Source organism: Bradyrhizobium sp. CCBAU 11430 (assembly GCF_028128855.1).
GTDB classification, from domain to species: Bacteria; Pseudomonadota; Alphaproteobacteria; order Rhizobiales; family Xanthobacteraceae; genus Bradyrhizobium; species Bradyrhizobium ottawaense.
In genome coordinates this window covers 286,906-344,069 of sequence record NZ_LBJV01000074.1, presented here as the reverse complement: position 1 = coordinate 344,069, position 57,164 = coordinate 286,906, and the positions used below count along the sequence as shown (strand labels likewise).

At 65.1% G+C, this 57,164-nt stretch carries 54 protein-coding genes (2 of these 54 only partly in view); 25 read left to right on the top strand and 29 right to left on the bottom strand.

Annotated elements, in window-relative coordinates:
• The 3 genes from XI04_RS38325 to XI04_RS38315 all read right to left on the bottom strand — a co-directional run.
• Positions 1-490: the beginning of a sensor histidine kinase gene (locus XI04_RS38325; RefSeq protein ID WP_038947098.1), read on the bottom strand. It extends 887 nt beyond the left edge of the window; 490 of the gene's 1,377 nt are visible here — the first part of the coding sequence; its start codon is at positions 488-490; its stop codon lies off the left edge, out of view.
• Between the two features lie 94 nt (positions 491-584).
• Entirely contained in the window at positions 585-1,250 is a 666-nt protein-coding gene (locus XI04_RS38320; protein ID WP_018315821.1) for a response regulator transcription factor, read from the bottom strand.
• A 221-nt stretch (positions 1,251-1,471) separates the two neighbouring features.
• Positions 1,472-1,627 (bottom strand): hypothetical protein, encoded by a 156-nt coding sequence (locus XI04_RS38315; RefSeq protein WP_018315820.1) that lies wholly within the window; start codon positions 1,625-1,627, stop codon positions 1,472-1,474.
• 236 nt (positions 1,628-1,863) lie between these two features.
• Between XI04_RS38315 and ku the strand changes: the two genes are divergently transcribed.
• The 10 genes from ku to XI04_RS38265 all read left to right on the top strand — a co-directional run bounded on the left by ku (position 1,864) and on the right by XI04_RS38265 (position 16,553).
• The gene (ku, locus tag XI04_RS38310; RefSeq protein WP_212476288.1) at positions 1,864-2,859 is read left to right on the top strand and encodes a non-homologous end joining protein Ku; all 996 of its coding nucleotides are present in this window, start codon (positions 1,864-1,866) and stop codon (positions 2,857-2,859) included.
• Between the two features lie 57 nt (positions 2,860-2,916).
• Positions 2,917-3,153 carry a hypothetical protein gene (locus XI04_RS38305; RefSeq protein ID WP_212476285.1) on the top strand — a complete coding sequence of 79 codons (237 nt, stop codon included), beginning with the start codon at positions 2,917-2,919 and terminating at the stop codon, positions 3,151-3,153.
• A gap of 289 nt (positions 3,154-3,442) precedes the next feature.
• Entirely contained in the window at positions 3,443-3,607 is a 165-nt protein-coding gene (locus tag XI04_RS38300) for a Flp family type IVb pilin (RefSeq protein WP_018315817.1), read from the top strand.
• Positions 3,608-3,822: 215 nt separating this feature from the next.
• Positions 3,823-5,364, top strand: coding sequence for a thymidine phosphorylase family protein (locus XI04_RS38295; RefSeq protein WP_028143001.1), 1,542 nt, complete (start codon positions 3,823-3,825; stop codon positions 5,362-5,364).
• Entirely contained in the window at positions 5,361-6,281 is a 921-nt protein-coding gene (locus XI04_RS38290; protein ID WP_271609399.1) for a ribose-phosphate pyrophosphokinase, read from the top strand. The genes XI04_RS38295 and XI04_RS38290 overlap by 4 nt, the downstream gene beginning before the upstream one ends.
• The gene (locus tag XI04_RS38285; RefSeq protein ID WP_212429472.1) at positions 6,278-7,873 is read left to right on the top strand and encodes an MBL fold metallo-hydrolase; all 1,596 of its coding nucleotides are present in this window, start codon (positions 6,278-6,280) and stop codon (positions 7,871-7,873) included. Before XI04_RS38290 ends, XI04_RS38285 begins: the two co-directional genes overlap by 4 nt.
• 898 nt (positions 7,874-8,771) lie before the next feature.
• Positions 8,772-9,299: a hypothetical protein gene (locus tag XI04_RS38280; protein WP_333916603.1), complete on the top strand. Its 528-nt coding sequence runs from the start codon at positions 8,772-8,774 to the stop codon at positions 9,297-9,299.
• Between the two features lie 164 nt (positions 9,300-9,463).
• Positions 9,464-11,152: a thiamine pyrophosphate-requiring protein gene (locus tag XI04_RS38275; RefSeq protein ID WP_271611530.1), complete on the top strand. Its 1,689-nt coding sequence runs from the start codon at positions 9,464-9,466 to the stop codon at positions 11,150-11,152.
• A 94-nt stretch (positions 11,153-11,246) separates the two neighbouring features.
• Positions 11,247-14,825: a GAF domain-containing sensor histidine kinase gene (locus XI04_RS38270; RefSeq protein ID WP_271609398.1), complete on the top strand. Its 3,579-nt coding sequence runs from the start codon at positions 11,247-11,249 to the stop codon at positions 14,823-14,825.
• A gap of 27 nt (positions 14,826-14,852) precedes the next feature.
• Entirely contained in the window at positions 14,853-16,553 is a 1,701-nt protein-coding gene (locus tag XI04_RS38265) for an alpha/beta hydrolase (RefSeq protein WP_271609397.1), read from the top strand.
• A gap of 4 nt (positions 16,554-16,557) precedes the next feature.
• Here the strand turns inward: XI04_RS38265 and XI04_RS38260 are convergent, their stop codons facing one another.
• Together XI04_RS38260 and XI04_RS38255 are read right to left on the bottom strand one after the other, a co-directional pair.
• Complete coding sequence (locus tag XI04_RS38260; protein WP_271609396.1) at positions 16,558-18,141, bottom strand: MDR family MFS transporter; 1,584 nt, start codon at positions 18,139-18,141, stop codon at positions 16,558-16,560.
• 163 nt (positions 18,142-18,304) lie between these two features.
• Positions 18,305-18,820 carry a YcgN family cysteine cluster protein gene (locus XI04_RS38255; protein WP_018315810.1) on the bottom strand — a complete coding sequence of 172 codons (516 nt, stop codon included), beginning with the start codon at positions 18,818-18,820 and terminating at the stop codon, positions 18,305-18,307.
• Between the two features lie 294 nt (positions 18,821-19,114).
• Here XI04_RS38255 and XI04_RS38250 point away from each other — a divergent pair, with 294 nt between their 5' ends.
• The 3 genes from XI04_RS38250 to XI04_RS38240 are packed head-to-tail and all read left to right on the top strand — an operon-like array spanning position 19,115 to position 22,572.
• Positions 19,115-21,403: a transglycosylase domain-containing protein gene (locus XI04_RS38250; RefSeq protein ID WP_038971506.1), complete on the top strand. Its 2,289-nt coding sequence runs from the start codon at positions 19,115-19,117 to the stop codon at positions 21,401-21,403.
• Positions 21,404-21,412: 9 nt separating this feature from the next.
• Entirely contained in the window at positions 21,413-21,991 is a 579-nt protein-coding gene (locus XI04_RS38245) for a DUF1214 domain-containing protein (protein ID WP_038971507.1), read from the top strand.
• The gene (locus tag XI04_RS38240; protein ID WP_028142993.1) at positions 21,988-22,572 is read left to right on the top strand and encodes a DUF1254 domain-containing protein; all 585 of its coding nucleotides are present in this window, start codon (positions 21,988-21,990) and stop codon (positions 22,570-22,572) included. Before XI04_RS38245 ends, XI04_RS38240 begins: the two co-directional genes overlap by 4 nt.
• Positions 22,573-22,633: 61 nt before the next feature.
• Here the strand turns inward: XI04_RS38240 and XI04_RS38235 are convergent, their stop codons facing one another.
• From XI04_RS38235 to purU, 4 genes are all read right to left on the bottom strand, one after another.
• The gene (locus XI04_RS38235) at positions 22,634-24,004 is read right to left on the bottom strand and encodes an MFS transporter (RefSeq protein WP_157158803.1); all 1,371 of its coding nucleotides are present in this window, start codon (positions 24,002-24,004) and stop codon (positions 22,634-22,636) included.
• A 101-nt stretch (positions 24,005-24,105) separates the two neighbouring features.
• Positions 24,106-25,014, bottom strand: coding sequence for a bifunctional 5,10-methylenetetrahydrofolate dehydrogenase/5,10-methenyltetrahydrofolate cyclohydrolase (locus XI04_RS38230; RefSeq protein ID WP_271609395.1), 909 nt, complete (start codon positions 25,012-25,014; stop codon positions 24,106-24,108).
• A gap of 7 nt (positions 25,015-25,021) precedes the next feature.
• Complete coding sequence (locus tag XI04_RS38225; RefSeq protein ID WP_173015874.1) at positions 25,022-26,302, bottom strand: aminomethyltransferase family protein; 1,281 nt, start codon at positions 26,300-26,302, stop codon at positions 25,022-25,024.
• 16 nt (positions 26,303-26,318) lie between these two features.
• A complete protein-coding gene (gene purU, locus XI04_RS38220; RefSeq protein WP_038974267.1) occupies positions 26,319-27,191 on the bottom strand; it encodes a formyltetrahydrofolate deformylase in 873 nt (290 codons plus the stop codon).
• 234 nt (positions 27,192-27,425) lie between these two features.
• On the opposite strand from purU, the gene XI04_RS38215 reads away from it, so the two are divergent.
• A complete protein-coding gene (locus tag XI04_RS38215) occupies positions 27,426-28,433 on the top strand; it encodes a LysR family transcriptional regulator (protein ID WP_038947855.1) in 1,008 nt (335 codons plus the stop codon).
• 195 nt (positions 28,434-28,628) lie between these two features.
• Here the strand turns inward: XI04_RS38215 and XI04_RS38210 are convergent, their stop codons facing one another.
• Positions 28,629-28,844, bottom strand: a complete 216-nt coding sequence (locus XI04_RS38210; protein WP_028142988.1) for a hypothetical protein — start codon at positions 28,842-28,844, stop codon at positions 28,629-28,631.
• Between the two features lie 209 nt (positions 28,845-29,053).
• Positions 29,054-29,521, bottom strand: a complete 468-nt coding sequence (locus XI04_RS38205) for a phasin family protein (RefSeq protein WP_271609394.1) — start codon at positions 29,519-29,521, stop codon at positions 29,054-29,056.
• An 807-nt stretch (positions 29,522-30,328) separates the two neighbouring features.
• Between XI04_RS38205 and XI04_RS38200 the strand changes: the two genes are divergently transcribed.
• Entirely contained in the window at positions 30,329-31,042 is a 714-nt protein-coding gene (locus XI04_RS38200; protein ID WP_038947853.1) for a Crp/Fnr family transcriptional regulator, read from the top strand.
• Positions 31,043-31,188: 146 nt separating this feature from the next.
• Here XI04_RS38200 and XI04_RS38195 read toward each other — a convergent pair whose 3' ends face one another.
• From XI04_RS38195 to XI04_RS38175, 5 genes are all read right to left on the bottom strand, one after another.
• Positions 31,189-31,614, bottom strand: coding sequence for a hypothetical protein (locus XI04_RS38195; protein WP_028142985.1), 426 nt, complete (start codon positions 31,612-31,614; stop codon positions 31,189-31,191).
• 217 nt (positions 31,615-31,831) lie between these two features.
• A complete protein-coding gene (locus XI04_RS38190; RefSeq protein WP_212476337.1) occupies positions 31,832-33,010 on the bottom strand; it encodes an MFS transporter in 1,179 nt (392 codons plus the stop codon).
• 55 nt (positions 33,011-33,065) lie between these two features.
• Positions 33,066-34,253: an MFS transporter gene (locus XI04_RS38185; RefSeq protein ID WP_212476264.1), complete on the bottom strand. Its 1,188-nt coding sequence runs from the start codon at positions 34,251-34,253 to the stop codon at positions 33,066-33,068.
• Complete coding sequence (locus tag XI04_RS38180; RefSeq protein ID WP_212476263.1) at positions 34,250-35,611, bottom strand: NAD(P)-binding domain-containing protein; 1,362 nt, start codon at positions 35,609-35,611, stop codon at positions 34,250-34,252. The genes XI04_RS38185 and XI04_RS38180 overlap by 4 nt, the downstream gene beginning before the upstream one ends.
• Before the next feature lie 50 nt (positions 35,612-35,661).
• Positions 35,662-35,979: an ArsR/SmtB family transcription factor gene (locus XI04_RS38175; RefSeq protein ID WP_095426462.1), complete on the bottom strand. Its 318-nt coding sequence runs from the start codon at positions 35,977-35,979 to the stop codon at positions 35,662-35,664.
• 126 nt (positions 35,980-36,105) lie between these two features.
• On the opposite strand from XI04_RS38175, the gene XI04_RS38170 reads away from it, so the two are divergent.
• The 5 genes from XI04_RS38170 (at position 36,106) to XI04_RS38150 (ending at position 38,994) form a co-directional block, all read left to right on the top strand.
• Positions 36,106-36,468 (top strand): ArsR/SmtB family transcription factor, encoded by a 363-nt coding sequence (locus XI04_RS38170; RefSeq protein WP_038947848.1) that lies wholly within the window; start codon positions 36,106-36,108, stop codon positions 36,466-36,468.
• Positions 36,461-36,988, top strand: coding sequence for an arsenate reductase ArsC (locus XI04_RS38165; protein ID WP_212476261.1), 528 nt, complete (start codon positions 36,461-36,463; stop codon positions 36,986-36,988). The genes XI04_RS38170 and XI04_RS38165 overlap by 8 nt, the downstream gene beginning before the upstream one ends.
• 2 nt (positions 36,989-36,990) lie before the next feature.
• Positions 36,991-38,046: an ACR3 family arsenite efflux transporter gene (gene arsB / locus XI04_RS38160; RefSeq protein ID WP_028142978.1), complete on the top strand. Its 1,056-nt coding sequence runs from the start codon at positions 36,991-36,993 to the stop codon at positions 38,044-38,046.
• 16 nt (positions 38,047-38,062) lie between these two features.
• Positions 38,063-38,464, top strand: a complete 402-nt coding sequence (arsC, locus tag XI04_RS38155) for an arsenate reductase (glutaredoxin) (RefSeq protein WP_028142977.1) — start codon at positions 38,063-38,065, stop codon at positions 38,462-38,464.
• 122 nt (positions 38,465-38,586) lie between these two features.
• Positions 38,587-38,994: a GFA family protein gene (locus tag XI04_RS38150; protein ID WP_038971516.1), complete on the top strand. Its 408-nt coding sequence runs from the start codon at positions 38,587-38,589 to the stop codon at positions 38,992-38,994.
• 31 nt (positions 38,995-39,025) lie between these two features.
• Here the strand turns inward: XI04_RS38150 and XI04_RS38145 are convergent, their stop codons facing one another.
• On the bottom strand, positions 39,026-39,913 hold the full coding sequence (locus XI04_RS38145; RefSeq protein ID WP_212476260.1) for a DUF1259 domain-containing protein: 888 nt from the start codon (positions 39,911-39,913) through the stop codon (positions 39,026-39,028).
• 37 nt (positions 39,914-39,950) lie between these two features.
• Positions 39,951-40,184 (bottom strand): hypothetical protein, encoded by a 234-nt coding sequence (locus XI04_RS38140; RefSeq protein ID WP_028142974.1) that lies wholly within the window; start codon positions 40,182-40,184, stop codon positions 39,951-39,953.
• On the opposite strand from XI04_RS38140, the gene XI04_RS38135 reads away from it, so the two are divergent.
• Positions 40,168-40,341 carry a hypothetical protein gene (locus XI04_RS38135; protein WP_157158374.1) on the top strand — a complete coding sequence of 58 codons (174 nt, stop codon included), beginning with the start codon at positions 40,168-40,170 and terminating at the stop codon, positions 40,339-40,341. The genes XI04_RS38140 and XI04_RS38135 overlap by 17 nt on opposite strands.
• A 262-nt stretch (positions 40,342-40,603) precedes the next feature.
• On the top strand, positions 40,604-41,680 hold the full coding sequence (locus XI04_RS38130; protein ID WP_212476259.1) for a Cj0069 family protein: 1,077 nt from the start codon (positions 40,604-40,606) through the stop codon (positions 41,678-41,680).
• A gap of 23 nt (positions 41,681-41,703) precedes the next feature.
• Here XI04_RS38130 and XI04_RS38125 read toward each other — a convergent pair whose 3' ends face one another.
• The 7 genes from XI04_RS38125 to XI04_RS38095 all read right to left on the bottom strand — a co-directional run bounded on the left by XI04_RS38125 (position 41,704) and on the right by XI04_RS38095 (position 50,331).
• Positions 41,704-44,892: an efflux RND transporter permease subunit gene (locus XI04_RS38125; RefSeq protein ID WP_271623916.1), complete on the bottom strand. Its 3,189-nt coding sequence runs from the start codon at positions 44,890-44,892 to the stop codon at positions 41,704-41,706.
• On the bottom strand, positions 44,889-46,307 hold the full coding sequence (locus tag XI04_RS38120; protein WP_271609392.1) for an efflux RND transporter periplasmic adaptor subunit: 1,419 nt from the start codon (positions 46,305-46,307) through the stop codon (positions 44,889-44,891). Before XI04_RS38120 ends, XI04_RS38125 begins: the two co-directional genes overlap by 4 nt.
• Before the next feature lie 79 nt (positions 46,308-46,386).
• Complete coding sequence (locus XI04_RS38115; protein WP_038947844.1) at positions 46,387-46,779, bottom strand: FixH family protein; 393 nt, start codon at positions 46,777-46,779, stop codon at positions 46,387-46,389.
• Between the two features lie 101 nt (positions 46,780-46,880).
• Positions 46,881-47,246 (bottom strand): hypothetical protein, encoded by a 366-nt coding sequence (locus XI04_RS38110; RefSeq protein WP_271609391.1) that lies wholly within the window; start codon positions 47,244-47,246, stop codon positions 46,881-46,883.
• Positions 47,247-47,377: 131 nt separating this feature from the next.
• Positions 47,378-48,352: a tripartite tricarboxylate transporter substrate binding protein gene (locus XI04_RS38105; RefSeq protein WP_271609390.1), complete on the bottom strand. Its 975-nt coding sequence runs from the start codon at positions 48,350-48,352 to the stop codon at positions 47,378-47,380.
• Positions 48,353-48,419: 67 nt separating this feature from the next.
• Positions 48,420-49,322 carry a VOC family protein gene (locus tag XI04_RS38100; RefSeq protein ID WP_028142967.1) on the bottom strand — a complete coding sequence of 301 codons (903 nt, stop codon included), beginning with the start codon at positions 49,320-49,322 and terminating at the stop codon, positions 48,420-48,422.
• 16 nt (positions 49,323-49,338) lie between these two features.
• Positions 49,339-50,331, bottom strand: coding sequence for a zinc-dependent alcohol dehydrogenase family protein (locus XI04_RS38095; RefSeq protein WP_271609389.1), 993 nt, complete (start codon positions 50,329-50,331; stop codon positions 49,339-49,341).
• Between the two features lie 112 nt (positions 50,332-50,443).
• On the opposite strand from XI04_RS38095, the gene XI04_RS38090 reads away from it, so the two are divergent.
• The 3 genes from XI04_RS38090 (at position 50,444) to XI04_RS38080 (ending at position 52,690) form a co-directional block, all read left to right on the top strand.
• A complete protein-coding gene (locus XI04_RS38090; RefSeq protein WP_028142965.1) occupies positions 50,444-51,145 on the top strand; it encodes a GntR family transcriptional regulator in 702 nt (233 codons plus the stop codon).
• Positions 51,146-51,237: 92 nt separating this feature from the next.
• Entirely contained in the window at positions 51,238-52,101 is an 864-nt protein-coding gene (locus XI04_RS38085; protein WP_038971522.1) for a fumarylacetoacetate hydrolase family protein, read from the top strand.
• A 7-nt stretch (positions 52,102-52,108) separates the two neighbouring features.
• On the top strand, positions 52,109-52,690 hold the full coding sequence (locus XI04_RS38080) for an amino acid synthesis family protein (RefSeq protein WP_271609388.1): 582 nt from the start codon (positions 52,109-52,111) through the stop codon (positions 52,688-52,690).
• An 18-nt stretch (positions 52,691-52,708) separates the two neighbouring features.
• Here the strand turns inward: XI04_RS38080 and XI04_RS38075 are convergent, their stop codons facing one another.
• The 4 genes from XI04_RS38075 to XI04_RS38060 all read right to left on the bottom strand — a co-directional run.
• Complete coding sequence (locus XI04_RS38075) at positions 52,709-54,601, bottom strand: TRAP transporter large permease (protein ID WP_271609387.1); 1,893 nt, start codon at positions 54,599-54,601, stop codon at positions 52,709-52,711.
• Positions 54,598-55,623 carry a TRAP transporter substrate-binding protein gene (locus tag XI04_RS38070; protein WP_028142961.1) on the bottom strand — a complete coding sequence of 342 codons (1,026 nt, stop codon included), beginning with the start codon at positions 55,621-55,623 and terminating at the stop codon, positions 54,598-54,600. Before XI04_RS38070 ends, XI04_RS38075 begins: the two co-directional genes overlap by 4 nt.
• 160 nt (positions 55,624-55,783) lie before the next feature.
• Positions 55,784-56,794 carry a transketolase family protein gene (locus XI04_RS38065; RefSeq protein WP_271609385.1) on the bottom strand — a complete coding sequence of 337 codons (1,011 nt, stop codon included), beginning with the start codon at positions 56,792-56,794 and terminating at the stop codon, positions 55,784-55,786.
• On the bottom strand, positions 56,791-57,164 hold the end of the coding sequence (locus tag XI04_RS38060) for a transketolase (protein ID WP_271609384.1). 472 nt of this gene lie beyond the right edge of the window; 374 of the gene's 846 nt are visible here — the last part of the coding sequence; the start codon falls outside the window, past its right edge — the gene reads right to left on this strand; the stop codon is at positions 56,791-56,793. The genes XI04_RS38065 and XI04_RS38060 overlap by 4 nt, the downstream gene beginning before the upstream one ends.

The window sequence follows — 57,164 nt, the reverse complement described above, 5'->3', positions numbered from 1 at the left end:
CGTCGAAAATCTCGGTATCGTCGCCGGCGACGCTGACCAGAAATTTGCCGTCGGCGCCGAGATCGACGGGACGCTCGACCATGCGCAGATTCTGCCCCTCGGGCCCGTCGACATAGGCCAGCCGGATTCCGGCGGCGGTGAGCTCGGTGCCCTGCTCTTCCAGCTTCGGCAGCTTCTTGTCCCAGAGCGAGCGCGAGGAGCGCACCTCCGGCTTTTCGGTGTCGGTCCGCGTGATCTGCCAGTACCAGCCGGACAACGGCAGCTCGAACAGCGGCTCGCCGAGCGACTGGAACTGGCGGTCCGGCGGCTCGTCGGGGGTCGCGACCTCGGCGATGAGGGTGCGGAGATAGAGATTGAGCCGGCGGTCGAAGGCGCGCTCGGTGGCGTTCTTGTAGACCGACGACAACACCACGCCGGTGATGGCCAGAATCACCACGAGCCAGGCGGTCGCCGACAGGAACAGGCGGGTCGCAAGCGAACTAGCGGCCATCGGAATGATCCGGGAAGGCGCAGGGTGGCGGGCGTCAGAACTCATGTCCCGGACCAAGGCCCCTGTCAGGCTGCCCGTCAAGCCCCGGAACGCCTCAGGCGGCCGGCGGGGTTAGGAGATAGCCGAGGCCGCGGACAGTCTGGATGATGTCGACGTCGAGCTTCTTGCGGATGCGGCCGACGAACACCTCGATCGTATTCGAGTCGCGGTCGAAGTCCTGGTCGTAGAGGTGCTCGACCAGCTCGGTGCGCGAGACCACCCGGCCGGAATGGTGCATCAGGTAGGCCAGAAGCCGATATTCGTGTGAGGTCATCTTGACGGGATTGCCTGACACGCTGACGCGGCCGGTCCTGGTGTCGAGCGTGACGGGGCCGCAGCTGAGCTCGCTCTGGGCATGGCCGGTCGAGCGGCGCAGCAGCGCGCGGATACGGGCCAGCACTTCCTCCAAATGGAACGGCTTTGCGACATAGTCGTCGGCGCCGGCATCGAAGCCCTGCACCTTGTCGCTCCAGCGGTCGCGTGCGGTGAGGATCAGGACCGGCATGGTGCGGCCGTTGCGGCGCCAGGCCTCCAGCACCGAGATGCCGTCCTTCTTCGGCAGGCCGATGTCGAGCACGACGGCATCATACGGCTCGTTATCGCCGAGATAGTGCCCCTCCTCTCCGTCGAAGGCGCGATCGACGACATAGCCGGCGTCGGTCAACGCCTTGGTGAGCTGGCGATTGAGATCGGGGTCGTCCTCAACAACGAGCAGGCGCACGCTTCTCTCCAGACATAGGCCGCATCAACACCGCCCCAGATGAGCAATTCCGGCGTGAACTGAATATGAACGCGGGGAACCGGGCGCGTTACTTTTTGGTCATATACGATGTGTCCGCAGCCCATGCGACTGCGCCCGCCATGCGACCGGACGAGCCGGCAACATGGCGGGCGCAGTGTGCCGCGTCCCGCGGCAGGTCCGCCCTTCCCGTGATTCGGCCGTCAGGTCCGGAAGAACACGAACCAGATGACGGCGAGGATCAGGATCGCAAGCCCGGTCGAGATGGCGAGCAATGCGGCAACTGACGGCCCAGGTTCGCCCTGACGCGCCTCGGTTGGTGTTTCGACGATCTGACGCTGCTCTCGCGTGGTTGCCATGATGCCCTCAATCTCTGCGTGTCGCCTCCGATGACCGCGACCTCCTCGCAGCCGTGCATGTGGAGCCAACGCCCGATCCGATGTGATGTTCCGGCTTTTCCCACCCCAATGGACCGCGACCCCACGCCCGGCGGCCGGTTAACGCAGTTGCAAGATTCAACGCCCGGCCTTGCTATGATTCGCTGTTTCCCGATGGTATCCTCATAGGTCTGTCCTTGTTGCGTTTGGAGTAGCCCATGGCCCCCCGCGCCAATTGGAAGGGTTTTCTGCGTTTGTCGCTCGTGACCTGTCCGGTCGCGCTCTATCCGGCCACTTCGGATACCGAGAAGGTCTCCTTCAACCAGATCAACCGCAAGACCGGCCACCGGATCAAGTACCTCAAGGTCGACGCCGAGACCGGCGACGAGGTGACGTCCGAGGACATCGTCAAGGGCTACAAGGTCGACACCGACACCTATATCGAGGTCACCAAGGACGAGCTCGACGACATCGCGCTCGACTCGACCCACACGATCGATATCGACGAGTTCGTGCCGAAGTCCGACATCGACAACCGCTATCTGATCCGCCCCTATTATCTCGTGCCCGACGGCAAGGTCGGCCATGACGCCTATGCGGTGATCCGCGAGACCATCCGCAGCATGGACAAGGTCGCGATCGGCCGCGTCGTGCTGACCAACCGCGAGCACATCATCGCGCTGGAGCCGCTCGAAAGCGGGCTGATGGGCACGCTGCTGCGCTACCCCTACGAGGTCCGCAGCGAGGCCGAATATTTCGACGACATCCAGGACGTGAAGCTGACCAGGGACATGCTCGACCTCGCCAAGCACATCGTCGAGAAGAAGTCCGGCGCGTTCGACCCCGAGCTGTTCGAGGACCATTACGAGACCGCGCTGATCGATCTCATCAACAAGAAGCGCAGCGGCGCCCCGATCACCGCCAAGGCCGCGCCGAAGAGCGGCGGCAACGTCATCAACTTGATGGACGCGCTGAAGAAGAGCATCGCGAGCGAGAAGGACGCCGCGCCTGCGGCGAAGGTCGCCAAGGAGACCGCGAAAGCCAGGAAGCCGAAGAAGCGCGTCGCGGGCCAGCGCGAGATGCTGCTGCCGATCGCCGGCAAGGGCGGCAAGGATGCAGCTGCGAAGACGGCGACCAGGGAAACGACCAGGGAAACTTCGAAGAAGCCCGACAAGCCGGTGCGCGCGCCTGCTCGGGCGAAGAAGGCCGGCTAGCCGCATCCCCCCGCGATTGCGCCGTGATGCCACACCTCGCCGATCTGGCGGCCTGACATGCCCTGGTCGACGGCGTTCGACGATGCCGTTCGCGTCAGCGACAAGCGCCAGCTGCTGACGCTTCAGGAGGCGGCCGACTACATCATGCGGCTGCCCGAGGACGCCCAGCACGAGCCGCGCTGGCAGACCGCCATCGAGACCTTGATCAAGGCGGCCGAGACCGGCGGCGGCTGGGTGATGTTCGCCCGCATCGCCATGTTGCGGGCGCTGAATGCGGACGACCGGCGCGGATGAGCGCCCTGATGACCTTGCCGGCCCGTTGGCGAACAGGCTCAACAATCGGTTAAGCGGCGCCGCGATGACGCACTGACGGGCGCTGTGCCCGCGCAGCCCTGGGGTGGCTTGGCGATATCGATCCAGTTGGACGGATCGATGGAACCTTAATTTAATGAATGCCGTCGTATGAGCAGTGGCGCGCTCGCCCGGGCTTAATACTTTTGGCGCGCATGAAGACTTATTCGATCTATTTGCAAGTCCGATAACGACGCGGCCATACGTTGGATCGGATGAACGGGAGTTGGCAATGCGTTTGCTTAGGTCCTTCCTTGCCGATGAGAATGGTGCAACCGCGATCGAGTACGGCCTCATTGCCGCAGGCATCGCGCTGGCGATCATAACGGCCGTGAACACCATGGGCGGCGCCCTCCTCAACAACAAGTTTGTCGCGATCAGCACGGGGATAAAGTAGCCCGCTCCCCGATTTGGCCGGCCAACATCGGCGATATCGCCACGGCATTCGACTTCCCCTGTCATTTCCAGACCGACGCGCCTGCAGCAGCGCGCCTGCGTGACGGCCCGCCGCAGCCCACCCATGTCCCGCGCGCGGGCCATGATCTGGGTCAACAGCATCAGGACGGCGACGTCTAAGCATGGAGGTTGCGTTCCCTTCCTGCCGGCCTGTCCATGCATCCAGACCTTCCGCACTCCCAACTGAAAATCCGCCGCGTCCGGCTCGATACCGGCCGCGAGAACGTTGTCGTCGTCTCCAGGCAGTCGAAGGCGCTGCGCGCGGAGATCTTCCGCGGCTTCAGCCGCGTCGAGCTGCGTCAGGGCAGCAAGGTCCTGCTGGCGACGTTGCTGATCACGGACGACGATACGCTGGTGGCCCCGGACGAGATCGGACTCTCGGAACCCGCGTTGCGGCGTTTCGGGCAAGGCGCCGGCACGCTGGTCACGGTCAGGCCCGCGGCACCGCCGGAGAGCCTGGAAGCGGTGCGCGCGAAGATCCGCGGGCGGACCCTGAGCCCGGCCGAAATCGGCGCGATCATCAACGACCTCGCGCATTATCGCTACTCGGACATGGAGATCGCCGCCTTCCTGATCGGATCGGCGAGCTTCATCACCAGCGACGAGTTGCTTGCCCTCACCGGGGCGATGGCGCAGGCCGGCACGCAATTGGTGTGGCCAACGCCTGTCGTCGTCGACAAGCATTGCATCGGTGGCATTCCCGGCAATCGCACCTCGATGGTCGTGGTGCCGATCGTCGCCGCCCATGGCCTGCCGATCCCGAAGACTTCTTCGCGCGCCATCACTTCGCCTGCCGGCACCGCCGACACGATGGAGGTGCTGGCGCGGGTGAATGTCGGCGTCGAGGAAATGAAGGCGATCGTCTCGGCCTGCAACGGCTGCCTGATCTGGGGCGGACACGTGAACCTGTCGCCGGCCGACGACGTCCTGATCTCGGTCGAGCGCCCGCTGAGCCTCGATACCCGCGAGCAGATGGTCGCCTCCATCATGTCCAAGAAGATCGCGGCAGGCTCGACGCATCTGTTGATCGACATTCCGGTCGGGCCGACCGCGAAGGTCACCAATGGCGTCGAGGCGATGCGGCTGCGCAAGCTGTTCGAATTCGTCGGCGACCGTTTCGGCCGCACGGTCGAGGTGATCACGACCGACGGAAGCCAGCCGATCGGCAACGGCATCGGGCCGGTGCTCGAGGCCAATGACGTCATGGCCGTGCTCGGCAACGACAAGGATGCGCCGCGCGACCTGCGCGAGAAATCGCTCCGGCTCGCCGCCCATCTGCTGGAATACGATCCGAAGCTGCGCGGCGGCGCCGGCTATGCGAGGGCGCGCGAACTGCTCGACAGCGGCGCGGCGCTGAAGCAGATGCAGAAGATCATCGACGCCCAGGGTCCGTCGACATGCAGCAGCGAGCTCGGATCGCTCAGCTTCGACGTCAAGGCGGCGCATGACGGCACCGTGTCCGCGATCGACTGCCTGCGTCTTAACCGCCTCGCCCGCACCGCCGGCGCGCCGCTCGACAAGGGCGCCGGTATCCGCCTGTTCAAGAAGATCGGCGATCGCGTCGAGCAGGGCGAGCCGCTCTATCGTGTCTACACGTTCGACCGCCCCGAGCATGATCTCGCCGCCGATGCCGCCACCGAGGAGACCGGGTTCGTCGTCAACGGTCATGACGCCCTGCAAGGCAAGTCGGCGCCGTGAGCACGATCGCGCTTCAGACCCTGCCCGGCGGCAGCGATACGGCAAAGCGCCTCGCGGCGCGGCTCGGGCTTGCCTGCAGCGAGATCGCCGTGCATCGTTTTCCGGACGGCGAGCTGCGCGTCGCCGTCGCGCCGGCGGCCGACATCACAATCCTCTATGCCCCGCTCGACCAACCCAACGACAAGCTGATCGCCCTGCTGTTCGCTGCGGAGGCGCTGCGACGCAACGGCGCGAAGCGGCTGGTGCTGGTCGCGCCCTATCTCTGCTACATGCGGCAGGATGCTGCATTTCATCCGGGCGAGGCCATCAGCCAGCGGGCCATGGGCAATCTCCTTGCAATGACCGTGGACCGTATCGTCACCGTGGATGCGCATTTGCACCGCACCCCCGATATCAGATCGGTCTTTCCGGGTATCGAAGCGGAGAACCTGTCCGCCATGCCAGCGATCGCGAACGCGCTGGCGACGAGCGGCATCGATCCCGCGACAATCGTGATCGGACCCGACAGGGAGTCCGAGCCCTGGGTGAACGACATCGCGAGCCGGCTGCGACTTCAGCACACGGTGGCGCAAAAGTCGCGGCACGGCGATCGTTCCGTGGCAATCAGTTTTGCCGATCCCGGCCTGCTCGCGGGACGGCCGGCGCTGCTGGTGGATGACATCGTCTCCTCCGGGACGACGCTGATGGCCGCGGCGAAGGCCCTGACGGCGATGGGCGCCACCGCCGTCGATGCGGTCATCACGCACGCGCTGTTTCCACCCGCGATGACCGTCGCGTTCGCCAGCGCCGGCATCCGGTCAATCCGCTCGACCGACAGCGTTCCGCATCCGACCAACGCGATTTCCCTCGACGAGAGTCTCGCGGCCGCCTTGCGGTCCGAGCTGACGACGACACTTCCTCCGGAGACGAGGCTATGAGCATCACCGTTCGATTTTGCGGCGCCGCCCGCACCGTGACCGGTTCGAGCTATCTGTTCCAGACCGCGACCGGCCGCTTCCTGGTCGATTGCGGCCTGTTCCAGGGCCAGAAGACGCTGAAGGAGCTCAACTACGGCGCCTTTCCGTTCCGCCCCGCCGATATCGATGCCGTGCTGCTCACGCACGCCCATATCGACCATAGCGGTCTCTTGCCGAAGCTCGTGCGCGCGGGATTCGACGGACCGATCCTGGCGACGCGCGGCACGATCGACCTCTGCTCCTACATGTTGCCAGACGCCGGCAGCATCCAGGAATCGGAGGTCACGCAGCTCAACCGTCGCAATGCCTCGCGCGGACGAAAGCAGGTCGCGCCGATCTACACGCAGGCCGATGCCATTGCATCGCTGCAATCGTTTCGCGCGGTCGACTATGAACGCTGGACCGACGTGATCCCGGGCGTCCGCGCGCGCTACTGGAACGCCGGCCATCTGCTCGGCTCGGCCTCGATCGAGCTCCAAATCGCCGAACGGGGCGCGCCACGTCCACTGCGCGTGCTGCTGTCCGGCGATGTCGGGCCGGAGGCCAAGCTGCTGCAGCCCGATCCCGAAGCGCCGGCCGATTTCGACTACGTCATCTCGGAATCGACCTACGGCGACCGGCTGCGCGAGGCCACCACACCTGAGCTCCGCCGCAAGCACCTCGCGGCCGAGGTGCGCGATGCCGCGACGGCCGGCGGCGCACTGTTGATGCCTGCCTTCGCGGTCGAGCGCACCCAGGAGCTGATCGTCGATCTCGTCGACCTGATGGAGCACGGCGAGATTCCGACCGCACCGATCTTCCTCGATTCTCCGCTCGCGATCCGCGCCACCGAAGTGTTTCGCCGCCATGCCGAGAGCCTCGACCCATCCGTCGATGCCGCGCGCCTGCTCAACTCCCCGCATCTCAAATTCACCGAGACCGCAGACGAGAGCAAGGCGATCATGCGCCTGTCCGGATTCCATATCATCATCGCCGCGAGCGGCATGTGCGACGCCGGCCGCATCCGCCATCATCTGAAGCGCTGGCTGTGGAACGAGCGCGCGACGGTGCTGCTCGCCGGCTTCCAGGCCAACGGCACGCTCGGCCGCTTCCTCCAGAACGGAGCCAAGGCCGTGCGGATCCAGGGCGAGGAGATCAAGGTCGCGGCTCGCATCCGCATGATCGACGAATATTCGGGCCATGCCGACGGCGCCGGCATCGCCAGCTGGATCGCGGCGCGCCGACCCATTTCCCGCGGGCTGTTCCTGGTCCATGGCGAGGAAGGCGCGATCGCGGGGCTCGCCGAACGCGTCGCCGAGCGCATCGTTCCGGCGGCCAGGGTCTACCAGCCGGTGCTCGACGATATCTACGAGCTCGCCGCTGCCGAACCGCGCGTGCTGGACGTCGATCACCGCCGGCGGCTCGCGCCGGAGGCCGTGACCCGTCTCGACTGGCACAACGAGATGTCGGAGCTCATGCTCGACATCAACGACAGGGTTGGGGCAGCCGCCGACGACCGCGCCCGCGGCGTCATCATCCGAAGGCTGCGCCGCGCGCTGGAGGAGAAGGCGTGACGGGACATGACGGCGCTGAAACGCGCCTCTCTCTTGTCCCGGACGCGCTGCAGCGTTCTTACGCTGCTGCGCAGAGCCGGGACCCAGACGGCTGCACATTCCGCCGGTGCATGGGCCCCGGCTCTGCAGCGCACCACGCCGCGAAGATGCGGCGCGCTGCGCTACGTCCGGGGCACGAGAACGCCGTTTGGCGATAGACATGGCTGCTCATCCTCGCGGCGCGTTTCGCCCGAGCTTTGCTATCCTCTTCCGCCCTTATCTCAAGGGCGCAGGGAAGGCCGGGCGCCGGCTGGCACCCGAGGTCCCGCGTGTGCGAAAGAAACGCGCACGGGGTGGACGACAGGTGATGCCGGTCGCCCGGCCTTCCCTGCGCGATGGTTTTCACGGTGTCCTTCGTGCTCTCCTCGGGGAGCGATGCACTATTGCCCCCGTCGCCTTGCAGATGGCTGATGCACGCGCCCGGTCGGGCCGCCACATCACCGCAAGCCTTGACGCACAGACCCCGGGCGTCAGGACCACACGACTTCTCCGTCCGCGCACATCCCCCTCCCCATCCCCGACGGCTGGCGTGCGCTCGCCATCGGGGCCGAACAAGGACGCTGTCAGCGCCGTGTCGTATCGCGCCTGCCGCTGCTCACGGGATCTCCGCCCTGCAACCAACATGACGCGCCGACGCCGTCGCGGCCACCGCATCCCGGCCCGCGTCTCGTGACGATCGCGAAACGCCTCTTGTGGCGGGCGGGATGTGTCGGCTTGTACGGCAAAACAGAATTTCTGTAAACGCGAATATTTTGAGGCGTAGCCATAGACCCACCGCTAGTGTGTTTTGCCCGTCGGGCCACACAAGCGATCGTAGCCCCCGATGGAGCGGAGCCGAATTCGAGAGCCGCTCCCACAGATGCTTTTTCCCCGGATCCGGCTACGGAACTTTGACCGCCATGTGAGTCCTGATAGTCTTCAGCACGGCATGGCTCGACGAACCATGCTGTCAATCGATGGACCGGAGCTGTTGAAGATGCGGATCAGAAGCGTGACGCTCTTGGCACTCAGCCTCTTGCTTGCCGGCGTCTGGTCCCAGGACAGCGCGAGGGGACAGACCGCGCCGCCGGTTTGGCTTGCTCCGCCCAAGGCATCGCCGCCACGGGCGAATGCCAAAAATTCCCCGGCAGCGTCGGACAGGATATCACCGACACCCCCGACTGGCGGACTTCCACAAGCGCCGAATTCTGCCGCCGACTATGACGGCTTCAGCGTTGGCCGCGACGACAATGATATTCCGGATCGGATGACGCGACCCATGACGTCGCGCGCCGCAAAGAGCTCCACGCCCAATCCGGATACGCAAGGCAACACGGCTCAGCAATTGATCGATCAGGAAGATGAGGCGTTGAAGCGCAAGCTGATGATCTGCCGAAACTGCAAGTAGGACGGAGCTTCCCGTCGGCCGGATGGAGCGAAAGCGAAATCCGGGGCCAGCGGGTGGAGCTATCCCGGATTGCGCTTCGCTCCCTCCGGGCTACGGCCGCGCGCTGCATAGCTGACCTACCGCCTCCTTCGCGTCCCCACACTTTACCCTCCCCCGATTTCCTGATCCTCTCTCCCCCAACGCCGGATCAACCGGCCTGCCCCCGGGAGAGACACGCCATGAAGCTCGGCACCGCCATTGCGGAAATCATGCGGCGCGAGGGGATCGAGATCCTCTGCGGCTATCCCGTCAACCATCTGATCGAGCACGCCGCCAAGGCCGAGATCCGCCCTGTGATGGTGCGGCAGGAGCGCGTCGGCATCCACATGGCGGATGCGATCTCGCGGGTGACGTCGGGACGCAGCATCGGCGCGTTCTGCATGCAGCATGGGCCCGGCGCGGAGAACGCGATGGGCGGCGTCGCGCAATGCTTCGGCGAGTCCGTTCCCGTCCTGGTGTTGCCGATGGGCTATCAGCGCCGGCTGGCGCATATCGAGCCGAACTTCAATTCCAGCGAGGCGATGAAGCCCTTCGCGAAATCGTCCGAGCCGATCATTCTGGCGACCGAGGTCGCCAACATCTTCCGCCGCGCCTTCACCAAGCTGAAGAACGGCCGCGGCGGCCCCGTGATCGTCGAAATCCCCTCCGACATGTGGAACGAGGAGGTGCCGGAGCCGCTCGACTACACGCCGGTGCTGCGCACCCGCTACGGCGCCGACCCCGTGCATGTGAAGGAGGCGGCCGGCCTGCTCGTCAACGCCAAGCGCGCGGTGATCTATGCCGGCCAGGGCGTGCATTACGCGCAGGCCTGGCCGCAGTTGCAGCGGCTCGCGGAGCGGCTGGCAATCCCCGTCACCACCAGCTTAGGGGGCAAATCCTCGTTCCCGGAAACGCATCCGCTCTCGCTCGGCTCCGGCGGCCTCGCGGTGCCGCGCGCGGTGCCAAAATTCCTCGCCGAGGCCGACGTCATCCTCGGCATCGGCTGCTCCTTCACCGAGACCAACTTCGGCATCGCGATGCCGCAGGGCAAGACCATCATCCATTCCACGCTCGACCCCAATCATCTCAACAAGGATGTGGAGGCGAAAATCGGCCTCGTCGGCGACGCCGGCCTCGTGCTCGACGCGCTGCTGGAGGAGGTCGGCAAGTCCGTCACCGCGGACCGTGATGCCTCCGCGGTCGCGGCCGAGATCGCGGCCTCGCACAAGGAGTGGCTGGCGAAATGGATGCCGAAGCTCACCAGCAATGACGCCCCCTTGAGCCCCTATCGCGTGCTATGGGACCTGCAACACACCGTCGACATCGACAACACCATCATCACGCACGATGCCGGCAGTCCGCGCGACCAGCTCTCCCCGTTCTGGAAATCGACGAAACCCCTCACCTATCTCGGCTGGGGCAAGACGACGCAACTCGGCTACGGCCTTGGCCTTGCCATGGGCGCCAAGCTCGCAAAGCCCGACAAGCTCTGCATCAATGTCTGGGGCGATGCGGCGATCGGCTTCACCGGCATGGATTTCGAGACCGCAGTGCGCGAGCGCATCCCGATCATGTCGATCCTGCTCAATAATTTCTCGATGGCGATCGAGCTGAAGGTGATGCCGGTCTCGACCGAAAAATATCGCTCGACCGACATCTCCGGCGACTATGCCGCGATGGCGCGGGCCTTCGGGGGCTATGGCGAGCGGGTGACGAGGCCAGAGGACATCATCCCCGCGATCAAACGCGGCATCCAGAAGACGAAGGAAGGCATTCCGGTGCTGCTGGAGTTCATCACCAGCAAGGAGACGGAGGTGTCGCGGCCGGGGACGTGAGATGGGCCTCCGCCGCAACCGCTGGCTCAGGGCGCGGAAGATGTGATAATCCGGGCAGGTGCCGCGCATGTCGCGGCATCGAGCCGGATCAGGAATGACGTCCCCTTCCAACGAAATCGAACAACTCGAGCGCCGATTGCTGTCGGCCGCAGCCGAAACCGCGCAGCTGCGCAGTGAGCTCGCGACTGCGCGGGATCGCCAAAGCGCCAGCGCCGAGATCCTGCGCACCATCGCGGCCTCGCCCTCCGATGCCCGGCCGGTGTTCGAGGCGATCGCGTCGAGTTCCAAGCGCTTGCTCGACGGCTTCTCCGCCACCGTGCTTCAATTCATCGGCGACGAGCTGCATCTCGTGGCGTTCACGCCGACCAGTCCGGAAGCGGACGAAGGGCTCAAGGCGTCGTTCCCGCGCAAGATCGCGGAGTTTCCGACCTTTGCGCTGGTGCGTGGCGGCGAGACGATCCAGTTTCCCGACAGCGAAGCCGCCGACGTGCCGCAGCTGAACCGCGATCTGGCACGGCTGCGCGGCTTCCGCAGCGTGCTGTTCATGCCGCTGATGAACCGGGGTACGCCGGTCGGCATGATCAGCGTCACCCGCGCCGAGCCGGGCGCGTTCACGCCCGACCTCGTGCAGCTGCTCCAGACCCTTGCCGACCAGGCCGTGATCGCGATCGAGAATGCACGGCTGTTCAACACGACGCGCGAGGCACTGGAGCGCCAGACCGCCACGGCGGACATTTTGAAGGTGATGGCGGCCTCGCCCTCGGACGTGCAGCCGGTGTTCGAGGCCATTGCGGCCAACGCCAACCGGCTGATCGGTGGCTTCTCCACGGCCGTGCTGCGCTATGTCGACGGTGCTGCGCACCTTGCCGCCTTCACGCCGACAGATCCGGCCGGCGATCGTGTGCTGCAGGCCTCGTTCCCGGTGCCGTTCGCGCAGTTCCCGCCCTACCAGCTCGTGGCCAAGGGTGCGGCGGCGCAACTGCCCGACACCGAGCTCGAGCCGGCCGCCCGCGACATCGCCCGCGCCCGCGGCTATCGCAGCATGCTGTTCGCGCCGCTGATGAGCGAGGGCGAAGCGATCGGCATCATCATCACAACGCGCCGTGCGACCGGCGCCTTCACTGAGCATCATGTGCGGCTGCTGCAGACCTTCGCCGATCAGGCGGTGATCGCGATCAAGAATGTCAGCCTGTTCAATGCGACGCGGGAGGCGTTGGAGCGTCAGACCGCGACCGCCGACATCCTCAAGGTGATCGCGGCTTCGCCTGCCGACGTCACGCCGGTGTTCCAGGCCATCTCCGACAGCGCCAAGGCGCTGATCGGCGGACATTCCTCCGCCGTCACCCGCGTCATCGACGGCCTGCTGCACCTGGCGGCCTTCACCACCGACAACGAGGCCGGCAACGCGGATCTGCTCAGCTCATTCCCGGCGCCGCTGGCGGCATCCGGCATTCACAGCCGGGTGGCGACGAGCGGAAAGTTCGCATTCCGCAGCGACATGCAGAACGAAGGCGACCTCACGGACGCCATGAAGGAGCTCGCGCGCACCAGAGGCTATCGCAGCATCCTCGTGATCCCGATGCTGCGCGACGGCGTTGCGATCGGCACCATTGGCGTGACGCGGCCCGAGGCCGGTCCTTTCCCGGACAAGGCGATCGCCCTGCTCCAGACCTTTGCCGACCAGGCGGTGATCGCCATCGAGAACACGCGCCTGTTCAACGAGGTGCAGGCGCGGACGCACGAACTTGCAGAGTCACTGGAGCAGCAGACCGCGACATCGGAGGTGCTCAGCGTCATCAGCCGATCGGCCGGGGATCTCGCGCCGGTATTCGAGGCGATGCTCAGCAAGGCAATGCAGCTCTGCGGCGCCAGTTTCGGCGTGCTCAACACCTACGACGGCATGCAGTTCCGCACGGCCGCCACTTACGGCCTGCCGCCTGCCTACGATGAATTCCGGCGCAAGGCGCCCCTCAACTATGGTCCGGCCACTGCGCCGGCGCGTCTTTTGAAGGGCGAACCGTTCGTCGAAATCGTCGACCTGCTGGAGTCGGACGTCTATCGCAGCGGTGAGCCGAATCGTCGGGCGCTGGTCGATCTCGGCGGCGCCCGCTGCCTGCTCGCGGTGCCGTTGCTCCAGGACGAACGCGTGGTCGGCAACGTCATGATCTTCAGGCAGGAGAACCGACCCTTCTCGGAGAAGCAGATCACCTTGCTGAAGCAGTTCGCGGCGCAAGCCGTGATCGCCATCGAGAACGCGCGGCTGCTCGGTGAATTGCGTCAGCGCACCGAGAATTTGACCGAGTCGCTGCAACAACAGACGGCGACTGCCGACGTGCTCAAGGTTATCAGCCGCTCGGCGTTCGACTTGCAGGCCGTGCTCGATACGCTGGTCGAATCGGCCGCGCGACTATGCGAGGCCGATATGGCGGCGATTACCCGCAAATCCGGCAGCACCTATTTCCGGGCGGGCTCCTACGGCTTTCCAGCCAAATTCGTCGAATATGTAAGAGATCTTCCGGTCCGGCCGGATAGGCGTACCATCACGGGCAGGACTCTGCTCGGCGACAAGGTTGTTCATGTCACCGATGTGCTCGAGGACCCCGATTACTCCTTTGAAGGCCAGGAATTGAGCGGAAATCCGCGTAGCTTCCTGGGTGTACCCCTGCTGCGCGAAGGCAGCACTGTTGGCGCTATTGTTCTCGCACGTCGCGCGATCCGGCCGTTCAGCGAAAAGCAAATCGAACTCGTTACCAGTTTCGCCGACCAGGCCGTCATCGCGATCGAGAATGTGCGCCTCTTCGACGAAGTGCAGGACCGCACGCGGGAGCTTGCGAAGTCGCTCGACGATTTGCGCGCGGCGCAGGATCGGCTGGTCCAGACCGAGAAGCTCGCCTCCCTCGGCCAGCTCACCGCCGGCATCGCGCATGAGATCAAGAACCCGCTCAACTTCGTCAACAATTTTGCCTCGCTGTCCGCCGAGCTGACCGACGAACTGAACGAGGTGCTCGCGCCCGTGACGCTCGCCGGTGATGTCCGCAGCGAAGTCGACGAGCTCACAGGGCTTCTCAAGGACAATCTCGGGAAAATCGTCCAGCATGGACGGCGCGCCGATTCCATCGTCAAGAACATGCTGCTGCATTCGCGCGAGGGCGGCGGCGAGCATCGGTTGAGCGACGTCAACGCCGTGGTCGAGGAGAGCCTCAACCTCGCCTATCACGGCGCACGGGCCGAGAAGCCGCAGTTCGACGTGACGCTGAAGCGCGAGCTCGATCCGGCGGCAGGCTCGGCCGATGTGTTCCCGCAGGAGATCACCCGGGTGCTGCTGAACCTGATCGGAAACGGATTCCATGCGGTCGCCAGGCGCAAGGCGGAGACCGCGGCGACGGGTTACGAGCCGGTCGTGACCGCCGCGACCCGCGACCGCGGCGATCACGTCGAGATCCGCATCCGAGACAACGGCACGGGCATCCCGGACGAGGTGAAGGAGAAGATGTTCAATCCATTCTTCACCACCAAGCCGGCCGGTGAAGGCACCGGCCTCGGGCTGTCGATGAGCCACGACATCGTGGTGAAGCAGCATGGCGGCACGATCGACGTCGCGACCACGCCCGGCGAGTTCACCGAATTCACGATTGTGCTGCCGCGCAAGAGCAGCGTTTCAGACAAGCCCTGAGGACAACTTCGCCCGGGAGGCGTTTTGATGAATCTGGCGCGGTTCATTCGGCGACAACTCCTCTCGCTATCCGGCGTCGGCCTCATGCTCGGTGCGCTGTTCTTCGCGGCTGCACTGACGCCGACGCTGATCCCCAGGAGCTATCTCACGCAAGGTGTCCTCGCCGGCGGCTGCTTTGCGATCGGCTATTTCGCCGGCGTGCTGTGGCGGCGGCTGTGGCACTATCTCGAGCTGCCCGAGCCTTCGGCGCGCGCCAGATCGATTGCGAATGCGCTGGCGGCAGCCGCCTGCCTGCTCGTCGTCATCGTCTTCCTGTGGCGCGCAGCCGAATGGCAGAACTCGATCCGCGCCGTGATGAAGATGGCGCCGGTCGAGACCGCGCATCCGCTCAAGGTCTGCGTCATCGCCCTGGTCAGTTTCGTCGTGCTGCTGGTGCTGGGACGGCTGTTCGCACTCCTCGCCCGCTTCCTCGCCACGCATATGAGGCGCGTCATTCCGCGGAAACTCGCCAACGTCATCGGCGTACTCGCCGCAGGCCTGCTGCTCTGGTCGATCGCCAGCAAGGTCCTGATCAACACGGCGTTTCGCGCACTCGATTCGTCCTTCCGCGAGCTCGACGCCTTGCACGAGCCCGAGCGGCCGCAACCGACCGCCGCCGATCGGACGGGAAGCCCGGCGTCGCTGGTGAAGTGGAACGAACTCGGACGCACAGGACGCCGGTTCATTGCCTCGGGTCCGAACGCAACCGAGATCAGCGCCGTCAGCGGAAGGCCGGCGCAGGACCCGGTCCGGGTCTATGTCGGCCTCGCCGGCGGCGCCACCGCGCAGGCGCGCGCCAGGCTTGCGCTCGAGGAGCTCAAGCGCCAGCGCGGTTTTGATCGCAAGATCCTGATCGTCGTCACGCCGACCGGCACCGGCTGGATCGACCCTGCTGCGATGGACACGGTCGAATATCTCCACCATGGCGACGTCGCCAGCGTTGCGATGCAGTACTCCTATCTCAACAGCCCGATGTCGCTGTTGTTTCAGCCCGAATACGGCGCGGAGGCGGCGCGCGCGCTGTTCGCGGAGATCTACGGCTATTGGACGACGCTGCCGAGGGACAAGCGGCCGAAGCTGTATCTGCACGGGCTCAGCCTCGGCGCCATGAATTCGGAGAAATCCGCGGAACTGTTCGAGATGATCGGCGATCCCATCGCCGGCGCGCTATGGAGCGGGGCGCCGTTCGAGAGCCGCCTGTGGCGCTCGATCACGGCGAACCGCAATCCGGGATCGCCGGCGTGGCTGCCGCAATTCCGCGACAACCGCTTCGTGCGCTTCATGAACCAGAACGGACCGACGGTTCCGGCAGACGCGCCGTGGGGTCCGATGCGCGTCGTCTACCTGCAATATGCCAGCGACGCGATCACCTTCTTCGCCTATCGCGATGCCTACCAGGCCCCGGCCTGGATGAGCGCGCCGCGCGGGCCGGACGTGTCACCGGAGCTGCGATGGTATCCGATCGTGACGATGCTCCAGCTCGCCCTCGACATGGCGGTTGCGACCAACACGCCGATGGGCTTTGGCCATGTCTATGCGCCCGAGCATTATGTCGATGCCTGGATCGCGGTGACCGATGTCCATGACTGGTCCGCCGAGGCGCTGGCACAGCTCAAAGCGCAGCTTGCGGCGAAAGCCCGGACGACGGGCGCAGGCAATGCCGACGACGATTCCGACCGCGGCGGCTAGGCGCCTACTCCGCCATCTCCACCGGCTGCGCCGTGGCGGGACCGGCCAGCGGCCGCTCCTCCATCGCGATCAGGCACAGCGCGGCAATGGTCATCAGCGCGGTGGCGGCGCCGAACACGTAGCGGAACGCGTGGCGCATGTCCTCAGCGGGAATGGCGACGGCGCCCGCGGCGTGGTGCTCGCCGGCGAGCGGAACGTCGATGCCGAGCGCGATCAGCAGGATCGCGGCGAACGCGGCGACCGTGAACGATGACATCAGCGAGCGGAAGAAGTTCATCGCGCCGGTGATGGTGCCGACCTGCGGGCGCGCGACCGAGTTCTGCAGCGAGACCACGCACACCGGGAAGGTGGTGCCGAGCCCGAGCGCGAACGCCGCCATCAGCGTGAGCAAGCCCCACAGCGGCAGAGTGGTGAGCGTGAGGCCGAGGCCGCACAGCGCGGCCCAGGACGTGCCGATGATCGCGACGCGCTTGTAGTGTTTTGCGCGCGCCATGGTGCGGCCGGCGACGGCCGCACCGACGGTCGAGACCGCCGCGAGCGGGATCAGCGCAAGGCCGGCCTCGCTTGCGCTCAAATGGTAGACCGACTCGTAATACAGCGGCAGCTGCACGGTGAGGCCGGTGATCGCCCCGAGCCCGCAGCCGCCGGCAGTCAGCGCGAACGGCGCGACCGATCCGGTCAGCAGCTTCAACGGCAGGAACGGCTCGTCGGCCCGCCGGGCGTGCCACACGAAGCTGACGGCGAGCGCGACGGCACCGCCCACCATCGCCAGCACGGTCGGCGACAGCCAGGGATAGCGCGTACCGCCCCAGGTCAGCACCAGCATGAAGACGACGGCGGACGCCATCAGCAAAACGCCGCCGAGCCAATCGACCTTGCGCTTGCGGTGGAACACCGGGATCTTCTTCATCTTCGGCAGCAGCATCACGATGGCCGCGGCCGCGAGCGGCAGGTTGATCCAGAAGATCATCGACCAGTGCAGATGCTCGGCGAACACACCGCCGATGACCGGGCCCAAAATCCCGCCGACCATCCAGACGCTGGAGAAATAGGCCTGGTACTGGCCGCGCTCGCGCGGGGAGACGACGTCCGAGATCACGGTCTGCACGACAGGCATGATGCCGCCGCCGCCGAGCCCCTGAAGGCCGCGCGCCAGGATCAGCATCGGCATGTTCGGCGCGACTGCGCACAGCACCGAGCCCGCCACGAACAGGCTGAGCGAGATGATGATCATGACGCGGCGGCCGTAGATATCGCTGAGCGTGCCGAACACCGGCGCGACCGCGGTCGAGGCGAGCAGATAGGCGGTGATGACCCAGGAGAGATTGGAGACGTCCTGGAACTGGCGGCCGATGGTCGGCAACGCGGTCGCCACGATGGTCTGGTCGAGGGCGGCCAGGAACATCGTCAGCATCAGGCTGATGACGATGGTGCGGACCTCGTCCTGCGACAGCGGCACCGGCGGCGCGATGGAGGGCGCATCATCGACGCTGATGACTTCGCTGGGAAGCCGGGACAGCTCCTCGGCGATATCGTCAGGCAAAGTCTGGATGTCGGCAGAACTGCTCTGCCGGTCGAACTTGTTCATCTCGCTCGGACGTCGTGGGGCGGCGCAACACCGCGAAGGATTCGTTCTATGCAGCCCAATGTAGACAGCAAAGTTCTTCCCAGGCAGACGCCGCGGCGCATGGGTGCATCCCGCCCCCGGGCCATCCCGAAGACGTGATCTCCGCGCAAGACCTGACGGCGGTTCAGTCCTTCGGACGTCGCTTCAGGCGGGCTCGTTTCGGCAGCAGCGCCGGCCATTGCACGATGTGGTCCTCGAGCTCCTCGTCCGGGATCTCGTCCTCGCTGCCTTCCACCCGTCCGCGCACGGAGACGCCGGCGTCATGCACGGTGTTGGGATCACCGGAGACCAGCGGATGCCACCAATAGAGATCGCGCCCTTCGGCGACCAGCTTGTAGCCGCAGCTCGGCGGCAGCCAGTTCAGGGTGCGGACATTGGCTGGCGTCAGGCGGACGCAGTCCGGAACCTTGTCGGAGCGATTCGGATAGTCCTTGCAGGCGCAGCTCATCCCATCGAGCAGCTTGCAGCCGATATGGGTGAAATAGATCTGCCCGGTGTCCTCGTCCTCGAGCTTGTTCAGGCAGCAGCGCCCGCAGCCGTCGCACAGGCTTTCCCATTCGCCCGCCGACATCTCTTCCAACGTCTTGGTTTTCCAGAAGAATCCTTCCTGGCCTGAAGGTCGTTTGGGAACTGCGGTCATGCGCCTCAACAAAAGTTCAAAAGAGCTACGGCTCGAGCCATCTAGGGCGTGCGGCCGGGGTGGTGCAAGCAACCCACCTTTGAGGCCCGTAATGATCCGGGGTCAATTAGGCCTGTTGTTCAAAATCGCGAGCGTGACCATTGGTTTATGGGCCCCGCTCGGCTAGAAGGAACAGCAAGCCCCTCGGATGCTGGCCGGGCGCCTTGGGTTTGCCGCAACATTCCCTCAAGACGTCTCGATGCCGCCCCCGGCCGGGTGCTTGAACGCTTTCGAACCAAGCCTCAAGGGTTCTAGGTGCGCCAGATCATACCACCGCATTGGAAGCAGAAGGTCCGGAATTTCTTCCTGGACCTCGATGCGCGCATCGACTCCTCGCTGTTCTCCTCGGCCAAGGGCATCCGCGAGCTCTACGAGCGCTACTCGACCTTCATGGACCGCTTCTATGTCGGACGCTGGAAGCGCTGGGTGTTCATCGAGCCGCTGTCGGAGGCCGCCACCCTCGGCCTCGGCGGCCTGGTCGTGATGCTCACCCTCGCCATCCCCGCCTTCCGCGAGACCGCGGACGAGGACTGGCTGAAGAAGTCCGATCTCGCCGTGAGCTTCCTCGACCGCTACGGCAACCCGATCGGCAGCCGCGGCATCAAGCACAACGACTCGATCCCGCTGGAAGATTTCCCGGACGTGCTGATCAAGGCGACGCTGGCGACCGAGGACCGTCGCTTCTATGAGCATTTCGGCATCGACATCGCCGGCACCGCGCGCGCGCTCGTGACCAACGCGCAGGCCGGCGGCGTCCGCCAGGGCGGCTCCTCGATCACCCAGCAGCTCGCCAAGAACCTGTTCCTCAGCAACGAGCGCACCATCGAGCGCAAGGTCAACGAGGCCTTCCTCGCGGTCTGGCTGGAATGGCGCCTGACCAAGAACGAGATCCTCAAGCTCTATCTGGACCGCGCCTATATGGGCGGTGGCACCTTCGGCGTCGACGGCGCGGCACATTTCTACTTCAACAAGTCCGCGCGCGACGTGACGCTGGCGGAAGCTGCGATGCTCGCCGGCCTGTTCAAGGCCCCGACCAAATACGCCCCGCACATCAACCTGCCCGCCGCCCGCGCCCGCGCCAACGTCGTGCTCGACAACCTCGTCGATGCCGGCTTCATGACCGAGGGCCAGGTGTTCGGCGCCCGTCGCAATCCGGCCTTCGCGGTCGATCGCCGCGACGAGGCTTCGCCGAACTACTATCTCGACTACGCCTTCGACGAGATGCGCAAGCTGGTCGACACTTTCCCGAAGTCCTACACCGAGCGCGTCTTCGTGGTGCGCCTCGCCATCGACACCAACGTGCAGAAGGCCGCCGAAGACGCGGTCGAGAACCAGCTGCGCCAGTTCGGCCGCGATTATCACGCAACGCAAGCGGCGACCGTGGTGTCCGATCTCGACGGCGGCATCCGCGCCATGGTCGGCGGCCGCGACTATGGCGCCAGCCAGTTCAACCGCGCCACCGACGCCTACCGCCAGCCGGGCTCCTCGTTCAAGCCCTACGTCTACACCACCGCGCTGCTGAACGGTTTTACGCCGAACTCGATTGTGGTCGACGGCCCGGTCTGCATCGGCAATTGGTGCCCGCAGAACTATGGCCATTCCTATTCCGGCTCGGTGACGCTGACGCAGGCGATCACGCGCTCTATCAACGTCGTGCCGGTGAAGCTGTCGATCGCGATCGGCCAGAAGGAGCAGCCGAAGGCGCCGAACCCGGCCAAGATCGGCCGCGCCAAGATCGTCGAGGTCGCGCGCCGCTTCGGCCTCAAGGCGCCGCTGCCCGACACGCCGTCGCTGCCGATCGGCTCGGACGAAGTCACCGTGCTCGAGCACGCGGTCGCCTACGCGACCTTCCCCAACCGCGGCAAGGCGGTGACGCCGCATTCGGTGCTCGAAGTGCGCACCGGCGCCGGCGACCTCGTCTGGCGCTGGGACCGCGACGGGCCGAAGCCGCGGCAGGCGATCCCCGCCTCCGTGGCCGCCGACATGGCGGGCATGATGAGCCACGTCGTCAGCGAAGGCACCGCGCGCCGTGCCGCGCTCGACGGCATTCCGACCGCGGGCAAGACCGGCACGACCAACGCGTATCGCGACGCCTGGTTCGTCGGCTACACCGGCAATTTCACCTGCGCGGTCTGGTACGGCAACGACGACTACTCGCCGACCAACCGCATGACCGGCGGCTCGCTGCCGGCGCAGACCTGGCACGACATCATGCTCGCGGCGCATCAGGGCGTCGAGGTCCGGGAGATCCCCGGCATCGGCATGGGCCAGAAGCTGCCGCCGCAGCATGTGAGCAACGCGCAGGCCAACGCGGCGCCGAAGGTGCTGGAGACCAAGCCGGGTCCGCCGCCGGTGCTGACCAAGCGCGGCGCCGACATCCTGGTGCGCGTCGAGAAGCTGCTGGATGACGCCGCCAAGACGGCGAAGAAATCGGCGGATGCCGACGCCAAGGCGGCGAGGCCGCCCTCGGCGACGAGCGCGCTCGCCTTCCCGCAGAACTATGCGGAAGAGAATGCCAACGCCTCCGCCCCGCGCAAGAACTGATCGAAACAAGTGCGGCTGATCCTGATCACATTGACGGCCCTTCTGCTCGCGACGGTGGTCGGCTTGGGCGCGACCTGGATGACGACGACGCGCGGCACCGAGATCGGCGCGCTGACCATCGGCGCCTGGACCGCGCGGCCGCGCACCGGCACCGCCGACGTCGATCCCTATTCGCGCGCCACCATCGTGCGCAACGGCGAGTTGCCGATCGGCACCGGCGACGGCGTCGCCTTCACCGCCACCACCGACGACAAGAAGAAGGCGCTCGACGGCCGCTGCGACGTGATCGTCTCCGGCGTGACGCCGCCGGCGCGGTTCTGGACGCTGACGCTGTACGACCGCAAGGGCCATCTCGTCGCCAATTCGCTGCAGCGCTACGGCTTCACCAGCCAGGAGATCGTGCGGCAGTCGGACGGTTCGTTCGAGATCCGCATCGCCTCGCGCTCGCGCGCCGGCAACTGGCTGCCGACCGGCGGCATCGAGCGCTACGCCTTGATGCTGCGGCTCTACGACACCCCGGTCGGCGTTGCCACGCGCACCCAGCGCGATGCGCCGATGCCCACCATCACGACGGCGGGCTGCTCATGATCCGCCTCTTGTTCACCGTCGTTGCCGGCGTGGTGCTGGGCCTCGTGGTCCACCTCGTCAGCGTGCTGGCGCTGCCGCGGATCGCGACGCAGGATGCCTATTCGCGACTGACGCCGATGACGAAGCTCAATGGCGTCAGCCAGCTTCCCCTCGCCGATCCGCAGACGTCACCGATGCCGTTCATGGACCCGGCCTTTGCGCTGGCGATCTGCCGGTATGACCTCACAAGCGGGCCGATCAAGCTGACGGTGCCGGTGAGCCAGGCCTACACCTCGGTGTCGTTCTACACCCGCAACGAGATCGCCTATTACGCCATCAACGACCGCTCGGCGGGCCGCAAGGTGATCGAGCTCGACCTGATGACGGAAGCGCAGCACAACGAGCTGCCCGAGGACGAAGAGGTCACCGCCGCCGACCGCCTGATCATCGATTCCCCCAGCACCACCGGCCTGATCGTGATGAAGGCGCTCGCCCCCGAGCCCGGCCTGATGCCGCAGGCGCAGGCGACGCTTGCGGCCGCGAGCTGCGGCCCGCAGACCGAGCCGCCGGCCAAGGCCGAGGCCCCGCGCGGCCGGCGCTGAGCGGGGCTGTTCAGGCGTTCGCAAAACAAAAGCGCGAATGCACAGTAGCGGATGCATCTCCTCAGATGCCGGAACTCGCCGTTTCGGCTTTCATCGCGGCCTGATGCATATCGATGACCGCCACCGCGATGAACGTAATCGCGACGCAGAAGGCGATGACGGCGAAGAACATGGTCGCACCGTAGTTGAGTGCGAATGTGCCGACATACGCGCTGACAATGGCCCCGGCCCGACCGAAGCCGGCTGCCGCACCGACACCGGTCGAGCGGACGTTCGTCGGATAGATGTGGGCCGCCAGCGCATAGAGAGAGCCCTGCGCGCCGAGCAGACAAAAGCCTTCGATGCACAAGAGAGCCATGAGCAGCGGCTGGGTTTCGGTCGATAGCGGTATCGATGCCAGGATCACTGCGCCGATGGTTGCTGCGCCGGCAACAGTCAGGATCGCAACGCGCGTTCCATACCTGCCGATCGCCCAACCGGTGACGATGCAGCCACCGACGCCCCCGAAGTTGAACAGTGCCAGACCGAAGCTCGCCGTCTGCACGTCAAAACCCTTGCCGGTCAAAAGAGTGGGAGCCCACGCGTAGAGGACGTAGACCGGCAACAAACAGAAGAAGAACGCGATCCAGAGCGCCGTCGTCGTACGACGAAATCCGGCAGCGAACAATGCGGTGAGCGAAGCACGTTCGACACCGACGTCGCGCCGGTCGATGAAGGCTTTGGAAGTGGCAGCGGCCTGGTCCAGGATCCGAACGGATTTCGCCACCTTTTCCATGTCAGCGCCACGCGCCAATAGATATTGCGGCGATTCCGGCAGTGCGAACATCAGGACCGCTGCGACAATCACCGGCAACACGCCGCTGACCACGAAGAGCATGCGCCAACCATATTCGGGCTGCAACTGAGCGGCGATCAGGCCACCAATCATGCCTCCGATGGGGATGCAGACAATGCCCAGCATCACGGAAAGACTGCGATTTCGCCTAGGCGTGAATTCTGCGATCAACGCGGTCGCCGCCGGAAGGGCACCGCCAAGTCCAAGGCCCGCCAGGAAACGATACAAGCCGACCTCGCCGACACCATGAGCGACCGCAATCGCAAAGGTCGCCGCACCAAACAGGAAGACGGATGCGATGAGGGCAACCTTGCGTCCGAGCCAGTCGCCGACGACGCCCCCGATCGGCGTGCCGATCGTCATGCCCACGAAGCCCAACGCGAGGGCCGGAGCGAAATCGCTGCGCGTGACGCTCCACTCCTTGATCATCGATGGTATGGCGAAGCCGAGAATTTGATTGTCCAGACCGTCGAGGACGATGGCGAGAGCGCAGAGCAGGAGCACCTGCTTTCGCGAGGCGTTCCACGTCCCCTCCTCTGCGAGCGAACCGATGTCGATAACCCGCTGCTGCGGTGCGTCCAGGACCTGTGTCGTCACGTTCGTTCTCCCCCTTTTGTAAACGCTTTCGAATATCTCTGCTTGGGCGACCGCAACTCGGCCGCCCAATTCTCGCCAGGCACGTTGGTCCGGGGCTCCAGTCAGGCAGCCGACGTCACGTCCGCCTGTTTCGCCTTCGACCGGGCGGCTTCCATTCGGGCCGCGCCCAACGTGTTGGCGAGCAGACACGCGATGGTCATCGGCCCGACGCCGCCCGGGACAGGCGTGATCGCGCCGGCGACCTCAATCGCCTCGTCGAAAGCGACATCGCCGACAAGCCTCTGGGCTCCTGAACCGGACTTGATACGAGTGATGCCGACGTCGATGACCGTTGCGCCCGGCTTGATGAAATGACCGCGGATCAGGCCTGGAACGCCGGTTGCGACAACGAGGATGTCGGCTTCCCTGCAGCGCCGTTCCAGATCGGTGGTCCGAACATGCGCGATGGAGACCGTGCACATCTCTTGCAACAGCAGCCGCGCCATCGGCCGGCCCACGACGTTCGATGCTCCCACGACCAGTGCTCCGAGGCCGGCGATGTTGTCGTGCACCGATTTGATCAAACGCAGGATGCCTAGAGGCGTGCACGGAACCAAGGCGCCTTCCATTCCGGCGGCCGTCCGCCCCACGTTCAACGGATTGAATCCATCGACATCCTTGTCGGGCCGGATAGCCGTCACGACGCGCGCGGCATCGATCTGAGGGGGCAACGGAAACTGAACCAATATCCCGCTCACCGCGGGATCGCGGTTCAACTGCTCGATCAAGTCGAGCAACAACCGCTCCGGCGTGTCCGCAGCGAGCACGAACCGGCGTGATCGCATGCCAACAGCTTCGGTCTGCCGCACCTTGTTCGAGACATAGACGTGGCTGGCGGGGTCGTCGCCGATCAGCACGACGGCCAACTCCGGGACCGCCGCGCCGCCGGCAACCAGGGCGGCGACGCCTTTGGCCACTTCATTCCGAACCTCGGCAGCGAGCGCCCTTCCATCGATGATGCGCGCGGACATGGGCAAGTCAGACCTTGGAGAGATCAGCGCGACGGTTGTCCTTCTTGTAGGGCGCCGGCGCCACCTTCGCGCGGATCTGCTTTTGCCGACGTCCGGGCTCGCCCCAGACCACGACGACCTCATTGCCAATCTCGGAATGATCGACGTCGATGGTGCAGAGCGACAACATTTCGCGGAAGAAGTAGCTATATCCCCGCGACGTCGTCACGCCGACGTCCTTTCCGCCACTCAGCACGCGGTCGGCGTACATGAAGCCGCGCTGGTCGCGAGGCATCTCCATGTACTGGTACGGGTCATGCTCCTTCTGAAAGAGGGAGGCGTGAACGTCGGCCACGTCGTCTCCGTTCCAGACGAGCGTGCGGATCACGCGCTTTGGATGGGCAACTTCGTCCTCGAGCGCCGCGCGTCCGATGAACTCATGATCGAACTTGATGTTCTTGGCCCAGCCCAGCTCGACCGGGCTCCGGTACCAGTCACGGACGTCGTCCGACTGGAAGCTGCCTGCGATGTTGAAGGTCGACGCGAACCCCGGCATCGCTGCGCGGAACTCATCCTCATACTCCTTCATGTCCTCGTCGAAGATCGCGGGCATGTAGTCGGTGACGATCGTCGGGAAGCAGGCCTCGAGATGGTTGATGAAGATCGCGCGGCCGCCTATCCGGCGCAGGCCGAACTCCTGGCCGGCGGCGACGATGGCGTCGTAGACGGCCGCCGCCTGCCCCATAGGCCCCTGAAGCTCGAAGCCGATCTCGCCAGACATGCCCTGTCGCAGCGCGAGCATCTTGCAACCGGCAATCTCGATCTCGCCCGAATGCATGAACTTGACGTCTCGCAGCGACTGCTTCGCGACTTTTTCAAGAAGCGCGAGCGACGTCGGCCCCTGGACCTGAAAATTGAACCAGTCATCGGCTGCGGACGTCACCCTGTAGTCGCCGTGCCGGCGGATGTAGTCGACCCAGAATGTGCCGCGCCCGAACAACATGAACTCGTCTTCGGACAACCGCGTCAGGATGCCCTCGGCGATGACTTTTCCCTGCTTTGTCGTATGGACGACGTGCTTGGACTGACGGATGTCGAACTTCTGGAAGCTGTTGACGGAAGTATCCGAGAAAAGCTTCAGGGCATCGGGTCCCTTGAAGCGCCGCTCCCAGAGGAACGACCAGTCGCCGATCGCGCAGGTCTCCTTCCACGACATGCTCTCGTCGATCCAGTCCGTGTATTCGGGAAGGCCCCAACGCGAGGTGAAATAGCCTTCGGGTGTCTTGCGCATGCCCTTGGGGGTCGACATCGTCGTGCTCCGTTTCTCAATTAGAGAAGACGATCGTTCGATCGCCGTTGATGATGACGCGGTCCTCGAGGAAGAGATGGACCGCGCGCGAAAGGACACGCCGTTCGATGTCGCGCCCCTTCCGGACCAGATCGTCCGGCGTATCGCGGTGGCTGACCCGTTCGACGTCCTGTTCGATGATCGGCCCCTCGTCCAGATCGCTCGTCGCGAAATGCGCGGTCGCTCCGATCAGCTTCACGCCGCGCGCGTGCGCCTGGTGATAGGGTTTTGCGCCCTTGAACCCCGGCAGGAAGCTATGGTGGATGTTGATGCAACGGCCATGGAGATGGCGCGAGAGATCATCCGAGAGGATCTGCATGTAACGCGCGAGAACGACGAGATCGGCATTCGTCATCGCGACAAGCGCCTTGATCTGCGCTTCCTGCTTCATCTTGGTTTCCTTCGTAACCGGAAGGTGATGGAAAGGGATGTCGCCGACGAGACTGACGGCAAGGGCCGAACGCGGATGGTTGGAAACGATTCCGACGACATCCATCTGAAGTTCGCCGAGCCTGTGGCGATAGAGGAGATCGCCCAGGCAGTGATCGAATTTGGAGACGAACAGGAGCACGCGCTTGCGTTCGGCCTGGGATCGGAGCTTCCACTCCATGCCGAACCTCCGGGCAATGACCTCAAGGCCTGCTCGCGCCTTCTGCGCGCCCCCTTCCGACAGTGTGACACCGACCCTCATGAAGAAGCGTTCGCTCATGATCTCGTCGACCTGCGCCGCCTCGATGATGTTGCCGCCGTTCTCGAACAGACAGCGCGAAACGTCGGCGACAATCCCAGGCACATCGCGGCATGACAGGGTCAGGATGTATTGAGAGCTTCCAGCAAGTTCAGGCTGCATCTACGGACGATTCCTCGCGCCACGCGCGGTCGTGGTCCGACGCACCGACGCGGTGAGCGGATGTGGGAAAGGTGAGAGTCTGACTGAGGAAGGGGACCGGACCAGCCTGTACGGCCGGCGACCTACGGCTTTGATTTCACTCCCAAAGTCGCCCCTGCGGGGGCGTTGCGGAGACCATCGCGCATAAAGCCGTCATTGAAAATCCGGTATTATTCAATACAAGCTATCAATGTGATGGATATCAGACGGCTCGACCTGAACCTTCTTCTGCTGCTCGACGGGCTCTTCCGCACCCAGAACCTGTCGGCGCTCTCCCGTGAGCTCGGAATGAGCCAGCCGATGGCCAGCACCGGTCTGCGCAAGCTGCGGGATTTCTTTGGCGATCCCCTGTTTCTCTCGACCGGGCGCGGCATGCGGCCAACGCCCTTCGCGGAATCAATCGCGGAGGCCGTGCGGACAGTGCTGTCCACCGTCGATCAGCAGATACTCCGCAAGCCGCGTTTCGTGCCGGAAGAGAGCGACCGCGTATTCACGGTCACAACCTCGGATATTGGCGTCCTGATTTTCATCCCGCCGATCCTCCAACGCATTCGCAGCATGGCTCCCGCAGCGAGCTTGCGGTGCCTGCCGACGTCGCACGAGGATCTGGAAGACGCGCTCGAAAGCGGCGAGATCGATCTGGCGATAGGCTATTTTCCGGACCTCGTCGGTCCGAACATCGTGACAGAGGATTTGTTCGATCATCCCTTCACCAGCATCGTCCGAAAGGATCATCCAACGATCGGCGACACCCTCTCGCTCGAACAGTTTCTCGCCGCGGACCATATCGTCGTAAACCAGCAGGGGCGCAGTCAGGAGATCTTCGAAAGGCGCGTTCGCGAGCTCAAGCTGCAACGCCGCGTCGTGCTGCACCTGCCGCATTTCATGAGCGTGCCGCAATTGATTGCGACGAGCGACATGATCTCCACCGTGCCGTTCTCGCTCGGGGCCTGGTACGCGAACGCCGGGCTGAAGCTGCTGCCCCCGCCGGTCTCGATACCTCTCATCGAGTTGAAGCAGCACTGGCACCGGCGGATGGACAACGAACCCGCCGTGCGATGGCTTCAAACAATCGTGGCCGAGGAGCTCCGGGACCGCGACCCCGCGCTGGCGATGTCGGCCGATTATGCCAAGTCGCGCGCCAAAGCCGCGGCACCCGTCGCCGGGCGGTCTGCGACAACGATCGCCTCACGGCGGCGGTAACACCCCGCTGCCGAGCTGGACGATCTTCAACCCTCGCACGGTGGGACAGTGATCTCGTACATCAGCGGGGAAAATGCAGTGAACGCGGTCTTGGCATTTAACGCTGCTGGAAAGATCAAGACCCTGAGCTGTGGTCCGCCAGCACCAACTCATGCGTCATGTCGTCTTTGACGCGGTGCGGCGCCGGCGACCATTTCATCCATATTCCGGTGCCAGACGCCAGTTCGCGGTGCGGGTGGCCGGTTCGTCGACCCAGGCTTCCCGCGCGAACCACGCGTGATCGGTGCGGCAGATCGGACACCGGGTGCGGGAGAAAAACACCGCGCGGCGTCCAAAGCTCTCGCGATCAGTCTTGATGCCGGTGGGAATCGCGTGTCCGGTTTGTGGACATTTGACCATGACCATTCCCATGTTGCCCTCCCTTGCGATTTGTCTTTGTTGTGGTTTGCAGAAAAGCACCGGCCGGTTGGAATGCGCCTCTCGTCGGTGCGAGGCCTGATAGGCATCGCGCACCTTGTTGGTCGAGCATGGGGCAGTGGGGCGTGCTCGCTCAGTTGGGCGTGATCCAACCAGCCGGATCTCCTCTTCAAACGAATCCGAATGTGAAATTGAACGCGCTTTTAGCCGCCTGGGTGGAGGACCTTGGTGAAGTGCTTCCTGATCGGCTCACCCGTTTCCGTCGCGAGCTTCTGGGCAAGCCCCCACAACTCCCTGTTCTGGTCAGAGGCGGTGTCGAAAGCCTTGCGCGCGTGCGCCGCCGACAATGTATAGGCATCGGTCGCGGACTTGCTGCCGAACAGATGGACGAAGAAATCGAGCGCAGAAGCGGCATTGGCGTTTGAGATTTCGAACACCTTGAGCCCGTAGTCGGTCGTGCATCTCGCATTGCTCGAATAGGTCTCACGCAGCGTCTGCGTCATCTCTTCCGATGCGGCCTTGATCTTCTCGCAGCCTTCCCGTGCGCGGGCGAGGCCCTGCTCGGCAAGCTCGCGCCCCACGCCAGGCAACATGACCTTCGAGAAATCCAACCATGGCATCGCGAAAACGTTCGTTCCGTTCGGCGGCAGTTTCGTTTGGCTTTCAGTCACGCAACATTTCCTTTCTCAAGCGAAAGCATTCCTCGCAACGCTCGCTTGCGTCACGAGAGCTCACGCTCCGTGTTCGATCAGATTTTGGATGAGCCTTGATCCAGCCCCGACCCGGCACGACTTTGTGCTGCGAGAAGCGGGAAGTCGGTTCGGTTTGTGACTCTCGCTCAAACTTTTTTTGGGATTGTCAACACAGACGAAGGTATGTCGGGGAGTGACTGTGCATAACAGGGAAATCGCAAGGGGCAGGAAGTTCCTTCCTCAGCGCAAGCCTTGCAAAGGAGCTTCGCGCTAGCTGCGTTGGGATGCGCTACGTTTGCGCAAGAACGGACATCACGCGACGTGCCGGCGACGGTAGCTTGCAAGCCTCGAGCCGCTACCCTTCTGCTTCACCCTGCCTATCGCTCACGGGCTACTTTCGGACCAAACGAAACCGGCGGAGTGTGCTGGCGGAGTTCCTGAACGGCCCCTTCAGTAGCTTGTGCTCATCATCGCGCCGATCGCGGTGAAGGGCATGGTTCGCGCAACTCTCTCACCGCAGCGTTTGCCGCGCCCCGGAAATTGGAACCCCTATGGTGTTACCCATACGCATTTTGCAATTGTGCCACACAGCGCTTGAATCTAAGTCCTGAATGATGGCGTAAGACAAAACGTCGCCTCGCGGCCGCGTGTGTTCGGAGTTTTATTTTTGAAACTGAGAGCTTACGCGGCTGGATTCGATTTCGGAGCGCGAGGCGTACGCGGTTTCAAACAAAGTTCGAGTTTGCCGTCCTGTGCCGCTCGAAATGCGGTTCGCGGTGGGCTACGGTGACGCATCCCAGCGGAATTGGTAACCGACTTCTCGCAGCCCTACCGGTGGCAGATTTCAGTCTGCTTGCATCCGAGCTGGAGATGGTCGCGCTCGATCGGGACGCGGTCATCTCGCGGGCGGGTGACCAGACCGAGCACGTCCTCTTCCCTCATAGTGGGGCCATTTCGGTGATGATCGACATGGCGAACGGGCAGACGGTCGCCAGCGTTGCGATAGGGCGCGAGGGAGCAGTAGGCACCCTTTCCGTTCTGGGGCCGTCCCCTGCGGCCGTTACCGCCGTCGTTCGTGCAGCCGGCACCGCCTCGCGGATCCCCGTATCGCGATTCCACGCGGCTTTTAGCCGTAGCCCCGCGATCCGCCACGCTGTCCAGCTTCACTTCAAGGCGATGCTGATACAGCTACAAATCGGCGGAGCCTGCAATGCGCTGCATCCGGTCCAAGCCCGCATGGCACGCTGGCTGCTCCATCTTCACGACCGCGTCGACCACGACGTCCTCCCGCTCACGCAGGAGACGCTTTCGCAAATACTGGGTGTGCGACGGACGACGGTGACGCTCCTGATGCGCAATCTGCGTGCTTCCGGAGCGATCAGATCTGAACGGCGAGGCGAAATCGAGATCGACCCATCGCGGCTCGCAGCGGCGGCGTGCGAATGCCGCGACACCATGCGTCTCGAAGTCGACGATATCTTTTCTATCGATCCAGCCTGAACTCGCGTTTGGTTCTGCCGAGGCACATTTGACCGTGACGATGACCGGTTTAGCCCGAAGTGCCGACGCCAAAGCGAGGATAGACATCCGGCGCCAGGGGGCAGAGGTCGACAAGGCGCGCGGGCTGTTGTCGTCGCAGCGTCTGACTATCTCTCCTCGGTCGGATGCACCCATTTGTACGGCGTGATGCTTCGCGTGGCCGTCAGCTTGATCATGTGGACGGGCGGCGCGGAACGTCCCTTTCGGCATGACCGGCACTTGAGCGAGGCTTCCAGCTTCCAGATCGGCGTATCGCGCGGACGGCGGATTGCGTCGAGCGGCAGGCTCGCACGCGCCTTGCACCTGTTGCACTCGACCTCGAGCCAGCCCATGCCGCCGTTCAGGCATTGGCCGATCGTCGGCGAGGGCTGTGAGGGACCACCGTAACCTTCCATGCGGACCGACCAGGCTTCGGCTTCGGCGCGGTCGGCCTCGCGAACGGCCTTTTTGGCCTCCTCGCGCGCGTGCTTGGCCGAAATTTCCGCACCCAGAATTCGGCCGCTCCAGATGACCTCGCGTGATTTGGTGCTCATGCCGTCATCAAAGCTGCGCCCGACCGCGCTGGCAAATTATCGATCGCTAGTAGGTTGAGCGCGCAATTCGATACTGCGGGTCGTGGGTGTGGAAAACCGAGGCTGAAGATCCCGTGGCGAAGCCGCAGCGCCGGCGATGGCGGAGCGCCACCATCGAAAGTCGTCACGCCCGCAGGGAACAATCCGGCGTAGGGCTTCTATGCCGAAGCAAGTGGGCTCACGATGGCTGCTTGCCGGCATGGTCCCGCCGCGACCACAGCAGCGCCAGCGGCCCCAGCACGATTCCGGCTGCCAGAACGATGAACACCAGCAGCCAGCCGTTCGCGCTCTGCGGACCGCCGGCCATGTCGAGTGCGACGCCGGTTCCCCATGCGCCGGCGGCTGACAAGCCGAAGCCGACCGTGGAATGCAGGGCCAGCGTTGCGCCGCGATGCTCGGCGATTGCCGCGGCCGACATCCCTGCGGTCAACGCACCCGAATCTGCCGGCACCGTCAGGCCGTAGAGCATCAGCAGCAGCGCGAGCACCCATGCCGGTGCCGTTGCGTTGAGGCCGATCACGAGCGCGACGCTGGCTGACGCGATCATCACCACCGTGATGGCGCGATGCCGTCCGAACTTCAGGGCTGCCTCGTTGCCGAGGATGCTTGCGGGCATCGAGATCACCGCGAAGCAGAAGCTCATCAGCACGGGCGTCATCCAGGACGGCCCGCCCTGATGCGCAACGACGAAGGTCCAGAACCCGACCAGCCAGGTGCGAATGCCATAGAGCTCGAAGCAGTGCGCGCCGTAACCGAGGATGTAGCCGAGCGCCTCGCGATTGGCGAAGACAGGCGCGAAATTCAGCAGCCGCCCCGTCTTCGGGACAGGCCGGCGGCCCTCGATCAGGAGGCACGCAACCACCATCGCGATGGGGCCGACGCCGGTGACATAGAACGCGGTCCGCCATCCCCAGCGATCGGCGAGGACTTGCGCAACCAGGAACGACAGGCCGACGCCGACCGAGAAGCTCGAGGTGTACAGCGTCACCGCCCGCGAGGTGTCGCCGGCAGGCAACCGGTCCGTCAGCGCCTTCAGCCCCGGCATGTAGGCGCCGGCGAAGCCCAATCCTGCGAGCGACCAGATCAGTGTGCCCGACCAGAACCCCTGGGCAAAAATGCCGAAGGCCATGGTCGCAAGTCCGCTAACGATGGAGCCCCACAGCAGCACGATCCGCGCGTCGATGCGATCGGTCAGCGTCGTCAGCACCGGCACCGCCAGCATGTAGCCGAACGCATAGCCGCTCGCCATCAGCCCGCCTTCGGCGGCAGACAGCCCCCACGCCGGCATCAGATGCTGCGCCAAATTCGCCGACAGCGTGACGTGCGGCAGCAGATTGCCGAGCTGGCCGATACACATCACCGCAATCAGCGCCCCCCCGCTCAAGCTCCGAATGCTCGCCTCCCCTCAGTCCCTATCTCGTCTGGTCTGCACGCAGCAACAGAAGCGCAAAAAACGCGGAGATAGAAGCCAGCGCGCTGATCCATAGCGCGCTGCTGCCAAAATGCTCCACCATCAGCCCGAGCGCGAGTGGCGCGAGCGCGCCGGTGGCCCGCGACGGCAACGAGATCATGCCGACCCGTCTGCCAAAGCCCGCCGGCCCGAACAACGCCAGGGGAAGCGTACCGCGGGCAATGGTGATGATGCCGTTGCCCGCGCCATAGAGCACCGTGAAAGTCGATGCGAGGAAGGGGCCGCCCGCGACCAATGCAACAACCCCGATCGGATTCATGAGCATGGCGAGCCGCGCCGACAACAGCGGATGAAACCGGCCGAGCCATCCTGCTTCCAGCAGGCGGGCACCGACCTGCGCGGGCCCGACCAGGGCTCCTGCGAGCAAGGCCTGCGCCGGCGTCGCGCCGAACGCGACCAGCATGGTCGGCAGAATGGCCGAGACACCCGAGCTGACGAAGCTTGCCGCCGCGAACATGTAAGCCAGCAGCACCATCGCGAACGTCTCGCTCTGCCGTCCGGATCTTTGGCTCGCGCCAGGATCCGGTCGCGGCTGCTGGTCCAATGGAATTGCGCGCGGCAGCGACAGATTGAGCGGCAACGCCAGGCAGAGATGGATCGCCGCCCACACCTGGCAGGCGACGCGCCAGTCATACTCGGAGGCCAGCCACGTCGTGAGGGGCCAGCCAAGCGTGCTGGCGAAACCCGCGATCAGGGTGATGCCGGTGATGGTTCGCCGCGCGTTGCTGCCGTAGATGCGCGCAAGCGTCGCGAAGGCCGCTTCGTAAAGGCCCATGCCCATGCCGATCCCGAGCAACACCCAGGCCGCAACCAGCACCGCAATGCCATGAGCCACAGACAGGAGGAGCAAGCCTGCCACGAAGACGAGGTTCGAAACGGCAAGCAGACCGCGCCCTCCGAACGTATCGATGGCATGCCCCACGCGCGGCCCGAGCAGGCCGGAGACGACGAGCGCTCCCGACAGCGCGCCGAACACATAGGTCGGCGCAAGACCGAGATCGCGCGCAATCGGCGCGGCCAGGATGGCAGGGAGATAGTAGCTCGACGCCCACGCAATGGTCTGCGCGGTTCCGAGTGCGACGACAATGGCGAGCGGACCGGCCACCCGGTCCGCCGGGACCTGCGTCATGAGCAGCCGCACCCCGCGCGACCTGCCTTCTTGGCGGTTTCATCGTCAGCACAGCAGGCTGACGGCTCCTCCTTCGCCGGCCCGCCGCAGCATCCCGCTCCCGCCGTCTCGACACCGCCGCGCGTGCAGACGCCGGTCTCCGGCAGCACGAGCTCGACCCGTGCCGCAGCCGCCTTGTCGCCGGCGATGTCAGCGACGATCGAGCGGACCTGCTCGTATCCGGTCATCATCAGGAAGGTCGGCGCACGGCCGTAGGACTTCATGCCGGCGAGATAGAAGCCCGGCTCGTCATGCGCGAGCTCGCGCGCCCCGTGCGGCCGAACCGTGCCGCAGCTATGCTCGTTGGGATCGATCAGAGGCGCGAGCGCGGCCGGAGCCTCGATCGCCGGATCGAGCCGCAGCCGCAGCTCGGACAAGAACGAAAGATCGGGACGGAAGCCGGTAGAGACGATCAGTTCGTCCGCCACCACACTCTGCGCACCGCAGCAGCTGCCTGCCGAAATCCTGAGACGGCCTTCGGAGTCCGACAGATGCGTGACGGCGAAGCCTGTTTCGACCCTGATCTTTCCGGCAGCGACGAGCGCGGCGAAGGTGGAGCCCAGCTCGCCGCGCGCGGCAAGCTTGTCATTGCTGCCGCCCCCGAACGCCTTTGCGGGATCGGTGCCACGCAACAGCCAGATCGCTTGCGTGCCTGATACCTCGGCCGCGAGCCGCACGAGATCGATCAGAGTGCCCAAAGCGGAATGGCCGGCACCGAGCACGGCAACGGTCTTGCCGGCATATCTGGCGCGCTCAGTGCCCTGCACATCCGGCATGCCATAGGCGATGCGGCCGGCGCGTTCGCGTTCGCCGATCGCAGGCAAACCGTTGCTGCCGGCGGGGTTGGGAGAGAACCACGTGCCTGACACGTCGATGACGGCATCGGCGCGAAGCACCTCGGGACCTTTGCCATTCTGATAGCGAATTTCGAACGGCGCCTGCTCCCTGCCCTTCGTCTTCGCCTTGTCGAAGCCGGCGCGGCTGATCGCCGTGACCCGGCTCGACGTCCGGATCGCCTCACGCAGCGGCGTGCGCGTTGCGAGCGGGGTGAGATATCGGTCGATCAGCTCGCCGCCGGTCGGATAGGCGTGAGGGTCCGGTGAATTCCACCCCGTCGGCGCGAGCAGCCGCGCCGCCGCCTTGTCGACATTGTATTCCCACGGCGAGAACAGCTGGACATGCTGCCACTGACGGACCGCGTGGGCGGCTTCGGGCCCGGCCTCGAGCACGATCGGGGACATACCGCGCTCGAGCACATGCGCAGCTGCAGCGAGACCAACAGGCCCGGCTCCGATGATGGCAACCGTCTTGGCGTTCATTCCCACTTCTCCCATCTTTCTAGAATCATCGAATAATTGGCTCCGAAAAATCAGGCCGCCGTTTGTGTATTCTTGCATCCGACTTCGTCGGCGCAGCACTCCGAGGCCAGGAAATCCACCAAGCCCCGCATCGCGTCAAAGTTTGCGTGGCAGATCAGGGTCGTCGATTCCCTGACCTGGCTGACCAGCCCGACCGCAACCAGGGTCTTGATGTGATGCGACAGCGTCGAGGCCGGAATCTTCAGCTTGTCCTGCAGGCGGCCAACGGGCATGCCCGCGTGTCCGGCCCGAACCAGGGCCCGGTAGATTTGAAGCCGGGTTTGATTGCCCAGGGCCTCCAGACGTGCTGCTGCGTCGGCGATCTTCATGGTGCCAGGCTGCGCTCGTTCACGCCGGCTGTCAAACCATATTTCTAGAATATTCGAATTATGTTCTGACCGGCATGAATCAGATTCAGATTGACGGCCCCACAACATTTCCATAAATCTGGATATATGGAAAACGAAGAAGCCGTCCTCGCCCTCGCCGCACTGGCCCAACCGACCCGCCTGGAGGCATTCCGGACGCTGGTCAGGCACGAGCCCGAAGGCCTTGCAGCGGGCGACCTCGCCCGCCTGCTGGAAGTTCCCCAGAACACGCTGTCGGCGCATTTGGCGATCCTGACCCGGGCACGCCTCGTCTCCTCCGAGCGGCACAGCCGCTCGATCGTCTACCGCGCCAATCTCGGCGAATTCCGCGACGTCACGCTCTTCCTGCTGCGCGATTGCTGCGGCGGACGGCCGGAGGTCTGCGATCCCGTCGTCGAGACACTGCAAGCCTGCTGCTCGCCAAAACGGAAGGAGCGAAGCCGTGCCTGACCAAATCTACAATGTGCTGTTTCTGTGCACCGGCAATTCGGCGCGATCCATCCTGGCCGAGTCGATCCTTTGGAAAGACGGCGCCGGCCGCTTTCGGGCCTTCTCCGCCGGCAGCGCGCCAAAGGGCACGGTGCATCCGCTTGCGCTGCGCACGCTTGAGAGCACGGACTACCCCGTCGACGGGCTACGCTCGAAAAGCTGGCTGGAATTCGCGAGCGCCGATGCGCCCGTGATGGATTTCGTCTTCACCGTTTGTGACAACGCGGCCGGAGAAGCCTGCCCGATCTGGCCGGGCCAGCCGATGACGGCGCATTGGGGCATTGAGGACCCTGCCGCGGCCGAAGGTTCCGAGCTGGAGAAGCAGGCGGCGTTCGTCACTGCGTTCCGATATCTCAAGAACCGGATCGACACCTTCGTGAACTTGCCGCTGAGGAGCATCGACAAGCTGTCGCTCGGCACCAGGCTGCGCGAGATCGGCCGCTCCGACGGCGCGACGTCAGGCAGAAGCGACGTGGCGTGACAATGAGCATCTTCGAACGATACCTCACTCTGTGGGTTGCACTGTGCATCGTCGTCGGCGTCGCACTGGGACACGTCATGCCCGGTTTCTTCGGCGCGATCGCAGCCGCCGAGGTCGCCAAGGTCAACCTGCCGGTGGCGGTGCTGATCTGGCTGATGATCGTGCCCATGCTGCTGAAGATCGACTTCGGCGCGTTGGGCGAGGTGCGGAAGCATTGGCGCGGCGTCGGAGTCACCCTTTTCATCAATTGGGCCGTAAAACCGTTCTCGATGGCGCTGCTGGGCTCTTTCTTCATCGGCCACCTCTTCGCACCGTGGCTGCCGTCCGGCCAGATCTCGTCCTACATCGCCGGCTTGATCCTGCTGGCGGCGGCGCCTTGCACCGCGATGGTGTTCGTGTGGTCCAATTTGTGCGAGGGGGAGCCTCACTACACGCTGAGCCAGGTCGCCCTGAACGACGTGATCATGGTGTTCCTGTTCGCGCCGCTGGTGGGACTGCTGCTTGGCGTGGCCTCGATCAGTGTCCCCTGGGGCACGCTGCTGCTCTCCGTTCTGCTCTATATCGTGGTTCCCGTAATCGTTGCTCAGCTGTGGCGCAAGGTGCTGCTGCGCGGAGGCGACGACGGCTTCAACCGCGCCATGCGGATGCTGCAGCCTGTGTCGCTAGTTGCGCTCCTCGCCACATTGGTGCTGCTGTTCGGCTTCCAGGGCGAGCAGATCGTCCGGCAGCCACTCGTCATTGCCATCCTTGCCGTGCCAATTCTGGTGCAGGTTTATTTCAATGCGGGCCTCGCCTATTGGCTGAGCCGGCGGTTCGGCGTGGCCTGGTGCGTTGCCGCTCCGGCCGCTCTCATCGGCGCGAGCAACTTCTTCGAGCTGGCGGTCGCCGCCGCGATCAGCTTGTTCGGCCTCGACTCCGGCGCTGCGCTGGCGACCGTGGTCGGCGTTCTCGTCGAGGTCCCGGTGATGCTGTCCGTCGTCCGCATCGTCAAGGCGACAAGGGGCTGGTACGAGGCCGGCGCTGGCAAAGTCCCGACGGCCTTGGAAGCCCACCGGTGAGGCATGGAGACCGACCATGAGCGTCACGATCTACCACAACCCCGACTGCGGCACCTCGCGCAACACGCTGGCGATGATCCGGCAGAGCGGCGCCGAGCCCGTCGTCATCGAATATCTGAAGACGCCGCCGTCCCGCGAGAAGCTGCTCGAGCTCGTCAAGGCGATGGGCATTTCCGTCCGCGCGCTGCTGCGCGAGAAGGGCACGCCGTTTCGCAATCTCGGCCTCGATGATCCCAAATGGACCGATGACGAGCTGATCGATCAGATGCTCGCGCATCCCATCCTGATCAACCGCCCGATCGTGGTGACGGCGAAGGGCACGCGATTGTGCCGGCCCTCGGAAGCGGTCATCGATCTGCTGGATCATCCGGTCGGCCGGTTCGTGAAGGAAGACGGCGAAGTGGTCGGAGCGCGCTGAGCCGGCTCCGATGGCAGCAGCTGTCAGGCGACAGTAGGACGCAACTTCAAATCGCTTGCAGCGTTGAAGCCGCACCTCTCGAGAGCTATCGATCGGCAAGATCGATCCATCGGGAGGAACGCATGAGCACCATCACCGGCGGCTGTCACTGCGGCGCAATCCGTTACGAGGTCGAGGGCGACGCGATCGTGCATGCGCTGTGCCACTGCCGCGACTGCCGGCTTCACGCCGGCGCTCCGGTCGTCGGCTGGACGATGTATCCGGAGAGCGCTCTCAAGGTGACCAAGGGCGAGCCCAAGATCTACAATTCCTCGGAACACGGCCGGCGGCACTTTTGCGGCCATTGCGGCACCGGCCTGTTCTATGTCAATGTCGACATGCTGCCGGGGGTCATCGACATCCAGAGCGCGACTTACGATGATCCCGAGGCCGTGCCGGCGACGATGCACATCCAGGTCGCCGAGCGGCTTCGCTGGATGGAGCACGCGCACGAACTGCCGGCCTTCGAGCGCTATCCTCCGCAGCCGTAGCGGCGAGAGGCGATGCCGGCACAGCTTCGCATCAGCTCTTCGTGCTGGCCGTCTTGTCGAGCGCGGCACGCAGGCCATTCGCCAGCTTGACCGCGTCGTCGTTGGCCCAGAAATGCATGAAGAACAGCCGCGGCTGCTCGTCCAGCATGTGGCTGTGCAGCGCCGTCACCTCGATGCCGTGCGTGCGCAGCGCCACGATGACCGGGTTCACCTCGTCGCTGGTCAGGACGAAATCGCCGGTGATGGCGGCCTTGCCTCCTCCGGTCGGCTGGAAGTTGATGGCGATCGCAACGCCCATCGCACCGACGGGGGTCAGCAGCATGCCGTCCTCCGTGATCGGGTCGCGCCGCTTGACGTTGAACTGGTAGACGCCGCCGTTGGCCTGCCCCTTGACGCCGATGACCTGATCGAGCTTGGCGGTGTCGAGGTCGATGGCAGGCGGCGGGCCCGCCGGCGCCGCGACCGTCAAGGGGGTCTTGCTTTCGGCCAGCGCATCGTGGATCGCCGAGGCCAGCTTGACGGGATCGCCGTGTCCGGCGACGTGCATGTAAAACGTCGCCGGGCTCGCGCGCAGCAGATGATTGTGCACGGCGGTGATCTCCAGACCGCTCGCGATCATCTTCGCCATCACGGGATTGATCTCGGTCTCGAGGAGCACGAGATCGCCCATAACCATGGCACCGCCATGCGCGGGCTTGAACGCGAGCCAGCCGCCGAGCGCCAGCGCCGGCTTGATCGTCACCCCGTCCAGGGTCACGGTGAGATCGGTGCGGGGAAAGCCGTAGCGGTGGACATCGTCCGCAACGGCGGGCTTGCGGCCCAGCGTCTCGTCAACCTTATTCCAATCGAGATCCTGCGCATGAGCGCCCGCGATGAGGCAGGCACTGACGCCGATCAGCGCCGAGATGGTCTTTCGCATTGCTCTGCTCCTCAAGCTGGATTCAGCCGTCAGCGTCTCACTTCTGCTCCTTGATCTGGCCGGCACTGTCGACGACGAGCCGCACGTCCTTGCCGTTCTTCACGGCTTTTGCGGTCGTGCCCTCGGCGGTCGATTTGATGTCGCTGACCTGCGTGTAGCCGGCCGCCTGGATTTTGGCGACGACCTCCTCTCGTGTCAGAGCGCGTGCGCTCGACAGCCCGCTGGCGATCGCCAGAAAGAGGATTGTGTGAAAGATGACCTTTGTCCGCATGACATTCTCCTGGCGTCTCCTGCCCCAGGTGAAGTCGTTTTCGGCGCGGCGCGACGAGACGACGCCAACGCGCTTCGGCGCCGCCGCCGCGCACGAATGGAAAATTACGATTTGTCTGATGAGATTGGGAAACGATGACATGCTGCGCCCTTGGTGATCAGGACGCGATGCTTGGGCATGTCGCCTCGCGGGGAGATCGCAAATCCCCGTCACGTCGAATAGAAACCCGGGTGGCCCAGCTGTCAACACGCGCATGGCCGAGGCGCGTCACGAAGAGTTCACTCGGAACGGAACCGCACCAACCGGCATCTTGAAACGACCGGACGATCTCATTAGGGTTCGTCACGTGGGGACGAAGCAGACTCCCCGTGAGACCCCGGTCCAAGCTCTGCGCAGCACGCCATTCGTGGAGCTTGCGCATGGACACCGAACGACACCCTTCCCCCCGCCAAACACTGGCCATCCTCTCACGCGGCGATGCCGCCGCGTGCCGCGACACGACGGCGCAAAACAGCCGCTTCGTCCGCGTCTTCGAGGCCCTCGCCGCCCTCGGCATCGACGCGCACCCCGTGATCTACGACGAAAGCTTTGCCGACGCAGTCCGCGACCAATTGCTCGCGGCTGACGGCGTGCTGGTCTGGGTCGATCCGATCCACCAGGGCAAGACGCGCGCCGAGCTCGATCCCCTGCTGCGCGACGTCGCGGCGCAGGGACCGTGGGTGAGCGCCCATCCCGACGTGATCCTGAAGATGGGCGTCAAGGAGGTGCTCTACCGCACGCGTCACCTCGGCTGGGGCGCCGACACGCATCGCTATGACAGCGCCGCGGCGTTCCGCGCCGAATTTCCCTCGCGCCTTCGCGCGCACGGCCCTCGCGTGCTCAAGCAAAATCGCGGCAATGGCGGCCAGGGCGTCTGGAAGGTCGAAGCGCTTCCGCACACGAACGAGACGGTTCGTGTACTCCATGCCCAGCGCGGGAGCCGGCCCGAGGACATCAGGTTCGACGAGCTGGTGGCGCGCTGCGAGCCGTATTTCGGATGGGGCGGCTGCATCATCGACCAGGCGTTTCAACCTCGCCTGCCCGACGGGATGATCCGCTGCTACATGAGCGGCGCGAGGGTCGCGGGCTTTGGGCACCAAGTGATCAAGGCCCTGATCCCGCCGCCGCCGGAAGGCCCCGACGCGCCCGAGGCGCAACCGGGGCCGCGCATCATGCACGGGCCTGGTGCTCCGCCGTTCCAGGCGCTGCGAAGGTCGATGGAGGACGAATGGACGCCGCAGATGATGGAAACGCTCGGTATCGATGAATTGTCACTGCCGGTGATCTGGGATGCGGATTTCCTGTACGGGCCGCCGGATGCGGCGGGCGCCGACACCTACGTGCTGTGCGAGATCAACGCGAGCTCCTGCTTTGCGATCCCCGAGGAAGCGCCGGCGGCGATCGCACGAACGGTGACGCACCGCCTGCTGCGGAGCCGGGAGGCACGGTCCGGCTGAGAGCCGGATGACGTCTCGCGATCCTATTCGGCGGCTTGCGGAGCGCGCATGCCGTTCTCCGTTTCAACGGCAGGCTGGTCGGCGAGCGCCGGTTGCTCGCCATCAGGCAGCCCCCGCCCCTTCACCAGCCCGAAGATCGCCGGGATCACGATCAGCGTCAGCAATGTCGACGAGATCATCCCGCCGATCATCGGCAGCGCGATGCGCTGCATGATTTCGGATCCCGCGCCGGTGCTCCACATGATCGGCAGCAGGCCCGCCATGATGGCGACCACCGTCATCATCTTGGGCCGGACGCGCTCGACCGCGCCCACCATGATGGCGTCATGGAGATCGCGCCGGGTGAAGACCCCGCCCTCGGCGTCGCGCCTCGCCTTCATCTCGGCCAGCGCGTGATCGAGGTAGATCAGCATCACGACCCCGGTCTCGGCAGCAACGCCGGCGAGCGCGATGAAGCCGACGGCGACCGCGACGGACAGGTTGAAGCCAAACCACCACATCATCCAGATGCCGCCGACCAGCGCGAAAGGCAGCGACAGCATCACGATCAGCGTCTCGGTCAACGCCCTGAAGTTCAGGTAGAGCAGCAGGAAGATGATCGTGAGCGTGACGGGCACGACGATCTTGAGGCGCGCCGCCGCGCGCTGGAGATATTCGTACTGGCCGCTCCAGACGACATAGGTGCCGGCGGGAAACTGGATGCTCTCCGTCACCGCGCGTTGCGCGTCCGCGACGTAGCTGCCGATGTCGCGATCGCGGATGTCGACATAGATGTAGGTCGCCAGCTGGCCGTTCTCGGTCCGGATCGAGGTCGGCCCCCGCGCCGGCTCGACCTTGGCGACCTCGCCGAGCGGCACGGCGCCGCCCGCCGGCATCGGCACCAGGATATCGCTCGCGATCGCCTTGGGATTGTCGCGCAGGTCACGCGGATAGCGCATGTTCACCGTGAAGCGCTGGCGGCCTTCCACGGTCGTCGTGACCGTCTGGCCGCCGAGCGCGGCCGCGATGGTGTCCTGAACGTCCTGGATCAGGATGCCGTAGCGCGCGAGCGCCTCGCGGTCCGGGACGATCTCGAGATAGTAGCCGCCGATACCGCGCTCGGCGTAGGCCGACGACGTGCCCGGGACAGTCTTGATCACCCGCTCGACCTGCCGCGCCAGCCGGTCGATCTCGACGAGGTCGGTGCCCATGACCTTGACGCCGACAGGCGTGCGGATGCCCGTCGACAACATGTCGATGCGGGCCTTGATCGGCATGGTCCAGGCGTTCGAGACGCCGGGGAACTGCAGCGCCTTGTCCATCTCCGCGATCAGGCTGTCGAGGGTGACACCGGGACGCCACTGCTCTTTCGGCTTCAGATTGACCACCGTCTCGAACATTTCGGTCGGTGCCGGATCGGTCGCGGTCGCCGCCCGTCCCGCCTTGCCGTAGACGGAGGCGACCTCGGGGAACGACTTGATGATGCGATCCTGCGTCTGCATCAACTCGGCCGCCTTGGTCACGGAGATGCCGGGCAGCGTCGTCGGCATGTAGAGCAACGTGCCCTCGTTCAGCGCCGGCATGAACTCGGTGCCGAGCTGCCGCGCCGGCCATGTCGTGACGGCGAGGATTGCGAGGCAGGCTAGGATCACCAGCGTCCTGGCGCGAAGCACGCCCTTGATCACGGGCCGGTAGATCCAGATCAGGAAACGATTGATGACATTCCGGCTCTCCGGGACGATCCGGCCGCGGACGAAGATCACCATCAGCGCCGGCACCAGCGTGACGGACAAGAGGGCAGCGGCGGCCATCGAGAAGGTCTTGGTGAACGCCAGCGGGCTGAACAGCCGCCCCTCCTGCGATTCCAGCGTGAAGATCGGCATGAACGACACGGTGATGATCAGCAGGCTGAAGAACAGCGCAGGCCCCACTTCGGAGGCGGCATCGATCAGGATCTGCACGCGCGATTGGCCGGGCTCGGCGCGTTCGAGGTGCTTGTGGGCATTCTCCATCATGACGATCGCGGCATCGACCATGGCGCCGATCGCAATCGCGATGCCACCTAAGCTCATGATGTTGGAGCCGAGGCCGAGCAGCTTCATGGCGCCGAATGCCATCAGCACGCCGACCGGCAGCATCAGGATCGCGACCAGCGCGCTGCGGACGTGCAGCAGGAACACGATGCAGACCAGCGCGACGACGATGCTCTCCTCGAACAGCGTGTGCTTGAGCGTGTCGATGGCCGCGTAGATCAGGTTCGAGCGATCGTAGACCGGGACGATCTCGACCGATGCCGGCAGGCTGCTCGCGATCTCCTTGAAGCGCTTCTTGACGTTCTCGATGACGTCGAGCGCGTTGACGCCGAAGCGCTGCAGCACGATGCCGCTGGCGACTTCGCCCTCGCCGTTCAGCTCGGTGATGCCCCTGCGCTCGTCCGGTCCGAGCTCGACATTGGCGACGTCGCGGAGCAGCACCGGCGTTCCGCCGGAGGTCTTCAGCACGATGTTGCCGAGATCGTTGATGCTCTTGATATAGCCCTTGCCGCGGATGACGTATTCGAACTCGGCGAGCTCGACGGTGCGCCCGCCGACATCGGCGTTGCTGGCGCGGATCGCCTCACGAATTTTTTGCATGCTGATGCCGCGATCGCGCATCCGCTGCGGGTCGAGCACCACGTTGTACTGCTTGACGAAGCCGCCGATGCTGGCGACCTCGGCGACGCCTTCGGCCTTGGCCAGCGCGAACTTCAGATTCCAGTCCTGGATCGTGCGGGTGTCCGCCAGGTTCAATTCCTTCGACAGGACCGCATACTGGTAGACCCAGCCGACGCCGGTGGCGTCGGGACCGATGGTCGGGGTGACGCCGGCAGGAAGCCGCGAAGCCGCGCCGTTCAAAAATTCCAGGACGCGCGAGCGCGCCCAATAGATGTCGGTGCCGTCCTCGAAGATCACGTAGACGAACGAGGCGCCGAAGAAGGAGAAGCCGCGCACGACTTTCGATTTCGGCACGGTCAGCATCGCCGTCGTCAAGGGATAGGTGACCTGGTCCTCGATCACCTGCGGCGCCTGGCCGGGATGTTCGGTGTAGACGATGACCTGGGTGTCGGAGAGATCAGGGATCGCATCCAGCGGCAGATGGATCAGCGCATAGAGACCGGCGGCGGCCGCAAAACCGGTGCCGAACAGCACCAGCAGCAAATTGCGCGCCGACCAGGCGATGATGCGGGCGATCATTTGCGCTCTCCCGCCGCATGGCCCGCATCGGACGCCTGAGGCGCTCCTTCCGCAAAACCCTTGAGCGCGGCCTTCAGATTGCTTTCCGCATCGATCAGGAAGGTGGCGGATGTGACCACTGCCTCGCCGTCGGCAAGCCCGTCCCGCACCTCGATGTAGCCGCCGCCACGCCGGCCGAGCTTCACCTCGCGCGGCTCGAAGCGCCCTTTCCCCTTGTCGACGAGGACGGCCTGCCGCGCGCCGGTGTCGAGCACCGCGCTATCCGGTATCGCCAGCACGGGCGCGGCGTCGGCCGTGTCGATCTCGGCATCGACATACATGTCCGGCAGCAGCGCCGCATCGGGATTGGCAAGCTCGATCCGGACGCGAACGGTCCTTGTCTCCCGGTTCACCTGCGGATAGACCACGGCGATGTGGCCGCTGAAGATGCGGCCGGCAAAGCTCCGCGCGCGCACCGCCACGGACTGCCCCACCGCGATATGACCGAGATCGCGTTCGGCGATATCGACGAGGGCCCAGACGACCGAGGTGTCCGCAATCCGGAACAGCACGTCGCCGGGATTGGCGCGCATGCCTTCGATCGCGTTGCGCTCGAGCACGATGCCGTCGCGCGGCGCCGACCAATGGATGGTGACGGGCGCGAGGCGCGTCTTCTCCATCTCGGCGATGACCTGCTCGGGCACGTCGAGATTGACCAGCCGTTGCCGCGAGCCGCGGCCATACATCTCGACGCCGCCCACCGTCTTGGAGGTGATCGTCGCAAGATATTCCGCGGCCGCGGAAGCAACCGCCGAACTGTAGATCTCCATCAGCGGCTGGCCCGCCTTCACGCGCGTGCCGGTGGTGACGTCGGCGACCTTCTGCACGAAGCTTTCGGCGCGCATCGCGATCACAGACACGCGGCGCTCGTCGAGCTGGATCGTGCCGGGTGCCTTGACCGTGACGCGGATCGTCCGTCGCTCGACCGGCTCGGATTTCACGCCGGTGCGCTGGATCTTGCCCGGCGAGAGCTTGACCGTGCCGTCGTCGGCCTCGTCGCCTTCGTAGACGGGGACGTAGTTCATCCCCATCGGGTCCTTCTTCGGCACCGGCGAGGTGTCGGGCAGGCCCATGGGGTTGCGGTAGTACAGGATTTTTCGCGAGGAAGTCGCCTGCGGTGGCTTTGCTGCCGTCGCAGGCGCCTGACCGTCTTCATAGACCGGCAGATAATCCCGGCCACGGTCGTCCTGCTTCGGACTAGCGGACCAGAGTGGCGCGCCGCTGGGGTCACGATAGTAGAGCGGAGTTCGGTCCGCTTGAGCTGCAGCCGGGGTCGCCTCGGCATGAGCGGACCAGCGTCCGTGCGAGGACCAGTATGCGCCCACGGCCAGGCCACCGGCCAGCGCGAGAAGTGTCAGGAGACGCAGCGTCTTCATGGTGTGTCTTCGCGCGCTTGGCACGCGTCCATGTGAGGGGAAGGAGGAAGTCCGGACGCCGCAAGCAGCGTCCGCACGCTCACTTGGTCGCCGTGACGATCACCTTGCCGGTGACGGTCTCGGGCTCGCCCTGCACTTTCGCCGACAGCGTCACCTGATAGCGGCCGGCCATCGGCAGGTCCGTCCGGAAGGCGTAGACGCCCGGCTCCTGCGACGGAAGCGGCGCGACCGCCGATTCCATCTCGGCCATCCCGTCCGGGGCCATGTCGACGCGGGTCTTGAAGATGACGGCGTCCGCCACCGGCTTGCCGGTTTGCTTGTTGGTCAGGCGAATCGAGAGCGTGACGTCGTCGCCCTTCTTCATTTGCGCAGTGACGGGCTCGAAGGCGTAGTCACTGGGGCCCGCCATCGCGGCGGAGGCGGCAAGCGAAAGGGTGGCGGCGAGCGCCGCGGTGCTGAATTTGGAAAGCATTGTCCTGTCCTCATGATCTGATCTTTCGCCGTGGCGCATGAAGCGCGCACGTCAGTTGTCGTCGCGCGCAAACGTGCTGCGCGCGTTCGGCTGTTGCGAGATCAGATTCGAGGAGGTCGGAAGGGAGGACTGCTGCCGCGGACGGAGACGACCTGATCCTCGGGGATGGCGATCGTGCTCACGGCTACGGCGAAATGCCCGAAGACGACGGGCCTGATGGCATCGAGCGCGATGGTGCCGCCGACGCAGCAGAAACCCATCCCGCATTTGTAGCCGATAGTCTGGGAGGGCGTCCCCTTCATGTCGGGGCAGCAATCGTCCATCGCCATCCCGGCGTCGCTGCCCATCTGCATGGTCGCCTGCATGTCGTCCGACGACATGGCAAGCCCGGATGCGGACGCGCCAACGGGCAGCATCGCCAGGGATATGGCGATTGCGAATGCCAGGATGGTACGGACGAGGCGCATCTTTATCGAGTTACCTTATCAAGGTCGCAGCGTAACTCTCGTAGCATATCCCAGTGCCGGTGGCGCTTGTTGATCCGGATCAAGCATTCGTGACCAGGGGCCGGCCGGTACGACCCTGCCGCCGGCCCGGGTCAGATCTTCGGGATCTTCGCGCGCTCGACCACGCCGGTCCATTTGGCGATCTCGGTCTCGATCAGCGTCTTCATCTCCTCCGGCGAGCTGCCGCGGACCTCGCCGCCGACGGCGGTCTCCAGACGCTGCCTGAGCTCGGGATCCCCGAGTGCGTCCAGCGTCGCGGCATGGAGCGCGGCGATGATGGCGGACGGCGTTCCCTTGGGCGCCAGCAGGCCAGCCCAGGTGCGCACGTCGTAGCCCTTGATGCCGGCTTCCTGCACGCTCGGGACATCGGGCAGCAACGCAGTGCGCGTCGGCGAGGTCACCGCCAGGCCACGGATCGCGCCGCTCTGGATCTGCGGGGCCAGCAGCACGGGCGTGCCGACGATGACGGGAACGTCGCCACCGAGCAGCGCGGTGGTGGACTGCGAATCGCCGCGATACGGCACGTGCACGATCTCGATGCCGGCTGTGGCGTTGAGCAATTCTCCCGCAAGATGATGCGTGCTGCCGAAGCCGACCGATCCGAAGCTGAGTGAACCCGGCTTGGCCTTGGCCATGGCGATGAGCTCACCCAGCGATTTTGCGGGATAGTCGCTGCGCACGGCGATGACGAGCGCGTAGTAGACCAGCGTCGAAATCATCTCGAAGCTTTCGGCCGGCTGATAGGCGAGACTCTTGTAGGTCGCCGCGGAAATCGCGTGCGCACCGGTGACGAGGCCGAGCGTATAACCGTCGGGCGCCGCCTTGGCGACCGCATCCGCCGCGATGTTGCCGCCGGCGCCCGGCTTGGCCTCGACGATGATCGGCTGCCCGAGCTTCTTCGACAGCCCGTCGGCGATGATTCGCGACAGCGTGTCGGCGGCGCCGCCGGCGGCAAAGCCATGCAGCAGGCGGATCGGACGCAACGGATAATTGTCCGCCCATGCCGGGGTCACCAGACAACCACCGAACAGAAAAATGGCCGCAGCAAGCCGCTTCATCCCTCGCATGGATGCTCTCCCTCAATTGTTATGTCGTTGGCCACAGCGCGTGCGGCGTCTTCAAGTCATGATCGCGCTAACGCGCGAACTCCGTGCATTCAGGCGACGGCGGCATACCCCAGACGTCACGCGGCAGCCCGACCCATATCTTCGGCCGCTGCGGGCGATCGCGATGCCAGGGACGCGGCTCGAAATAGCCGAGCTCCTCGTCCACCATCCGGTCGAGGTCATGAAACAACTCGACCAGATGCCCATCGGGATTGCGGTGATAGATCGCCGTGTTGTGCCCGGGGCCGTGACGCACCGGTCCCCAAAGCACCGGGAGCTTGTGACGCGCGAGATGGTCGCAGGCCCGATGCATGTGGTCGGGGCCCCGCAGTTCGAACGCAAAATGATGCAGACCGCGGCCAGGCGCGAGCGCAAAATTCAACGTGTGATGCTCGAAGCCGCTGCGCATGAAGACGAAGCGGTCCTCAATCCAGTCGGATACCCGCAGGCCCATCACCTTCGCGTAAAACTCCGAAGCGGCCTTGGGATCGGGCGTGCGAAGGGCGACATGGCCGAGCTTGGCGACAGCGAGGCCACCGATCCGCTCCTGCGCGGGCGTGGGCGTCCAGCTCTGGATCAGCTCGAAGCGCGTGCCCTCTGGATCCGTGAACGACAGCAGCCGGGACACGCCCGGCAGGGGATCGCTCCGAAGCTCGGGCCGTAAGTCCGCCTGCTTCAGCGCGGCGCCCAGCGCCTCGATCTGGACCTCCGGGGAGATCTCAAAGGCGATGCTGCTCAGTGCGGCATCGCCGGGCTCGATCACGAGCGAGAGCTGCTCGGAATCGCTGGCGAGGAAAATGCGGTCTCCGTCGCGGGCAACGAGGCCAAGTCCGATCACGCCGCGATAATAGTCGAGCAGCCGCTCCGGATCGGGCGAGGTGAAGGTCGCGTGTCGCAGCCGGGTGAAGCGTGCAATGGGTGCTTGTGTCATCGTGCGGTCCATCCCCTCATGGAATCATGATGATCTTGCCGAGCGCGGAGCCCTGCTCCAGCAACGTATGCGCCTTGCTGACTTCGTCGAGCCTCAGTACCGCCGAGATCGCCGGCTTGATCGCATTGCGGCTCAAGGCCTCGATCACGCTGCGCATCAGGCCACGGCGTCCGTCACGATCGTGGTCGTAGATGTGGAAGGAGAAGCAGCGGATCGCCGGACAGATGTCGAGATGATCGCGCATCGCCGCCATCAGATTTTTTTCCGGCAAACCGGCGAAGGCGTTGTAGGACAGCAGCGTGCCCCATTTGCCGAGCGCGCCGAGATAAGAGGTGAACTCGGGCCCGCAGACGTGATCGAGCACGAGGCCGACGCCCTCGCCATCCGTCAGCTCGCGGGTGCGCGCCACGACATCCTCGCTCCGGTAGAAGATGACGTGATCGGCGCCGTTCGCCCTGGCGAACGCGGCCTTCTCTTCAGTCGAGACCGTGCCGATGACGGTCATCCCGGCAAGCTTGGCCAGCTGCACCAGCGCCGTGCCGACGCCGCCGGCAGCTCCAATTACCAGCGCGCTTGCGGGCGCGCGCGGATGGCGGCACTCGTGCAGCAGTGCGTAAGCGACCTGGTAGTTCGACAAGCACACGGCCGCTTGCAGATCGACATTGTCCGGCAGCGCGTGAACGGCATCCGCGGGCGCGACCACGACGTCGGCATAGCAGCCGCCGCGCTGGGACAGATCGCGCGCGCTCAGCAGCACCTTCTGGCCGATGGCAAAGCCCTCGACGCCGGACCCGAGCGCGGAAATGCGCCCCGCGACGTCGTTGCCGGGATTGGCCGGCAGCGGCGGCATCCATTTGTAGACGCCGCGCCGGATCAGCACGTCGGGTTGACCGACCCCGAACGCCTCGGCCCGGATTTGAACATGGCCGGCTCCGGGCAGAGGCACCGGAAGCTCGACCAATTCGAGTGCATCCGGCCCACCCGGCTGACGCACCAGCACCGCCCTCATGACTTCACGCGCTCCCTGGGACCATATTTTCGAAAATCATACCGTTTACGAAAATTATTGCAAGATGGTCGTTAGCGCGGCATGTTGAGGCATCGATTCAGCGACAGGTCCCATGCCCGAGAGCGCCGTCCGCCCCCGCAAGGAATTCGGCAAGACCATCGCCGCCGACATCACGCATCGGCTGCGCGAGGAGATCATTGCCTGCGCCCTTCCGCCCGGCGAGCCGCTGCGCTTCGACGTGCTGCGCGAACGCTTCGGCGCCAGTTTTACCACGCTGCGCGAGGCGCTGACCGCGCTCGCCGCCGAAGGCCTGGTCGATGCCCAAGAGCAGCGCGGCTTTCGCGTGGCGCCGGTCAGCCGCCAGGATCTGGTGGAGGTCACCGATGCAAGGGTGCTGATCGAGGTGGAATTGATCCGCCGCTCGATCGAGCGGGGCGATGACGATTGGGAAATCGCCGTGATCTCCACACTGCACCGATTGAAGCGGATCGAGCAGCGCGATCCCGAGCATCCCCTGCGCGATCCCGAGTGGAAGATCGCGCATCGCCAGTTCCACCAGGCGCTGGTCTCCGCCTGCGGCTCGGCGACGCTGCTCGCCATTCGCGCCGAGCTGTTCGACCGTGCCGAACGCTACCGGCATCTCTCCGCCAATTTCAGGCCGCGCCCGCGCGACAAGGCCGGCGAGCACCAGGCGATCATGCAGGCCGCCATCTCACGCAACGCGGATCTCGCCGTGCAGTTGATCGAGACCCATATCCGCTCGACCTCCGACAACGTCGCCAAATACGCCGGCCATCTGCTCGACGCCGAATAGGAGACCTGCATCTTCACGCGGTGGGCTTGCGCCCGGCCTAATTTTCGAAAATAATACATCAGATCGAAAATCGAAACCGTTAGGGCGAAATCATGAAGCTGCTGTCGTTCTTGGATGGAAATCGGGAAAGCTGGGGCGCCGTTGTCGAAAACCGCGTGGTGGATCTGGGCCGCGCCCTGCCCCAGTACCCCACGCTCGCGGACTTTCTCGGCAGCGATGACTACGCCAGGCGCGAGGCGATCGTCGCCGGGCACAAGCCCACGCTGGCGCTGAGCGACGTCAAATACCTGCCGGTGATCCCGCGGCCCGAGAAGATCGTCTGCGCCGTGCGCAATTATCTCGACCACCACAACGAAGCCGTGGCGTTCGGCATGAAGCGCGAGATCACGGAATTTCCGCCGATCTTCCTGCGGGTCTGGCGTTCCCAGGTTGCGCACAACGCGCCGGTGATCCGGCCGAAGGTCTCGGACAATTTCGATTGGGAGGGCGAGCTCGCCGTCGTCATCGGCAAGGGCGGCCGTCATATCAGCCAGACCGATGCATGGAATCATGTCGCGGGCTATTCGATCTACAACGACGTCAGCGTGCGCGACTGGCAGCGCCACGCCCAGCAGATCGCCTCCGGCAAGAACTTCGTCGGCACCGGCCCGTTCGGACCGTGGCTGGTCACGCCGGACGAGATCGGCGATCCCACGAAGCTCAAGCTGGAGACGCGCGTCAACGGCGCGACCGTGCAGTCCTCCGACACCTCGATGCTGATCTTCTCGATCCCGCGGCTGATCGAATATTGCTCGACGATCTTCGATCTCGTGCCCGGCGACGTCATCGCCACCGGCACGCCGGCCGGCGTCGGCTTCACCCGCAAGCCGCCGATCTTCCTCAAGCCCGGCGATTTGGTCGAGGTCGAGATCGAGAACATCGGCGTGCTCAGCAATCCCGTCGTGGACGAGGCCTAGCTTCAGCATGTCGTCCTACGATATTCGCAAGACCGCGCTCAGCGTCGAGACCATCTGGCATGAGCGCGGCCCACGGCTGGAGAAGCCGCTGCTGGTCGGAACCGCCGTCGCGGTGATCCGCAATCCTTTCGCCGGCCGCTATGAGCCCGATCTGATGCCGTTCCAGGCGGCCTTGCGTGAGCTCGGGCGCGAGCTCGCTGGCGCGCTGATCGCACAGCTCGGCGGTGCGCCGCGGATCGAAGCCTATGGCAAGGGCATCATCGTCGGCGAAGACGGCGAGCTCGAGCATGGCGCCGTCTGGCATGAAGCCGGCGGTCACGGCGTGCGCGAGGTGCTGGGTCAACCCAAAGCCATCGTGCCGGCGGCGAAGACCATCGGCGGTCCGGGCACGCGCCTGATGGTGCCGCTCGGCCACATCCACGCCGCCTATGTCCGCAGCCATTTCGGCACCGCGGAGATGACGCTGTGGGACGCGCCGCGGCGCGACGAGATCGCCTTCGGCCTCGTGATGGCAACCGGCGGCCGACCGCACGCGCGCATCGGCGGCCTCGAGGCGTCGGAGATCTCCGTGCATGACGGGCAGCGGTGAGCGCCGCCCGTCTCCGCGTCACAGGAAGCCGGTCGAGATCCACGGGACCGCCGCGACGATCAGCGTGCCGATCAGCAGGGCCACGATATAGCCGACGATCGGCTTGATACCCTCGTCGGGACTGATGCGGCTGATGGCGCAGGCCGCGTAATAGCCGACCCCGAATGGCGGGGCGAACAGGCCGATACCCATCGCGAGCACGACGACCATCGCGTAGTGCACTTCGTGCACGCCGACCTGGCGGGCGATCGGAAACAATAGCGGCCCGAACAGGACGATGGCGGGGATGCCTTCCAGCACGCTGCCCAGAATGACGAAGGCGAGGATCGTCACGCCGAGAAAGACAGGCGTTCCGCCCGGCAGAGCCGTCATGAACTTTGCAAGCGAGGCCGAGAAGCCCGATTGCGTCAGAGCCCACGCCATCCCTGTCGCAGCGCCGATGATCAGCAGGATCGCGCCGGACAATGACGCGGTCTCCACCAGCATTGGGTAGAGGCGGCGCCAGGAGAACTGACGATAAATCAGGAGCCCGGTGAGCACCGAGTAGACGATGCCGATGGTCGAAACTTCGGTCGCGGTGGCGACGCCCTCGACCACCGCGGCGCGGATGACGAAGGGCAGCGCCATTGCCGGGATGGCAATGACGAAGGCGCGGCCGATCTCCCTCCCCGTGGCCCGCTTCACATGCGACAGGTCCTCGCCCCGGTATCGCCACCAGACCACGGCGCAGAGACCGATGGCGAGCACGATGCCGGGCAGCAGCCCCCCGGTGAACAACGCCGCGATCGACACGCCCGTCACCGAGCCGATGGTGATCAAGACGAGCGACGGCGGAATGGTCTCGGTCTGGGCCCCGGTCGCCGCGAGCAGCGCCACGAGATCACCGGGCCTGGCGCCGCGCTTGGTCATCTCCGGAAACAGCACCGGCGCCACGGCGGCCATGTCCGCCGCCTTCGAGCCGGAGATGCCCGACACCAGGTACATTGCGCCGACCAGCACATAATGCAGGCCGCCGCGCACGTGGCCGAGCAGGCTGGCGAGAAAGCCGACCATGGCCCGCGCCATGCCGGTCATCTCGATCAGCAGGCCGAGGAACACGAAGAGCGGCACGGCCAGCAGGATCAGATGGCTCATGCCTTCGTCCATGCGACCAATGATGACCACATCGGGCGTGTTCGTCGTCAGCGCCAGATATCCGACGGTGGCAAGACCGAAGGCAAAGGCGATCGGTACCGCCGCCAGCACCATGGCGCCGACGATGACCACGAAGAAGATCAGCAGGTTGAGATTGCCGAGCGGTTTCAATACCGGCGCGATGAGGACGAGCGCGGCGATGATGCCGGCGACGAGCGCCCCAGCCGCGAGCAGGCTGCGCAGGCTCGAGATGCGGGCGAGCCGCAGGACCGCCGCGACCAGCATCAATCCGATGCCAACGGGTAACGCGGCAGCCCGCCAGCTGTTGACGATTTCGAGCGCCGGGGTCGTGACGAACACCTCGTCGGCCGCGAACTCGTAGGCAGGGTGGACCACCAGCAGCAGGAATGCCAGCGATGCCGCGGCGGCAACGACGTCCAGGAAGGCACGTGCGTCGGGACGGAGCATGCCGATGATGGCCGTCATCCGCATGTGCTCACCGCGCTGGAACGCGATCACCGATCCCAGCATGGCGAGCCACAGGAACAGGATGCCGGCAAGCTCATCCGCCCAGATGATCGGAGCGTGAAAGACATATCGTCCGACGATGCCGGCCGACAAAACGACGATCTCGGCGAGCACCAGGAGCGCCGCCGGGATCGCAACCACATGACCAAGCACCTTGTTGGCCGCGACGGCCCAGCGGTGCACACCGGATTGAGGCGCCGCACCGGCGGCGCCCTGATCGATCCCAGGCATATGGTTGATCGCGGTCATGACAGCTTGCCCGCCGCTTTCTCGAGCTGAGTCCAGGCCTCATCGCCGAACTTGGCCCTCCAGTCGGCGTAAAAGCTGGTCTTCGCCAGGGCCTGGCGGAATGCGCCGCGGTCGACGTCGATGAACTGCATGCCCTTGGCGGTCAGGTCGGCGCGCAAGGACTCGCTGAGCTTGGCGACGTCCGCACGCTCGTCCTTGGCCGAGCGATCCAGCTCGCGTGTCACGATCTGCTGCACATCCTTCGGCAGCTTTTCGAAGGCGCGCTTGTTGCCGAGGATCCAGTAATTGTCCCAGACATGCCCGGTCAGGGAACAGGTCTTCTGCACCTCGTACAGCCGGGCCGTCGCGATGATCGGCAGCGGATTTTCCTGACCGTCGACCACTTTGGTCTGGAGCGCGGAGTAAACCTCGTTGAAATTGATCGGCGCGGGGCCTGCCCCGAGCGCCTGGAACAACGACGTCAGATTGGGAGCGGCCGGCACGCGCAGCTTGAAGTTCTTGAGATCGTCCGGCGTCCTGATCTCGCGGCCGGACGACGTGACGTGGCGGAAGCCGTTATCCCAGGGGCTCGACACCGCCATGATCGGCGTGCGCGCGATCTGCGCGCGGATATAGGCGCCGAGCTCGCCATCCATCGCCTTCCAGACCGCGTCATAGTTCGTGAAGAGAAAGCCGAGGTTGACGATGCCTGCGGCCGGCACCAGCGTCGCGAGGATCAGCGAGGACAGGTTGAAGAACTCGACGCCGCCGTTGCGGACCTGCGTCAACAGGTCGGTATCCGATCCGAGCTGGTTCGCCGGGAACAGATTAATCTCGAGCCGCCCGCTCGTCGCCTCGCGAATGCGGTCGGCAGCTTCCTTGGCGCGGATGTTGACGGGGTGCGTCGGATCCTGCCCCGTCGCAAGCTTGTAGGTGAATTCCGCGGCCGAGGCCGGGCGGGTGAGAATGGCACATAGCGGCACGGCGGCGCCGGCCATGAGCAACTTGCGGCGGCTGAGAGTTATCGGCTTGCGCAAGGTCATCGTTTCCTCCTGTCGAGCATGGATTGGTTGATGTAAAGGCGGCTCTTCACCGCCCGTGTTGCTGCTGGCCGGCTCTCGATGCGCCGGCATTGGACAGCAGCCGTCGTTCTTCGCAGCGGCGCGACGAAGCATGTCCGTCGTGGATCGGGAAGACGGGCTGCTAGCGCAGCCACTCCTTGATCTGCCGCTTCACTTCCGCGGTCGAGATGCCGTAGCGGTCGTGCAGCGTCGGCAGCGCGCCGGCGGCGAGAAACTCGTCGGGAAGTCCGATCTGCCGGAACGCGGGATGAACGCCCGCGCGCATCAGCAGCGTCGCCACGGCCTCGCCGAGCCCGCCGATCACGGTGTGGTTCTCGGCGACGACGACGAGGCGGCCGGGCTTGCCCGCTTCGCGCAGGATCGCTTCGGTGTCGAGCGGCTTGATGGTCGGAACGTGCAGGACAGCCGCATCAATGCGGTCGTCCGACAAGGCCTGGGCCGCCTCCAGCGCGCGCATGGTCATGATGCCCGAGGAGATGATCAGGACGTCGCCACCGTCACGAAGCAACGCAGCCTTGCCGAGCTCGAACCGGTAATTGTACTCGTCGAGCACCAGCGGCACCTGTCCGCGCAGCAGGCGCATATAGACCGGTCCGCGATGCGCGGCGATCGCCGGCACGACCTGCTCGATCTCGTGCGCATCGCAGGGATCGATCACCGTCATGTTCGGCATCGCGCGGAACAGGGCGAGATCCTCGGCCGCCTGGTGGCTGGGTCCATAGCCCGAGGTCAGGCCTGGCAGCGCGCAGGCGATCTTCACGTTGCGGTCTTCTTCCGCAATGGTCTGGTGGATGAAGTCGTAAGCCCGGCGCGAGGCGAACACCGCGTAGGTCGTCGCGAACGGCATGAAGCCTTCGGCGGCGAGCCCCGAGGCTGCGGCGAACAGCAGCTGCTCGGCCATGCCCATCTGGTAGTAACGATTGGGAAAAGCCTGCGCGAAGATGTGCAGGTCGGTGTATTTGCCGAGATCGGCGGTCATGCCGACCGCGTCCTCGCGGCTGCGGGCGAGCTCGACGAGCGCGTGGCCGAAGGGGGCGGGCTTGGTGCGCTGGCCCTCCGCCGCGATCGAGGCGATCATGGCCGACGTGGTCAGGCGCGGCTTTGCCGAGGGGGTCGATCCGGCGGACTTCATGACTGGTCTCCCGCGTTCAGTGCAGACAGCGCGAGCTGCCATTCATGCGGCTCGACGCGAATGAAATGGTTCTTCTCACGCTGCTCCAGGAAGGGAACGCCCTTGCCCATCAACGTGTCGGCGACGATCATGCGAGGCTTCGGCTCGGCATGCGCCGTCGCGGCATCGAAAGCCCCCACCACTGCGTCGAGATCGTTGCCATCGACGCGCTGCACGAACCAGCCGAAGGCCTCGAGCTTATCGACCAGCGGCTCGAAGCCGAGCATCTGCTTGGAGGGACCGTCGGCCTGCTGATTGTTGACGTCGACGACTGCGATGATGTTGTCGAGCTTGTGATGGGCAGCAGACATGATGGCTTCCCATTTCGAGC

Excerpts from the sequence above, each read along its gene's own strand:
- XI04_RS38105 (WP_271609390.1), bottom strand. The coding sequence starts at position 48,352 with ATGCGAGGGATGAAGCGGCTTGCTGCGGCCATTTTTCTGTTCGGTGGT.
- XI04_RS38095 (WP_271609389.1), bottom strand. The coding sequence starts at position 50,331 with ATGAGGGCGGTGCTGGTGCGTCAGCCGGGTGGGCCGGATGCACTCGAA.
- XI04_RS38115 (WP_038947844.1), bottom strand. The coding sequence starts at position 46,779 with ATGCTTTCCAAATTCAGCACCGCGGCGCTCGCCGCCACCCTTTCGCTT.
- XI04_RS38225 (WP_173015874.1), bottom strand. The coding sequence starts at position 26,302 with ATGTCGACCCCCAAGGGCATGCGCAAGACACCCGAAGGCTATTTCACC.
- XI04_RS38230 (WP_271609395.1), bottom strand. The coding sequence starts at position 25,014 with ATGTCCGCGCGCATCATCGATGGAAGGGCGCTCGCTGCCGAGGTTCGG.
- XI04_RS38180 (WP_212476263.1), bottom strand. The coding sequence starts at position 35,611 with ATGAACGCCAAGACGGTTGCCATCATCGGAGCCGGGCCTGTTGGTCTC.
- XI04_RS38130 (WP_212476259.1), top strand. The coding sequence starts at position 40,604 with ATGGACACCGAACGACACCCTTCCCCCCGCCAAACACTGGCCATCCTC.
- XI04_RS38195 (WP_028142985.1), bottom strand. The coding sequence starts at position 31,614 with ATGAGCACCAAATCACGCGAGGTCATCTGGAGCGGCCGAATTCTGGGT.
- XI04_RS38210 (WP_028142988.1), bottom strand. The coding sequence starts at position 28,844 with ATGGGAATGGTCATGGTCAAATGTCCACAAACCGGACACGCGATTCCC.
- XI04_RS38140 (WP_028142974.1), bottom strand. The coding sequence starts at position 40,184 with ATGCGGACAAAGGTCATCTTTCACACAATCCTCTTTCTGGCGATCGCC.
- XI04_RS38120 (WP_271609392.1), bottom strand. The coding sequence starts at position 46,307 with ATGAAGACGCTGCGTCTCCTGACACTTCTCGCGCTGGCCGGTGGCCTG.
- XI04_RS38305 (WP_212476285.1), top strand. The coding sequence starts at position 2,917 with ATGCCCTGGTCGACGGCGTTCGACGATGCCGTTCGCGTCAGCGACAAG.
- XI04_RS38240 (WP_028142993.1), top strand. The coding sequence starts at position 21,988 with ATGATCCGCCTCTTGTTCACCGTCGTTGCCGGCGTGGTGCTGGGCCTC.
- ku (WP_212476288.1), top strand. The coding sequence starts at position 1,864 with ATGGCCCCCCGCGCCAATTGGAAGGGTTTTCTGCGTTTGTCGCTCGTG.
- XI04_RS38125 (WP_271623916.1), bottom strand. The coding sequence starts at position 44,892 with ATGATCGCCCGCATCATCGCCTGGTCGGCGCGCAATTTGCTGCTGGTG.
- XI04_RS38185 (WP_212476264.1), bottom strand. The coding sequence starts at position 34,253 with ATGACGCAGGTCCCGGCGGACCGGGTGGCCGGTCCGCTCGCCATTGTC.
- XI04_RS38285 (WP_212429472.1), top strand. The coding sequence starts at position 6,278 with ATGAGCATCACCGTTCGATTTTGCGGCGCCGCCCGCACCGTGACCGGT.
- XI04_RS38085 (WP_038971522.1), top strand. The coding sequence starts at position 51,238 with ATGAAGCTGCTGTCGTTCTTGGATGGAAATCGGGAAAGCTGGGGCGCC.
- XI04_RS38145 (WP_212476260.1), bottom strand. The coding sequence starts at position 39,913 with ATGCGAAAGACCATCTCGGCGCTGATCGGCGTCAGTGCCTGCCTCATC.
- XI04_RS38090 (WP_028142965.1), top strand. The coding sequence starts at position 50,444 with ATGCCCGAGAGCGCCGTCCGCCCCCGCAAGGAATTCGGCAAGACCATC.
- XI04_RS38260 (WP_271609396.1), bottom strand. The coding sequence starts at position 18,141 with ATGAACAAGTTCGACCGGCAGAGCAGTTCTGCCGACATCCAGACTTTG.
- XI04_RS38265 (WP_271609397.1), top strand. The coding sequence starts at position 14,853 with ATGAATCTGGCGCGGTTCATTCGGCGACAACTCCTCTCGCTATCCGGC.
- XI04_RS38215 (WP_038947855.1), top strand. The coding sequence starts at position 27,426 with ATGGATATCAGACGGCTCGACCTGAACCTTCTTCTGCTGCTCGACGGG.
- XI04_RS38070 (WP_028142961.1), bottom strand. The coding sequence starts at position 55,623 with ATGACCTTGCGCAAGCCGATAACTCTCAGCCGCCGCAAGTTGCTCATG.
- XI04_RS38270 (WP_271609398.1), top strand. The coding sequence starts at position 11,247 with ATGACGTCCCCTTCCAACGAAATCGAACAACTCGAGCGCCGATTGCTG.
- XI04_RS38255 (WP_018315810.1), bottom strand. The coding sequence starts at position 18,820 with ATGACCGCAGTTCCCAAACGACCTTCAGGCCAGGAAGGATTCTTCTGG.
- XI04_RS38170 (WP_038947848.1), top strand. The coding sequence starts at position 36,106 with ATGGAAAACGAAGAAGCCGTCCTCGCCCTCGCCGCACTGGCCCAACCG.
- XI04_RS38100 (WP_028142967.1), bottom strand. The coding sequence starts at position 49,322 with ATGACACAAGCACCCATTGCACGCTTCACCCGGCTGCGACACGCGACC.
- XI04_RS38280 (WP_333916603.1), top strand. The coding sequence starts at position 8,772 with ATGCTTTTTCCCCGGATCCGGCTACGGAACTTTGACCGCCATGTGAGT.
- arsB (WP_028142978.1), top strand. The coding sequence starts at position 36,991 with ATGAGCATCTTCGAACGATACCTCACTCTGTGGGTTGCACTGTGCATC.
- XI04_RS38175 (WP_095426462.1), bottom strand. The coding sequence starts at position 35,979 with ATGAAGATCGCCGACGCAGCAGCACGTCTGGAGGCCCTGGGCAATCAA.
- XI04_RS38110 (WP_271609391.1), bottom strand. The coding sequence starts at position 47,246 with ATGCGCCTCGTCCGTACCATCCTGGCATTCGCAATCGCCATATCCCTG.
- XI04_RS38190 (WP_212476337.1), bottom strand. The coding sequence starts at position 33,010 with ATGTGTATCGGCCAGCTCGGCAATCTGCTGCCGCACGTCACGCTGTCG.
- XI04_RS38135 (WP_157158374.1), top strand. The coding sequence starts at position 40,168 with ATGACCTTTGTCCGCATGACATTCTCCTGGCGTCTCCTGCCCCAGGTG.
- arsC (WP_028142977.1), top strand. The coding sequence starts at position 38,063 with ATGAGCGTCACGATCTACCACAACCCCGACTGCGGCACCTCGCGCAAC.
- purU (WP_038974267.1), bottom strand. The coding sequence starts at position 27,191 with ATGCAGCCTGAACTTGCTGGAAGCTCTCAATACATCCTGACCCTGTCA.
- XI04_RS38300 (WP_018315817.1), top strand. The coding sequence starts at position 3,443 with ATGCGTTTGCTTAGGTCCTTCCTTGCCGATGAGAATGGTGCAACCGCG.
- XI04_RS38080 (WP_271609388.1), top strand. The coding sequence starts at position 52,109 with ATGTCGTCCTACGATATTCGCAAGACCGCGCTCAGCGTCGAGACCATC.
- XI04_RS38315 (WP_018315820.1), bottom strand. The coding sequence starts at position 1,627 with ATGGCAACCACGCGAGAGCAGCGTCAGATCGTCGAAACACCAACCGAG.
- XI04_RS38295 (WP_028143001.1), top strand. The coding sequence starts at position 3,823 with ATGCATCCAGACCTTCCGCACTCCCAACTGAAAATCCGCCGCGTCCGG.
- XI04_RS38075 (WP_271609387.1), bottom strand. The coding sequence starts at position 54,601 with ATGACCGCGATCAACCATATGCCTGGGATCGATCAGGGCGCCGCCGGT.
- XI04_RS38065 (WP_271609385.1), bottom strand. The coding sequence starts at position 56,794 with ATGAAGTCCGCCGGATCGACCCCCTCGGCAAAGCCGCGCCTGACCACG.
- XI04_RS38150 (WP_038971516.1), top strand. The coding sequence starts at position 38,587 with ATGAGCACCATCACCGGCGGCTGTCACTGCGGCGCAATCCGTTACGAG.